The sequence below is a fragment of the Streptomyces sp. NPDC037054 genome (genome assembly GCF_055606745.1).
This window is the reverse complement of record NZ_JBVJSJ010000009.1, coordinates 112943-169317: the sequence shown is the minus strand read 5'-3', so window position 1 is coordinate 169317 and position 56375 is coordinate 112943. Positions and strand designations below refer to the sequence as shown.

Here is a 56375-nt window from a genome sequence, read left to right as displayed (position 1 = left end):
TCCCCAGCTACGACCTGACCGGCCCGGCGTTCGACGCCCAGCGGTACTGGCGGGGCCCGGCCTGGTTCAACACGGCCTGGCTGATCCACCGCGGCCTGCGCACCCACGGTCTGGCGGACGACGCCGAACGTCTGCGGCGGGGCTTCGTCACGCAGGCGGGAGGGTCCGACTTCGCCGAGTACGTCGACCCCCTCACCGGGGAGGGCCGCGGCACCCGCCGGTTCTCCTGGACCGCCGCCCTCACCCTCGACCTGCTGTGCGCCGACCCGGAGGAGCCCACCTCATGACCGCGGCCGACCACCGCGTCCAGTTGGTGCGCGACGCCACCTTCGCCCGCCTCGGCCCCGACGGCGGCGTCACCGGCACCCGCGGCACCGCACCCGACGGACTGTTCCTGCGGGACGCCCGCCATCTCAGCCGCTGGCAGCTCACCGTCGACGGCACCGACCCCGTCCCGCTGATGCCGGCCACGGCGGAGACCGACGACACGGCCACCGCCGTCCTCACGCCGCGCGGCACCCGCGACGACCCGCCCGCCTACACCGTCTTCCGCGAACAGGCCCTCACGGCGGGCACGTTGAGCGAGCACCTGCGGCTGGTCAGCAACCGCCCCGACCCGGTGACCGCCCGCGTCGACCTCACCGTCGACGCCGACTTCGCCGACCTGTTCGAACTGCGCTCCGACGGCCGTCACTACGCCAAACCCGACGCCCGCCACGAGGCACGTCCGACCGACGACGGAGTGGCCTTCGACTACCGCCGGGCCGACTGGCACTCACGCACCACGCTCATCTGCGACCCCGTTCCCCACGCCGTCGCCCCCGCGCCGTCCGTCCCCTCCACACCGACCGCACCGACCGCGCCGGGGTCCACCGCGCGCACCCTCAGCTGGCACCTCGAACTCGACGCCCACGGGCAGGCCGACCTCCGCCTCACCGTCCGCGCCCACCCGCACGGCCTGCGGGCCGCCCCTCCAGCCGTGCCTCTCCCGCGACGGCAGGCATCGACCGCGACGGACGACCTCGCCCGCAGCTGCGAACGCGGCTTGGCGGACGTGGATCTGCTGACCATCCCCGTCACGGGTGTCGACGGCGACGAGGTGTACGTCCCCGCCGCCGGCATCCCCTGGTTCCTCACGCTGTTCGGCCGGGACTCCCTGCTGACGTCGTACTTCCTGCTGCCGTACCGCCCGGAGACGGCCGCGGCCACGCTGAGCGCGCTCGCCGCGACCCAGGGACGGCGCCATGACGCCTTCAGCGGCGAGCAGCCCGGCCGCATCGTCCACGAGACCCGGCAGGGCGAACTCGCCCACTTCCGCCAGGTCCCGTACGGCCGCTACTACGGGGCGGTCGACGCCACGCCCCTCTTCCTGGTCCTGCTCCACGCCCACCACGAGACGACCGGCGACCCCTCCCCCGCACGGCGGCTGGAGCGGCACGCCCGGCGGGCCGTGGACTGGATGCTCACCGACGGGGGCCTGGAGCGGCACGGTTACCTCGTCTACAGCCCGGATCCGGGCGGACTGGTCAACCAGAACTGGAAGGACTCGGCGGGCGCCGTCTGCTTCACGGACGGCACCCAGGCCGAGGGCCCCATCGCCGTGTCGGAGGCCCAGGGCTACGCCTACGACGCCCTCGTGCGCACGGCGGCCCTCGCCCGTGACGTCTGGGGCGACGAGCCGTACGCGATCCGCCTGGACGAGATCGCCGGCCGGCTGCGGAGCCGGTTCCTGGCGGACTTCTGGATGCCGGAGGCCGACTTCCCGGCCCTCGCCCTGGACGGCGAAGGCCGCCGCGTCGACGCCCTCGCCTCGGACGCGGGACACCTGCTGTGGTCCGGGATCCTCGACGCGGATCGCGCGCGGCGGGTCGGCCGGCGGCTGCTGGAGCCGGACTTCTTCTCCGGCTGGGCGATCCGCACGCTGGCCGCCGGCCAGAAGCCGTACCACCCGCTGTCGTACCACCGCGGCAGCGCGTGGCCGCACGACAACGCCGTCATCGCCCTGGGCCTGGCCCGCTACGGGCTCGCCGACGAGGTCGGCACCGTCGCCGAGGGCCTCGTCGCGGCGGCGGCACGGCACGGCCACCGGCTGCCCGAGGTCATCGCCGGCTACGCCCGCTCCGCCACGGCCGGCCCCGTGCCCTACGCCCACGCCTGCTCGCCCCAGGCATGGGCGGCCGCGACACCGCTGGCCCTGCGCACGGCGCTGGACCGGAGCGGCGGTCGGCCGTGGCACGTCACTCGGACGTGACGGACGGCATCGGCGCGCTGAGGTGAGGTGAAGTGAAGTGACCCGATCGGATGGACTCGTTGGTCATTCGGCCGAGTGACGGTCCACGTCGGGCCCCGTCGGCGGGCCGTGCGGACTAGTTTCCGCTGGGCCGGTCACGCACTGACCGCACGGCGAGGGACGGCCGGGGCGTTCGCCCCCCCCCGCTCCCGAAGTCCGCGCACCGCCCGCTGCCGATCGAGGGGTCCGATGGCGACACACACGACTGAACCGATCTCCCCGGTACCGGCCGCCGAGGGGCGCCGGGGCCGGGGCAAGGTGATCGTCTCCTGGCTGACCACCACGGACCACAAGAAGATCGGCCACCTCTACCTCATCACGTCGTTCGGCTTCTTCCTGATCGCCGGGGCGCTGGCCATGGTGATCCGCGCGGAGCTGGCCCGTCCGGGGCTGCAGTTCATCTCCAACGAGCAGTACAACCAGTCGTTCACGATGCACGGCACGATCATGCTGCTGCTGTTCGCCACCCCGACCTTCGCCGGGTTCGCCAACGCGGTCATGCCGCTGCAGATCGGTTCGCCCGACGTCGCCTTCCCCCGGCTGAACATGTTCTCCTACTGGCTGTTCCTCTTCGGGGGCCTGATCGTGCTGGGGAGTTTCCTCACCCCGCAGGGTGCGGCGGACTTCGGATGGACCGCGTACACGCCGCTGAGCGGGCCGATCCGGTCCGGGTACGTCGGCGGTGACCTGTGGATCATGGGTCTCGCGCTGTCCGGGTTCGGCACGATCCTCGGCTCGGTCAACTTCATCACGACCATCATCTGCATGCGGGCCCCCGGCATGACGATGTTCCGGATGCCGATCTTCACGTGGAACGTCCTGCTCACGTCGGTACTGGTGCTGCTCGCCTTCCCCGTCCTCGCGGCCGCCCTGCTGGTGCTGGAGTCGGACAGGCGCTTCGGCTCGCACGTCTTCGCACCGGAGAACGGCGGGGCGATCCTGTGGCAGCACCTGTTCTGGTTCTTCGGTCATCCCGAGGTGTACATCCTGGCCCTGCCGTTCTTCGGGGTGATCAGCGAGATCATCCCGGTGTTCTCCCGCAGACCGATCTTCGGGTACGTCGGTCTGATCGGCGCCACCATCGCCATCACCGGTCTCTCCGTGACCGTGTGGGCCCACCACATGTTCGCCACGGGTGCCGTGTTGTTGCCGTTCTTCTCGTTCATGAGTTTCCTCATCGCGATCCCGACGGGCGTGAAGTTCTTCAACTGGATCGGCACGATGTGGAAGGGGTCGTTGTCGTTCGAGCCGCCGATGCTGTGGGCGGCGGGCTTCCTCGTCACCTTCCTCTTCGGCGGTCTGACCGGCGTCATCCTCGCCTCGCCTCCGATGGACTTCCACGTCACCGACAGCTATTTCGTCATCGCGCACTTCCACTACGTGCTGTTCGGCACGATCGTCTTCGCGATGTTCGGCGGATTCAGCTTCTGGTGGCCGAAGATGACCGGCACGATGCTGGACACGCGCCTCGAGAAGGTGCACTTCTGGACGCTCTTCGTCGGCTTCCACATGACGTTCCTCGTGCAGCACTGGCTCGGTGTCGAGGGCATGCCGCGCCGCTACGCCGACTATCTGGCGGCCGACGGCTTCACCGCCCTCAACACCGTTTCCTCCATCGGCGCCTTCCTCCTGGGCCTGTCCACGTTCCCGTTCCTCTACAACGTCTGGAAGACCGCGCGGCTGGGCGAACGGGTCACGGTCGACGACCCCTGGGGATACGGGCGTTCACTGGAGTGGGCCACCTCGTGCCCGCCGCCCCGCCACAACTTCGTGACCCTGCCGAGGATCCGCTCCGAGTCGCCTTCGTTCGACCTGCACCACCCGTACATGGCCGAGCTCGACGAGAAGGAGAACGTCGGGAAACGGGACGTCGTCGACGCGGCCGGCCACGAGAGCGACCGGTCGTGAGGAAGGGGTCGCGGCGGCCTTTGGACGCCGGCGATGTCGCGGCGCTGCTCGCGGAGGCCGAGGGTCACCTCATGGCACGGGCGCACCACGAGCAGGCGCGTCGTGAGGCCCAGGATCTGTGCGCGCGCCTGCCGTGGCTGACGAGTGGTCAGGCGGAGGACCTCACCCACCACTACGTCCGCCACCGCCTCGCCCTCACCCGCCGCATGCTCCACGAGACCGCCGAACGGGCCGCGGAGCTGCGCCTGGAGTACGAGACCCGGTACACGGCCCTGCGCCGCGTCCTGCTCAAGCGGCACGCCGTCTGCGCCTGCGCCGTCCTGTCCTGCGGCCTCGGCCTGAGCACCGCGGCACATCTGCTCGCGGCGCGCTGATCGGGCGGCTGGTTCCGCTCACCGGGCCACCGGGCCACCGGAGTTGCGTTACGGCAGTCCGACCAGGCCCCAGCCTCTGCGGGCGGTCTCCACCAGGACGTCGCCCCATTCGCACAGGAGCGTGGTGAACTCCTCGAAGGTGTCGGGGCGTCCGGCCCAGCCCGCGCACTCCGCCGCGAACGGCCCGCGCAGCTCCTCCAGGCGGGGCGCCGCCTGCTGCCAGGCGTGGACCTTCGCGGGCGCGGTCTCGGGCGGGCAGAGGAGAAGCGCGGGCGACCGCCCGAGGTCGGTGACGGGCGGGAAGAATCCCCCGGCACCGGTGAGCGCCGGGTCGGAGTCCGGATCGTCGTGCCGGATCAGACCGTTCAGGAAACCGTCCATCACCTCACGCAGCGACGCGTCGGCCTGCCCGCGCATGTCGTCCCAGGCGGCGCACGCGCGGGCATGCGGCCAGTAGGCACCGGTGGTGCAGGCGAAGTGGTACTCGGCGCACCACGCCGGGCCGTCCCCCGGGGGCCACACCCACCCGGCGAGCGGGCCGCCGTAGTACTCGTCGTCGACGTCCGGTGGCCAGACCGCCTCGTCCAGTGCCGAGCGGCGGTCCTCGACGGGAAAGTCCCGCAGCCGCTCCCAGTCGGCCATGATCAGGTGGAGGTCGAGTCCCATCGCGGCAGGATATTTCAGCTGTCCGGCGAGGTGTTTCATGCCGTCCGGGGAGGTGCTTCAGGCTGTCCGTGCGGCCTTCCTGGCCCGCATCTCCGTCATCCACCCCGCGCCGATGGCGAGCAGCGCCGCCGCCAGAGCGAGGGACAGGGACGTCCAGGTCATCCACACGTAGTCGGGGTCGCTGGAGTAGACGGTGCCGTCGTCGCGGACGCAGTCGAAGCGCAGGGGGAGGTACGAGGCGCGGTGGTGCGAGAGGCCCTGGACGGTGGCCGGGTCGAAGCCGTCGCGGCAGGCCGGGGCCGGTACCGAGTTCGCGCCGTCGCCGACCTCCTGCTCGGAGGCCACGACGCCGAAGAAGCCCAGGGAGTAGACGGCCGCTGCGGCGGTGGCGGCCAGGCCCGCCGCGCGGTGCAGCAGATGCAGCGGCCAGGGCTCCGGTCGGCCCGGCAGCAGGATCGACACGACGGACCCCGCGGCGATCAGCGCTCCGAAGGCGCAGAGGGCGGAGATGGCGAGGCCCAGCAGAATCATGGCCTCGTCCCCTCCCATGGGCGGGCGGCACCATTGGTTCGCCGGTCCGGCGGGGTGGGGGTGGGGGCAGGCATGCGGTCACCACACCAGACCCCGCCCCGGGCAGCTGTGGCGGAAGCCACTCCTCCGGTCACAGGGGTGTCACAGGAGGGCAGTGGTGGGCGCAGGAGGTGTCGCGCCCGGGGAGGGGTCGGCCCGGGAACGGGTGCGCTCAGGACGGCCTGCCGGGATGCACGGCGACGGCCTTGAAGAAGGTGTAGTGGAAGGTCCCGTCGGCCTCCGCCGTGCGGTTCAGGTCGGAGATCCCCCGGTCCCAGTCCCCGGCGCTCATGAGTCCGGCGGCCAGCACCTCGTCCCGCACCGACGCGACCATGGCGATGAACGTGTTGCGGGTGAAGCCGTCGACCAGGGCGGGCCGGGTGCGGTCGGCGTACACCGTGCGGGGGCGCACCACGACGTCGTCGTATCCGGCGCGCGCCAGCAGGGGCTGGAGTTGGCGGCCGATGAGCGCGTTTCCGCCCGCCGCGGCCTGGAGTCGGACCTGGCGTTCGATCGTGGCGTCGGCGTACGCGCTGGCCGGGTGGAACAACGCCGATCCGTGGTCCCCTTCGATCACGGTGATGGTCCCCCCGGGCCGCAGCACGCGCCGCAGCGCGGTCAGCGCCCGACCGGGGTCCGGCAGGTGCTCCAGGACGAAGCAGACGAAGACGTGGTCGAACTCGGCGTCCGCGAAGGGGAGTTCGAAGAGGTCGGCGTGGCACCACGCCACGTCCGCGTCAGGCGCCTGGGACGTGACGCGGGCGCGGGCCTGCGCGAGGGAGTCCCGGGAGCGGTCGACCGCGGTGATGTGCGCACCGGGGCTGGACCGGGCCAGGTGGACGGTCTGGGCGCCGACTCCGCAACCGGCCTCCAGCACCCGGCTGTCGGCGGGGTAGGCCGTGCCCGCGTGCAACAACGCCGCCAAGGTGTCGGCCTGGTCGCCGAGCCGGGTCGCCTCCCGCGGCGAGTATCCGTGCACGTAACGAGCGGTCACGCCCGCCCCGGGGGATGCCTTCACTGTGTCCATGCGCTCAGCCTGCTGCCACTATGGCCCGGTGAACAGGTCCAATCCGCCCCCGCCCGACCGGTCCATAGTAGCCGGGTCCGACTTCCTCCAGCTGAACATCGACGACGCGCCGCCGGGCCGGCGCTCCGACTGGCTGGCCGAGCGGCTCCGGGTCGCGATAGCGGACCACCGCCTCCCGGTGGGGAGCAGGCTGCCCGCCACCCGGGTCCTGGCCGCGGAGCTGCGGGTGTCGCGCGGGGTGGTCACGGAGGCGTACCGGCGGCTCACGGAGGACGGGCACGTGGCGGGCCGCGGCCGCAACGGGACGGTCGTCGTCGCCGCACCGGCCGTGACGACGGGGCCGGCCGTGCCGCCGCACGCGCCCCGGAGCGCGCCCGTCGGGCCGACGCCGCCGGGCGCGCTGTTCGGCGCGGCACCGGGTGCGGACGTCTTCGACATGATGCGCGACGCTCCCGCCCGGATCGATCTGTCGCCGGGCGTCCCCGACCTCGCCGCGTTTCCCCGGGCGGCGTGGCTGCGCGCCGAACGCGCCGTCCTCGCGACCCTCCCCGCGTCCGACCTGGGCTACTCGGACCCGCGCGGGGCACCGGCGCTGCGCCGGGCGATCGCCGCCTGGCTCGCCCGCAACCGCGCGATCAGGGCGGACCCCGACGACGTCCTCGTCGTGGCCGGCACCGCGCAGACGCTCACCCTGCTCGGGCGCGTGCTGCGAGACGCCGGGACGGCGGCGGTGGCCGTGGAGGACCCGGGCTCACTCGGCGCCCGCCAGCACCTGCGCGACCAGGGGCTGGACACGCCGCCGGTCCCGGTCGACTCCGAGGGCGCGCGCGTCGACGTCCTGCGCGACATGCCGGTCCCGGCGGTCCTGCTGACTCCCGCGCACCAGTTCCCGACCGGAGTGGTGCTCAGCGGTGCCCGGCGCCGTGCACTGATGCGCTGGGCAACGGAGAACGACGGGCTGATCGTCGAGGACGACTACGACGCCGAGCACCGTTACGACCGGCCGCCGGTCCCGGCCCTGCGCTCCGTGCTGCCCGAGCACGTGTGCTACGCCGGGAGCGTGTCCAAGTTGCTCGCCCCGGCCCTGCGCATCGGCTGGGTGCTGGCGCCGCCGAAGTACCGGGACGCCCTCGTCGCCGCCAAGCGGTTCGCCGACCTGGGCAACGCGGCGCTGCCCCAGCACGTGCTGGCCCGGTTCATGGAATCCGGTGACGTGGAACGCCAGTTGCGACAGGTGCGCGTACGCCACCGCCGTCGCCGGGACGCCATGGTCGACGCGATCGGGGCCCACCTTCCGCACGCCGTGGTGCACGGCGCGGCGGCCGGCCTGCACCTGACGGTCACCTTCGACCGCGACGTCGCCGACACCGACCTCGCCGCGGCCGCGCTCACGCGAGGCGTGAAGACACAGCCCCTCTCCTGGCACGCGCAGCACCCGTCCCGCCCCGGCCTGGTCCTCGGCTACGCGGCGAGCACACCGACCGACATCACCGAGGGCGTGGCCCTCGTCGGCGAGGCTCTGCGGGGCCTGCCCTGAGCAGCCCGGCGCCTCGGACGGTCGCCCCACGCCTCAACGGCCGCCGCGCCCGGCCCCGTCCGGCGGCGGTGCCGTGCTCGCCCGCGTCACCAGGCGGGTCGGCACGAGCGTCGTGCCGTGTTCGGGGCCCTCCTGGCGCATCTTGCGCAGCACCGCCTGGACGCAGAGCCGTCCGACCTCCGCGAAGTCCTGGTGGACCGTGGTGAGCGGCGGCAGGAAGGACGCCGACTCGGGGATGTCGTCGAAGCCGATGACGCTGACGTCCTCGGGGACGCGCCGCCCCCGCTCGTGGAAGGCGCGCAGCAGCCCGAGCGCCATCTGGTCGTTGGCGGCGAAGACGGCGGTGCAGTCGTCGCGGGCCGCGAGTTCGAGGCCCGCGCGGTAGCCGGACTCGGCGGACCAGTCGCCGCGGACGAGCGGCGGCGGCGTGCGGCCGGCCTCCTCCAGGGCGGCACGCCAGGCGTCGGTGCGGCGCTGCGCGGCGAAGGAGCCCTCGGGGCCGCCGAGGTGCCAGACGGTGCCGTGGCCGAGGCCGAGCAGGTGCCGCACGGCGGCGCGGCTGCCGCCGGCCTGGTCGGTGTCGACGACGGTGTAGTGGTCGCCGGCGTCGGAGTCGACGACCACGACCTGGACGTGGGGCGGCAGCCGGACCGTGGCCGCGTCCAGGAGGTGGACCTCCATGATGACGATGACCGCGTCGACGGCCAGTTCCTCCAGCCGGGAGAACGCCCCCCGCACCTCGTCCTGGGTCGGTATGGCGACCGGCAGCAGCGTCACCGCGTACCCCTCGTGCGCCGCCGAGGTGGCGATCGCCTCCAGGGTGCGGACGTTGCCCGTGGTGGACAGGGAGAAGGTGATGACGCCGATGGTGCGGAACTCGCCGCGTTTGAGGGCGCGGGCCGCGCTGTTGGGCCGGTAGCCGAGTTCCTTCATCGCGGCGAGCACCTGGCGGCGCGTCTCCTCGTTCACACCCGCGTAGCCGTTGGAGACCCGCGAGACGGTCTGCGAGGAGACACCGGCGAGGCGGGCCACGTCGGCCATGGAGGCGGTGCCGCGGCCGCTGCCGCGGGGCCGGCCGCGACCGCGTCCGGCGCCACCGGGCGAGCCCGCTCCCCCGTCGGGCGCGCCCGCTGCGGCGGCGGTCCCGTCCGCGGTTCCGCCGGGCGTGCTCGCCGATGTCGTCCCAGCCGTGTCCACTCGCCGTCCGCCACCTCTCTGTCGCTGCTCAGGGCGCTGTTCCGCAGGGGACCCTTGACCGTCGTCAACGGGGCAGTGTAGACATGCCGCCACCGGATGTTTACGTAAACATAACAGCTCGCCACGTTTTCGCGGAGCCGAATGTTTGCGCAAACACCCGGGGTGGCGCGGCGTCGGCGCAGGTCAGGGCGGCGTCACCGGTTCCAGAACCTGGACGAGCGAGGAACGACATGACGACGCTGCAACCACCGGCGGCCGCCGCACCGCGGCCCGCCCCTCCCCCGGCGCGAGGGGACCGCCGCTCCTGGACGGGGTGGGGCTTCATCGAGCCGTTCGTGGCCGTGTTCGCCCTGGTGTTCCTGGCCCCGATCGCGTACTCGCTCTACTTGAGCCTGTTCCGCGACCAACTCATCGGCGGCACCGCCTTCGTCGGCCTGGAGAACTACCAACAGGCCCTGCGCGACGAGAACTTCTGGGCCGGACTCGGCCGGGTCTCGCTCTTCCTGTGCGTCCAGGTCCCCGTCATGCTCGGCATCGCCCTGCTGGTGGCCCTCGCCCTGGACAGCGGACGCCTCTACGGCAAGAACTTCTTCCGCGTCTCGATCTTCCTGCCCTACGCGGTGCCCGCCGTGGTCGCCACCCTCATGTGGGGCTTCATGTACGGCACGCGCTTCGGCCTCGTCGGCGACCTCAACACCGCCTTCGGCCTGTCGCTGCCCGACCCGCTCTCCCCCGACCTGGTGCTGGCCTCCATCGGCAACATCGTCACCTGGGAGTTCGTCGGCTACAACATGCTGATCTTCTACTCGGCGCTGCGCGTCGTCCCGCACTCCCTGTACGAGGCGGCCGAGATCGACGGGGCCGGGCAGATCCGGGTCATCACCGCCATCAAACTGCCCGCGATCCGCGGGGCGCTGGTCATCGCCACGATCTTCTCCGTCATCGGCAGTTTCCAGCTGTTCAACGAGCCCAGCGTCCTTCAGAAGCTGGCACCCAACGCCATCACCACCGACTACACCCCGAACTACTACACGTACTCGCTGTCCTTCTCCGGCCAGCAGCACAACTACTCCGCGACGGTCGCCATCGTCATGGGGCTGATCACCATGGTCATCGCCTATGTCGTCCAGCTGCGCGGCATGCGCAAGGGAGTGTGAAGCAGCGATGACCAGTACCGTCACCCCCGCCTCCGCGGGTTCGGCGCCCTCCCCCGCCGGCACCGCTCCGTCCGTGGCCCGGCTGCGCGCGCCCCGGCGCGGCCCGTCCGCCGGCCGGCCCCGGCGCAGCATCCTGCTGACCGTGCTCACCGGTCTCGTGCTGCTGTACAGCCTGGTGCCGCTGCTCTGGCTGGTCTTCAGCGCCACCAAGACCCAGCAGGGACTGGCCCGTTCGTTCGGCCTGTGGTTCGACGGGGACTTCGCGCTGTGGGCCAACATCACGGAGACGTTCACCTACGACGACGGCGTCTTCACGCGCTGGCTGCTCAACACCGTCCTGTACGTGGTGCTCGGCGCGGGCGGTGCCACCTTCCTCGCCGTGCTGGGCGGCTACGCGCTCGCCAAGTTCGACTTCCCCGGCCGCCGTGTCGTGTTCGCCGTCGTGATCGGCGCCGTGGCCGTGCCCGGGACCGCGCTGGCCGTGCCGACGTTCCTGATGTTCAGCAACATGGGGCTCACCAACACCCCGTGGGCGGTGATCATCCCGTCGCTGATCTCCCCGTTCGGCCTCTATCTGATGTGGGTGTTCGCCAGTGAGGCGATCCCGGCCGAACTGCTGGAGGCCGCCCGCATCGACGGCGCGGGCGAGGTGCGCACCTTCTTCCGGGTCGCCCTGCCGCTGCTCGCGCCGGGCATCGTCACCGTCTCCCTCTTCACCATGGTCGCGACCTGGAACAACTACTTCCTGCCGCTGATCATGATCAAGGATCCCGACTGGTATCCCCTCACCCTCGGCCTGAACAGCTGGAACGCGCAGGCCGCGACCGCCGGTGGCCAGCCCGTGTTCCACCTCGTCGTCACCGGCTCCCTCATCACCGTCGTCCCGCTCGTCGCCGCCTTCCTGCTGCTCCAGAAGTACTGGCAGTCCGGCCTCGCCGCGGGAAGCGTCAAGGAGTAGCGCCACTCCCCCGATCCGTACGGCCGCGCGGCACGTCCGTCGTGCCCAGGCGCCCGTACGGCCCCGTCACCCGGCGGTTGTCCCTCCCCCTGAAGCCCTCACCGGTCAGGCTCTCGGCCACGAAGAAGTGGAAGCACCCCATGCACAAGCACCCCCGCCGCCTGCTGCGCGGCATCGGCCTCGTCTGCGCGCTCGCCCTGGGCGCCACCGCCTGCGGCGGATCGGACGACTCGGGCTCGGGACCGAAGGCGGTCTCCGAGGCGGACGTCGACGCCGCGCTGAAGAAGGGCGGAACGATCACCGTCTGGGCGTGGGAACCCACGCTCAAGCAGGTCGCCGCCGACTTCCAGAAGGAACACCCGGGCGTCAAGGTGAACCTGGTCAACGCGGGCACCGGCAACGACCAGTACAAGGCGCTGCAGAACGCCATGTCGGCCAAGAAGGGCGTCCCGGACGTCGCACAGGTCGAGTACTACGCCATGGGCCAGTACGCGCTGACCGAGCAGCTCACCGACCTCAAGGGCTTCGGCGCCGACAAGCTCGCCGACAGGTTCTCCCCCGGTCCGTGGAACGGCGTCAAGGCCGGCGGCGAGGGCGTCTACGGGCTGCCGATGGACTCCGGACCGATGGCCCTCTTCTACAACAAGAAGGTCTTCGACAAGCACGGCATCGAGGTGCCCACCACGTGGGACGCGTACGTGGACGCGGCCCGCGCCCTGCGCAAGGCCGACCCGAAGGCGTACATCACCAACGACACCGGTGACGCCGGCTTCACCACCAGCATGCTCTGGCAGGCCGGTTCCCGCCCCTACGACGTCGACGGCACGAAGATGAAGGTCGACTTCTCCGACGCGGGCGCGAAGAAGTACACGGCCACCTGGCAGAAGCTCATCGACGAGAAGCTGATCGCGCCCGTCACCAGCTGGTCCGACGAGTGGTACAAGGGCCTGGGCGACGGCACGATCGCGACCCTGGCCATCGGCGCGTGGATGCCGGCCAACCTCGCCTCCGGGGTGAAGAACGCCGCAGGTGACTGGCGCGTGGCGCCGCTGCCGCAGTGGGAGTCGGGCGCGAACGCCAGTGCGGAGAACGGCGGCAGCGCCCTCACCCTGCCCGAACTCGGCGGGAACGAGGCGCTGGCCTACGCCTTCCTCCAGTACGCCAACGCCGGCAAGGGCGTCGACACCCGCGTGAAGGGCGGCGCCTTCCCGGCGACCACCGCGCAACTGAACTCCAAGGCGTTCCAGGACGCGGAGTTCCCGTACTTCGGCGGTCAGCGGGCCAACAAGGTGTTCGCCGAGTCGGCCGCGAACGTCGCCGACGACTGGTCGTACCTGCCGTACCAGGTGTACGCCAACTCGATCTTCAACGACACCGTCGGCAAGGCCTACGTGTCGGGCACTCCGCTGAGCGACGGCCTGAAGGCCTGGCAGGACGCCTCCGTCAAGTACGGCACCGAGCAGGGCTTCACCGTCGAGAAGTAGCACGCCGGGCGGCGCGGGCACTCCGTGCCGCCCCGGTGCCCCACCCCGGAAGGACCACCATGATCTCCACCCTCCTGTCCCGCCCGAGCGGGGCGGACGGTGACGCCGTCCCGCGCCTGGTCTACGGCGCCGACTACAACCCCGAGCAGTGGCCCCGCACCGTGTGGGAGGAGGACGTCCGGCTGATGCGCGAGGCCGGCGTGAACCTCGTGTCGGTGGGCATCTTCTCCTGGGCCCGCCTCCAACCGGCCGAGGACACCTGGGACTTCGGCTGGCTCGACGAGGTCATGGACCTCCTGCACGAGGGCGGCATCGGTGTCGACCTGGCGACGGCCACCGCTTCCCCGCCGCCCTGGCTCACCACGGCCCACCCGGAGATCCTCCCCGTCACCGCCCGCGGCGAGACGCTGTGGCCGGGGGCCCGCCAGCACTGGCGCCCCACGTCGCCGGTCTTCCGGCGCCACGCCCTGCGCCTGGTACGGGAGTTGGCGCACCGCTACGCCGGCCACCCGGCGCTGGTGGCCTGGCACGTCAACAACGAACTGGGCTGTCACAACGTCTACGACTACTCCGACGACGCCGCCCGCGCCTTCCGCGACTGGCTGCGCGCCCGCTACGGCACGCTGGACGCGCTCAACTCCGCCTGGGGGACGGCGTTCTGGTCGCAGCGCTACACCGACTGGCAGCAGATCCTGCCGCCCCGGCTGGCCGCCTCGCACCCCAACCCCACGCAGCAACTGGACTTCAAGCGTTTCTCGTCGGACGCGCTGAAAGACCATCTGCGGGCCGAACGCGAGATCCTGCGGGAGCTCACGCCCGGCGTCCCCGTCACCACCAACTTCATGGTGATGGGCGGCACCAAGGGCATGAACTACCCGGACTGGGCGGCCGAGATCGACTTCGTCTCCAACGACCACTACGTCCACCCGGGCCCGCAGGACCGCGACGAGCTGTCCTTCTCCGCCAACCTCACGAGCGGCATCTCCGGCGGGCGGCCCTGGTTCCTGATGGAGCACTCCACCAGCGCCGTCAACTGGCAGCCGGTCAACGTCGCGAAGCGGCCCGGCGACCTGGCCCGCGACTCGCTGCTGCACGTCGCGCACGGCGCCGACGCGGTGTGCTTCTTCCAGTGGCGGCAGTCGGCGGCCGGCGCCGAGAAGTACCACTCCGCGATGGTCCCGCACGCCGGTCCGGACAGCGACGTGTTCCGCGCCGTCACGCAACTCGGCGCGACGCTGCGTACGTTGGCGCCCGTCGCGGGCAGCGAGCGGGAGCCCGCCCGGGTCGGCATCCTCTACGACTGGGAGTCGTGGTGGGCGAGTGAGCAGGACTCCCACCCCACCACGCTGCTCGACTACCGCCAGGAGGCGCTCGACTGGTACTCGGCGCTCCTCGCGCTCGGCGTCCGCGCCGACCTCGTCACCACCCGGGCCGACCTGCACCGCCACCAGGTGCTGATCGCGCCCGTCCTGCACGTGGTCCCCGCCGACCTCGCCAAGACGCTCACCCGGTTCGCGGAACAGGGCGGCCACCTGATCACCACGTACTTCTCCGGGATCGTCGACGAGCACGACCACGTGTGGCTCGGCGGCTACCCCGGCGCCCTGCGCGACCTGCTCGGCATCCGCGTCGAGGAGTTCGGGCCCCTGCCGGCCGGCGACACCGTGGAACTCGACGACGCGACGACCGGCGGCCTGTGGACCGACCGCGTCACGGTCACGGCCCCCGACACGGAGGTCCTGGCCCGCTACCGCACCGGTGCGCACGCCGGCCGCCCCGCCGTCACCCGGCGGCCCGCGGGCGGCGGTTCGGCCGCCTACGTGTCCACCCGGCTCGGTGTCGACGGGCTCACCTCGCTGCTGCCGCGGCTGCTGGGGCCGGCCGGGGTGACGAGCGAACTGCCCGAGGACGTCCGCGGGCCGGTCGAGCTGACCGTGCGCCGCGACGCGGGCAGCCGCTATCTGTTCCTGGTCAACCGCACCGACCGGGCCGTCCCCGTGCGCGGCCTGGCCGGGGACGTCCTGCTCGGCGGTGCCGACGCCGACGGCGTGCTCACGCTCGGGCCGCGTGAGGTCGCCGTACTGCGGCAGCCCACGGGCTGAGCCGCCTCACCGGAACGGCCGCGGCACACGCGGCACTCGCAGGACCGCAGTACCCGCACCCACGACTCCCCGGACCGGCCCGCGCCGGACCGGGGGCCATCCCCTCCCGCCCCCGGTCCGGGGCGGGAGGGACCACCGCAGCGACGACACCGCACGTTGGGAGCACACGATGGCACGCCGTACCCGCAAGCGACGGCTCCTCGGGGCAGCCGCCCTGACCGCCCTGGCCACCGCGGCCTCACTGGTCGGCGCCCCCGCGCCGCCCGCCCGGGCCGAGGCGGCCGAGGCCGCCCTCACCGTCCGGCCCGACCCCTCGTACCGGCAGGAGCCGTTCCAGGGCTGGGGCACCAGCCTGGTGTGGTTCGCCAACGCCACCGGTGACTACCCGCCGGAGATACGCGAGAAGCTCGCCCGACTCCTGTTCGGCGACGACGGCCTGGCGCTCAACATCGCCCGCTACAACATCGGCGGCGGCAACGCCCCCGACGTCAAGGACTACCTGCGGGCCGGAGGCGCCGTCGAGGGCTGGTGGAAGGCGCCCGCGGGCACCACCCGCGAGGACACCGACTGGTGGAGCGCCGACGACCCGGCCGACTGGAACGACGACGCCGACGCGACGCAGCGCTGGTGGGTGAACCGCATCAAGGACGACATCGACCACTGGGAGACCTTCAGCAACTCCCCGCCCTGGTTCATGACCGTCAGCGGATACGTGTCCGGTGGCTTCGACGCCACCGCCGACCAGCTCAAGCCGGACGCCGTGGACGACTTCGCCGCCTACCTGGCGGGCGCCACGAAGCGGCTGGAGGACGCGGAGGGCATCAAGGTCGACACGGTCGACCCGTTCAACGAGCCCAACACCAACTACTGGAGCACCCGCCTCGGCGCGGACGGCGAACCCGTCGGCGGCCGGCAGGAGGGCGCCCACATGGGTCCCGGACTCCAGCAGAAGGTGCTCGCCGCGCTCGCGCCCGCGCTCGCCGAGGCGAGGACCGGCGCGAAGATCTCCGCGATGGACGAGACCAACCCGTCCCTCTTCGCGCAGAACTGGAACGCCTACTCGCAGCAGACGCGCGATCTCGTGTCGCAGATGAACGTCCACACGTACGGGACCGGCGGGCGAACCACCGTGCGGGACCAGGCCAAGGCCGCCGACAAGCCGCTGTGGATGAGCGAGGTCGAGGGCGACTGGGGCGACGGGCAGAGCTTCACGGACATGCGTCCCGGGCTCGGGCTCGCCCAGCGCATCGTCGACGACCTGCGTGAACTGGAGCCGCGCGCCTGGGTGTTCTGGCAGCCCGTCGAGGACTACGACAACATGAAGCCCGGCGGCGAGTCCGCCAAGGGCGGCAACTGGGGCAGCATCCAGCTGCCGTTCAGCTGCACCGCGAAGGACACCCTGGAGAGCTGCCCGATCCGGACGAACACCAAGTTCGACACCGCCCGGAACTTCACCCACTTCATCAAGCCCGGCGACCGGCTCGTCAAGGTGAACGACACCTCCAGCGCGGCCGCCGTCGGCAGCGACGGCAGGAGCGCGTCGGTCGTCCACGTCAACGGCACCACGGCCCCGCGGGCGGTCACCGTGGACCTGTCGAAGTTCGCCGACGTCAACCCCACCGCCACCGTGACCCCGGTGGTGACCAGCGCCGACGGCAAGCTGCGCGAGCACGCGCCCGTCGCGGTCGACGACCGCCGGGCCACGTTCACCGTGCCGGCGCAGTCCGTGACGTCCTTCCGCGTCAAGGGCGTCTCGGGCGTCGCGGCGGACGCCCCGCTGCTGCGCAAGGGCCACACGTACACGCTGACCGGTGTCCAGAGCGGCAAGGCCGTCACGCTCGCGGCCAACGGGACGAACCTGGTGCTCGGGCCGACGGCCCAGCGGTGGCGGCTGAGCGAGGTGCACCCCGAGGGCGGGGTCCGCCGGCACTACGTCTTCACCGACCCCGCGACCGGCAACCGCCTCGCCGTGCGGGACGACGTCCCTGTGACCGAGCCCGACACCGGCCGGCGCGACGCGGCCACCGAGTGGCTCACGTCGACCACCGGCGACGGCACGTGGACCCTCGTCAACGCCGCCACCGGCCGTCTCCTGGAGGTCGGCGGTCAGGCCACCGGTGACGGCGCCGCCGTCACCACGTGGCCGCCCAACTCCGGTGCCAACCAGCGCTGGACGGTGACGGACGTGACGAGGCCGGCGGCCGGCTGACCGCCGTACGCGGCCACTTGGCACGCCCCCTTCCGCCGCACGTCCCCGCGGCGGGAGGGGGCGCGGCACGTCGGCCCGTCGCCGCTCGCCGGTCCGGCATCATGGCCCGGACGCCGGCGAACGCGGCGAGACCCTACTCTGACGTGCGGGCGGAGTGGGACGGCGAAAGGGACCATGGGGCGATGACGGAGCAGCGGCGGATGCAGATCGGCGAAGTGGCCGAGCGGACCGGTTTGTCCCTGCGCACCATCCGCCACTACGAGGAAGTGAGCCTGGTGATCCCGTCGGCCCGCAGCAAGGGCGGCTTCCGCCTCTACACGGAGGCCGACGTCGAACGGCTGATGGTGATCCGCCGGATGAAACCGCTGGACTTCTCCCTGGAGGAGATGCGGGACCTGCTGGAGATCACCGACCGGCTGGCCGACCGGGAGGACCCGCCCGTCGGCGGGGAGCGCGAGCGGCTGCGGGAGCGGCTGGACTCCTACCGCAAGGTGGCCGACGCCCGCTGCGAGACCCTGCGGGCCCGCCTGGAAATGGCCGAGGACTTCGCCGCCACCCTCCGCCACCGCCTCCAGAAGGACGCCCGCTCCCGCACGTGATCCCCACCGCCGCGACGTGCGCGGCTCCTGGACGACCGGGCCGTGCCGTGGCGGGTCCTCACGGGTGCAGCAGGTGGAGGCGGTCGGGCAGGGCCTCCAGCCGGAGGGGGGCACGGACGTCGCGGGCGGGGGTGCCGTCGACCTCCAGGCGGTAGGCCCCCCAGGCGCGTTCGAAGCGGAGGCGGCGGACGCGGCGCAGGCCGAAGGAGTCGGCGCGGGCCTGGAGCAGGCCCTGTTCGGTCAGGGTGACGCGCAGGGGCCGGTCGCCGGGGGCGGTGATCTTCTCGTTGTCGAGGATGAGGCGGACCTCGCCCGGATGCGGCTGGAGGGAGACCAGGACGGTCTCGCGCACGGCCACGCCGGAGCCGCCGTCGCCGAGGTGGATGCCCACGACGGGAAGGCGACGGCCGCCTAAGGCGGTGGGCTCGCCGCCCGGCGGGCCCACCGGGCGTTCGACGAGCAGCGGCAGGCCCCACAGGGCCGCCGCCCGCATGGCCTGCTCCGGCTGGGGGCCTCCGGCGTGGACCAGCAGGTCGACCGCGGGTCGCCGTGCGCGCCGCCCCGGCCCGGCGCCCGCGTCGCCGACGGGGTCCAACTCCGTGCAGCGCACCTGCCGTTCGGTGAGTCCGGCGCGCAGCAGCCGGGCCCGCTCCCGGTCGCCGCGGCTCCCGCCGCGCACGATGCCCAGCACGGGACGCCCGGCCGGGAACGCGTCGGCGAAGCGTACGGCGGCGGCCACCAAGCGGTCTGTTTCCGGCACGGCCCGGCGGGACGCGTCGGGAGACGAGGTCGAGGGCGGCATGCGGGCTCCTTGCGCGCTCGGTGCGGGCGGGCGACGTCGGGACTGCGGGCCCGCGCGCGCCGGGGATTGCGGGGGCCCGTGAGAGCGGCGGCGGGCAGGGGCCGGCCCCGCGGGCTGCGGCCGACGGCCGCGTTCCCATCGTTCATCTCTAACCTAGTGCGAGAGTCGCGCGGGCGTGAAGCGGCAGTTGGGCGGGACAAACGGCATCCGACGTTCACGTTTGGGCAGAGTTGTCCGCCGGTGTACGCACGGATGACGGCCGTGCGCCCGCGAGGCACCGCTCGTCGGTAATGGATCATCCCGGTGACCCTCCGGTAGCGTCACGGTATGAGTCACCCGCATCCCGGCCTGAAGGCCGCCCCGCCACTGCCCGCCGGAGGCTTGAGGGTCGTCCCCCTGGGCGGCCTCGGCGAGATCGGTCGCAACATGACCGTCTTCGAGCACGCCGGCAAACTGCTCGTCATCGACTGCGGCGTGCTCTTCCCCGAAGAGACACAGCCCGGCGTGGACGTGATCCTCCCCGACTTCACCTCGATCCGGGACCGGCTGGACGACATCGTCGCCGTGGTGCTGACGCACGGCCACGAGGACCACATCGGCGGCGTCCCGTACCTGCTGCGTGAGCGCTCGGACATTCCCGTCGTGGGGTCGAAGCTGACCCTGGCGTTCCTGGAGGCCAAGCTCAAGGAGCACGGCATCCGGCCCCGCACGGTCCGCGTCCGCGAGGGCGACCGCCGGAAATTCGGGCCGTTCGACTGCGAGTTCGTGGCCGTCAACCACTCCATCCCGGACAGCCTCGCCGTCGCCGTCCGCACGGCCGCCGGACTGGTCCTGCACACGGGTGACTTCAAGATGGACCAGTTCCCGCTGGACGACCGGATCACCGACCTGCGGGCCTTCGCGCGGCTCGGCGAGGAGGGCGTGGACCTGTTCCTCACGGACTCCACGAACGCCGAGGTGCCCGGCTTCACCACTTCCGAGCGCGAGCTGAACCCGGCGATCGAGCAGGTGATGCGCACGGCTCCGCGCCGGGTCATCGTCTCCAGCTTCGCCAGCCATGTGCACCGCATCCAGCAGGTCCTGGACTCGGCCCACCAGTACGGCCGCAAGGTCGCCTTCGTCGGCCGCTCGATGGTCCGCAACATGGGCATCGCCCGCGAACTCGGCTACCTGAAGGTGCCGTCCGGACTGGTCGTGTCGACCAAGGAGCTGGAGAAGCTGCCGGATCACCGGGTCACGCTGGTGTGCACCGGTTCCCAGGGCGAGCCGATGGCGGCGCTGTCACGGATGGCGAACCGCGACCACATGATCCGGATCGGCGAGGGCGACACCGTGCTCCTCGCCAGCTCCCTGATCCCCGGCAACGAGAACGCCATCTACCGGGTGATCAACGGCCTGACCCGGTGGGGCGCCCACGTCGTCCACAAGGGCAACGCCAAGGTGCACGTCTCCGGGCACGCGAGCGCCGGCGAACTCGTCTACTGCTACAACATCGTCAAGCCGCGCAACGTCATGCCCGTCCACGGCGAGTGGCGTCACCTGCGGGCCAACGCCGACCTGGCCATCCGTACGGGTGTGGACCCGGACCGGGTCGTCATCGCCGAGGACGGCGTCGTGGTCGACCTGGTCGACGGGCGCGCCTCCATCACGGGCAAGGTGCCCGCGGGCAACGTCTACGTGGACGGCATGGAGGTCGGCGGCGCCACCGAGGCGTCCCTGAAGGACCGCCTGACCCTCGCCTCCGAGGGTGTGGTCACGGTGGTGGCGATCGTCGACGCGGACACCGGTGCCCTCGCCGAGGCTCCCGACTTCCTGGCCCGCGGCTTCGTGCACGACGACACGACCTTCGAGTCCGTGATCCCCGTCATCGAGAAGACGCTGGCCACCGCGGCCGCGGAAGGCGTCGGCGACGCGCACCAGTTGGAGCAGCTCATCGCCCGCGCGGTGGCCAACTGGGCGTTCCGCACCCATCGCCGCAAGCCGCTCGTCATCCCCGTCATCATCGACGCCTGAGACGCGGCACGGCGGACATTCCGAACGCCCCGGCCCACCGGCCGGCGCAGAGACGAGGAACACCGATGGGCGCGCGTTTCGAGGAGATCGACTGGCGTCCGACCCGGCTGGGCGACATCAGCCTGCGCCGCCGCAGGTACCCCGGGTCGGACGACGACGTCTACGAGGTGAAGCTCGGCGACGAGTTCCTGATGTCCAGCCTGTTCACGGCCGGGGAGGTCGCGCTCGCGCACCTGGGCCTCGCTGCGGCGCCCGGTGCCGAACTGGACGTCGTGGTCGGCGGCCTCGGCCTCGGGTACACCGCGGCGGCGGCCCTGGACGACCCTCGGGTGCGGTCGCTGATCGTGGTGGAGGCGCTCGGCGAGGTGATCGACTGGCACGAGCGGCATCTCGTGCCGCTCGGCGCGCGCGTGGCCGACGATCCGCGCTGCCGCCTCGTGCGGGCGGACTTCTTCGAGGCGGTGGGCGGCGGCCCGTCCGGCCCGGACCCGGACTCCCCGGGCCGCCGCTTCGACGCCGTTCTGCTGGACATCGACCACTCGCCGCGTCACGTCCTCGACTCCCGCCACGCGGCCCTCTACCGCCCGGAAGGGCTGCGTGATCTCGGCGAGCGTCTGCTGCCCGGCGGCGTGTTCGCCCTGTGGTCCAACGACCCGCCGGACGAGGCGTTCACCGCCGCGCTCGCCGACGTGTTCGCCACGGCCGAGGCCCACGTGGTCGACTTCGCCAACCCGCTCCAGGGCGGCACCGCGACCAACACCGTGTACGTGGCGCGCGTACGGTGACACGCGGGCCGGGGCCGGGCGGGCCGGGGTCCTGCTCCTGGCCGGCGGTCAGACCGGTGCCGGAAGCCCGCGGATCATGTCGGCGGCCTTCTCCGCGATCATGATCGTGGGGGCGTTGGTGTTGCCCCGCACCACGGTCGGCATCACCGAGGCGTCCACCACCCGCAGACCGCTGACGCCGTGGACGGCGAGCCGGGAGTCCACCACGGGCCCGATGGAGCAGGTGCCCACCGGGTGGTACAGGGTCTGCAACTCGCGCCGGGCGAAGTCGAGCAGGGCGGCGTCGTCGGTGGAGCCGGGGACGCGGAAGTCGGCCCGGCGGTGCTTGGCCAGGCCGGGCTGTTCGGCGATGTCGAGCATCATCCGCAGCGCCCGGACCATCGTGGCGCGGTCCTCCTCGGTGGTCAGGTAGTTGTGCAGGATGTGGGGCTTGGCGCCGGGGAGCGTCGAGCGCAGGGAGACCTTGCCCCGGCTGGTGGGCGCGAGGAGGGCCGCGCCGAACATGAAGGCGTGGTCGGTGACGGGGCTGATGCCCTCCTCGTGGAACATCACCGGCGTCGCGTGCACCTGGATGTCGGGGGCGTCCAGTCCGTCCCGGGTGCGCAGGAAGCCGCCCGCCTCACCGACGTTGGAGGTGAGCGGGCCGCGGCCCTCGGTCTGCAGCAGGCGGAGGTTGTCCGGCGTCTCGGCCGTGAACAGCGACTCGACGTCGGTGAGGCAGCACAGGCCGACGTGCGGGTGGTCCTGGAGGTTCTCGCCCACGGGCAGGTCGACGCGGGGCGTGATGCCGAGCGCCGCCAGCTCGCCGGCCGGGCCGATGCCGGACAGCATCAGCAGCTGCGGGGAGTTGTAGGCTCCGGCCGACAGCACGACCTCCCGTTCGGCGCGCAGGGACAGCGGTTCGCCGCCGCGGTCCACCTCGACGCCGGTCGCGCGGTCGCCGTCGAACAGGACGCGGGTGCACTGGACGCCGGTCATCACCTCCAGGTTGGGCCGGGAGAGGGCCGGCCGCAGGTACGCGTCGGCGGTGCTGCAGCGCAGTCCGTCGCGCTGGGTCAGGTGGTAGTAGCCGACGCCGTCCTGTTCCGGCCCGTTGAAGTCGTCGGTGAAGGGGTGACCGGCCTCCTGCGCCGCCGTCACGAACGCGTCCATCAGCGGATGCCGTGAGCGGCCTTCGCTGACGGTGAGGGGGCCGCCGGTGGCGTGCCAGGGTGACGCGGGGCCGGTGAAGTCCTCGGCGCGCAGGAAGTACGGCAGGACGTCCTGCCACCTCCAGCCCTCGGCGCCGCCCGCCGCCCAGGCGTCGTAGTCGCGGCGGTTGCCGCGCATGTAGATCATCGCGTTCATGGAGGAGGAGCCGCCGAGCATGCGGCCCCGGGGCAGGAAGCGGCGCCGGCCGTCGAGGCCCGGTTCGCACGCGGAGAGGTAACTCCAGTCGTACGTCGTCTGGAAGAGCTTGCTGAAGGCCGCCGGTACGTGGATCTCCGCGGCGTCGTCCGCCGGGCCCGCCTCGATCAGCAGGACGCGCGCGGTCTCGTCCTCGCTGAGCCGGGCCGCCAGCACGCACCCGGCCGATCCGGCGCCCACGATGATGTAGTCGTACACCTGTCCCCCTCGCCCCGACACGGTCGCTCGTCCCCTTCAGCCAAGCGGCAACGGGCCGGGAATCACACCGGGCAATCGGCCAAAGTCGACGGCCGTGGACGCGCGTCGCGCCGTCACCCGGCCGGGGGCGGTGCGGGGAACGCGGGCGCGGCTGCACGGCGTCGGCGGACCCAGCCGTACAGGGCCACCGAGCACACAGCGGCGACCGCGCACCAGGTGGAGACGAACTCCAGCCGCCACAGCCACCAGCAGACCAGTGCCCCGGCGGCGAGCAGGAGCCCGAGGGCCGACAGCCCGCGGTCGCCGGACAGCAGCAGGGAGCCCACCGTGGCCAGGAGGTAGCCGGCGACCAGGAGCGCCGAGTGGGGCAGGTCCAGGACGTAGCCGATGGTGCGGCCGCGGATCTCGGCCGTGACGGGGCCCGTGACCAGGGCGTGGGCGAGGACCGCGGCGGTCGCCGCGCCGACGACGCACAGCGGGACCAGCCGGCGCCGGGCACGGCGGGGCGCGGCGCACAGCACGCCGGCCGGTACCCACGCCGCGAGCAGGGGCAGGGCGATGACGGCCCAGGCGAGCGTGGCCGGGTGCGCGCCGCCGCCGGAGGACCAGACGGCCGACTCGATCATCTGGTGGGCGCCGAGCAGCAGCGGCAGCGCGGCCAGGGGAACGTCACGGCGCTGCCGGGTGCGGGCGAGGCAGACCACTCCCACGCCGGCCACGGCGACGCCCGCCACGAGATCGGCCTCCGCGCTCCAGCACATCGCACCACCACAGGTCGGTCTCGCAGGGCTCGGCCTTTCGCCGTCGACCACGCTACGGGGCGCGTCGGCCGCGGGCCGGGCGGCGCGGCGGTGGCGACGCCGCTGCTCCACCACCGGCGGCGGCGCGGGACCCGGGGTGCGAGCGGGCCCGCCCCCGCCCGGCGATGTCGCGTCCGCGCGGGTGAGGGCGGGCGGGCGGCCTACGGCAGCTTCACGAACGGGGACAGGAAGGCCCGGGCGCCGGGCGTGTCCAGCCGGTAGGTGACGTTCGTGGCGTAGCACGGGCTGTCGCCGGTGATGGTGGTGGACGCGAGGATGCGCTTGCCGCCGATGACCGCGAAGTTGGGGCCGCCGGAGTCGCCGTAGCAGGCTCCGCCGTTGCCCTGCGGGGCGGTCATGGCCAGACGCACCCAGGCGTCGTTGAGGGCGTCGAAGGTCACGGGGGCCTTCATGCGGACGCCGCCGCCCGGGTGGGTGTGTCCGCCGGGCCCGTTCACGGCCTCCTGGGTGCCGTATCCGGCGACGGTCCAGTCGGTGGCGTTCAGCTTCCGCGGGCCGAGGGCGCCGAGCTGGTTCGCGGTGGGCAGGGTGGCCGGGGTGAACGACCAGCGTGCCTTCGTCTTGGTGGCGGGCAGTTCGACGACCGAGATGTCGCGGGTGTCGGAGGCGGGTCCCGGGTAGCCGGGGTGGCTGTGGGCGCGGCCCTCGACGGCGACGGCGGCCGCCTGCGCGGACGGGTCGCCCGGGTACTTCTTCGCGGCGGCGTCGAGACCGGCCTGCACGTCCTGGTCGAGCGACACGTAGAACCGCACGTTGTCCGGCCAGTCGGTGGTGCAGTGGGCGGCGGTCAGGAACGTGTCCGCGTCGATCATCGTGCCGGAGCACACCCAGTCGACCCGGTCCGGGGTCGCCGGGTTGTCGTCGTTGTCCCAGGTGGCCACCAGCGCACCGACCTCGGTGCGTTCCGGGGCGGGTGTCGCGTTGTACGAATTGATCGCCGACGAGGGCAGGGCGGCGGCGAGCACGGTGGCGCAGGCCGCGGCGGTGACGGCGGTGGCGCGTATCGCGGTCAAGAAGAACCCCTTTGCTGGGTGTGGGACGGGCGTTCTCCTGTGGGAGATGAGGTGCATTGAAACCCGAGGCCCCGTCCGCGACAAGACCATGACCGACGCTCGCCGGGAATGTCGGCACGTCGTGATCACCGCGCCGAGGCCGGGCGACGCGCCGCGCCGCGCCGGGGCGGGCCTTATGTCGTGACGCTCGCCGTCTCGCCGTTCACCGCCGTCTTCGGGGCGCCCGGCCCGCGTCCGGCGAGCCGCATGGCGACGCAGGCCCCCAGGTACAGCGCGGCGACGACCAGCAGCAGCGCCTGATAGCCCGTCACCAGGGCCAGGTACTCGAGGGCGCCGCCGGTCAGCGCGCCCAGCAGGTTCGCGCCGAACGCGGACGTCGGGTCGGGGGCGAGCGCGAGGCGGTCCGAGAAGATGAGGTTGGCGCAGAAGATGGGCGCGAAGGCCAGGGCGATGGCGGCGGCGAGCCGTCCGGCGAACGGCAGGGACAGGACGGCCTGGGCCGGGACGAGCCAGGCCACCGCGAGGCTGGTGAACAGCAGGAGTTGCAGCAGGGTCTGGTTGACGCGGCGGAGCCTGCGCCGGACCTCGACCGCCGCGAGGACGGCGACCAGGACGCCGAAGAACACGAGGGCGTTGACGAGCCAGGTCGTGCCGAAGTACAGCGCGAAGCCGATGACGTTCTTCGTCTCGAGCAGCATGAACGCGGCGCCCAGCAGGAACATGTCGGCGTAGCGGAGGGTCCTGCGGATGCGGACCCCGGTCAGCCGCACCGACAGGAGCGTCACCAGCAGGATGGCGCCCAGCGCGCCCAGGTAGAGCGTGGGGATGTTCCGGTCGAGCAGGTACGGGAAGGGGTGGTCGTCGCTCGCGGCGGCCGGGACCGGGCCGCTGGGCCGCCAAGTCCGCTCGCACGACTGGGCGTCGGGCGTCATGCCGGCCACGAGCACGGCCGCGTTCTTGTTGAACGTGGTCATGCACGGGGCGTGGCCGTAGACCTCTTCGAGGCTGCCGGCGAACCGGTCGACCAGCCAGCTCTTGCGGTAGTAGTTGTACATGGCGAAGGCGCCGTCGGGTGCGAGGTGGTCGCGTGCGGCCTCGAAGGCCTGACGGGTGAACAGGTAGCTCTCCAGGCGGAGGTTGCTCGCGCCGGACACCAGCGTCAGTGAGTCGGGCAGCGCCAGGACGACGAGGTCGTACTCGCGGTCCGTGCGCTCCAGGAAGGCGCGGCCGTCGTCGATGTGGGTGTGCACCCTGGGGTCGTCGTACGGCTTCGCGGGGTGCAGGTCGGCGCCGATCTGCTGCAGGCGGGGGTCGATCTCGACGGCGTCCACGCGTTCCGCGCCGTGCGCGAGGGCGACCGCGACGTCGTTGCCGTTGCCGGCGCCGATGACCAGGACGCGTTTGTGCGGGTTGCGGGGCGTCTGTTCGTAGGCCTTCAGATACGGCGAGTCGGGCTGCATCAGTACGGGGAGGGGCGCGGTGCTCTGGTGCGGGACGCCGTTCGCGGCGATGTGGTAGGTCCGGTTCGCGTTCGGCGAGGGCTTGAGCTGGATCTTGTAGTACGGCGACCAGGAGATGCCGGTGGTGGTCGACTCCAGGAACAGCGCGGCGACCATCGCCGTGAGCGGGATGCCGTACCGCAGGGCTTCGCGCCGGCCGCCGAGGACGAGGAGGGCCACCGCGGCGAGTACGCCCCACACGACCGACGGGGCGCGGAGCCAGGAGAGCGCGGCGAAGGACACCGAGCCGGTGATGCTGCCGAGCAGGTCGTAGCGGTAGGCGTCGAGCGAGGGCAGTTGCCGGAAGAGGTCGGCGGTGATCTTGCCGATGCCGGCCATGATGACGGCCGTCAGCAGGAAGATGGCCGGCAGCGTCACCCACTCGGGCAGGCCGGTGGTCCGCACGGCGGTGAAGTAGATGACCTCGCCGCTGCTCTGGCGGACCTGCACCGGGAACTCGCGGACGAAGACGACGAGCACCGCCAGCGGGAGCGGCGTCCAGCGCTTCAGCCACTGTCCGCGCGCGGCCGGGAGGAGGAAGCCGATGCCGATGCCGAGGAACGAGCCGAGCAGGATGAAGTTCGAGAAGTAGCTGAGGTGGACGACGTTGGCGCCCGCCCACCTGATCAGCGCCAGCTCGACGAAGAGCATGGTCGTGCTGGCCAGCGTGAGCCGCCAGCGCACCATGCGCACGGTTTGCCCGGTTTCGACCCTCTTCATGCGCCCGTACGGTGCCACCTCCGGCGCGACGAGTCGAGGCGCCTTGCCGGTCCGGTCAGGGCCGGGCGGGTGCCTCCTCCCCCGGTTCCCGGCGGGTTCTCGTCCCGGTGCCGGTCAGCGGGCGGTGCCGAAGACCTGGGTCCACCACGGGCCGCCGTCGGCTTCGTGGAGGCCGATGCCCATCTCCTCGAAGTCGCAGTTGAGTATGTTGGCGCGGTGCCCGGGGCTGTCCATCCACGCCTGCATCACCTGGTCGGGCGTCCGCTGCCCGCGGGCTATGTTCTCGCCGTAGGTGCTCCACTCGTAGCCCGCGGCCGTGATGCGCTCGCCGGGTCCCGCGCCGTCCGGGTTGGTGTGGTCGAAGTAGTCGCGGGCGTCCATGTCCTCGGAGTGCCGCAGGGCCGCGGTGGCCAGGACGTCGTCGTGCCGGACGGGGCCGCATCCGCCCTTGGCGCGCTCGGCGTTGACCAGCTCGGTGACCTGCTGGGCGACGGACGACGGCGGGGCCGCGGCCCTCGTCGTGCGGCTCGGCACCGGCGGCGGCGCGGGCCGGGCCGAGGTCCTGCTCGGTGTCGGCCGCGGCGCCTTCCTGCTCGGCGAGGCCGACGGGGACGGCTCGGCGGAGGCGGAGGCGGAGGGCGACGCGGACTCGGTGGCGGGTGACGGGGACGGGCTGTGCGCCGTCCGGGGCGGCTCCGGGGCCGCCTGCGCGCGCACCGCGTCGTCCTCGTCGTCCGGCCCCAGCAAGGTCATTCCGCCGAGCGTTCCCCCGCCCACGAGCAGGGCCGCGACGGCGACCGCCCCGGCCCTCCTGCGCCGCGCCCGCCGCTCCCGGCGCCGCGTCTCGCTCCGGGCCGGACCCCGCGTCATCTCGACCGTGCCGTGCGGGCTGTGAGTGCTGTGAGTGCTGTGAGCGTCGTGGACCTGGCCGCCGGGCGCGGGCTCGCCGTACGACGGGCCCGGCGCGGGTTCGCCGTAGGCGGCGAGCCCGAAGGACCCGGACCACCGCGCGGCCGTCAGTTCGGCGAGCGCGGCACCGACCGGCAGCAGGCCCAGACCGACCAACAGGCCTTCGGCGGGCACCAGTTCGTCGCCGAGTCGTGAGCAGACCGTGCACTCACGCGCGTGCCGCGCGAGGCGCTTGCGCCACAGCGCCGACGGCACCCCGTCCCACGTGCGGAGCACGTCCTCCAGCAGCACGCAGCGCGGGACGGCCGACAGCGCGCGCACGACCGTCCGCGCGATCTCCAACTGCGCCTTCATCCGCTGCACCCGCACCGCCGTGTGGGGCTGCGACAGTTCCATCGCGGCGGCCACCTCGGCCCGGGTCAGTTCGCCTGCGGCCTCCAGCCACCACAGGGACAGCAGTTCCCGGTCGTCCTCGTCCAGCCAGCGGGTGGCCTCCGCGACCTCCCGGCGCTGCCCCGTCAGACCCATGCGGACGATGGCCAGGTCCACGAAGTCCGCGCGCGGGTCCGCCACGTCGTGGGCGTCCCCCAGGTCACCGGCCGCGGGCATCGCGTGGTGGGCCTGCCAGCGGCCCCGTATCTGGTTCATCGTGATGGCCACGAGCCAGGACCGGAAGCTCCCCGGATCGCGCAGTGACGCCAGGCCGCCCAGAGCGCGGATCATCGTCTCCTGCACCACGTCGTCGACGTCGGCGTGCCCGTTCAGCGCCCGCCCCACGATGTTGTAGACGAGCGGCAGGTACGCGGCGACGAGTTCCTCCCGCGCCCGCTGGTCCCCGCTCTGAGCCGCCTCGATCACCGCGGCGTGCCGTGCGCTGTCCACTCCGACCACTCTCTTCCCCGGGGCCGCGCGGCCCTCAGCTCGTGTCCGACAGCATGGAGACAACCGCGCCGCGCCGCGATAACGAAAATCTCACCGCGCCCGGCGAGAAACCGCGAACGGGCCGCGGCAGACGGACGGATCCGGCCCACCGGACCCTTGCAATCTCTTGTGCAAGTTGCAGGAAACCCTTGCAGATTCTATTGACGTGTTCACTGCGGAACGGCAGGCTCCGTCGCGGAATCCCCCCACGGCAGCCGATGCGCGGCTGCCTCCCACGGCGTGCCCCACCACGCCGGAGAACCGAAGGAGCCGCATGGTGCACCACCGATCCCGCGTCGTCGGCGGGACGCTCGCCGGAGTGCTCGTCGCCGCCGGCCTCGCCGCCCTCGCACCCTGGACCTCACAGGCCACGCCCCCCGGAGAGAAGACCGTCACGGCCACGCTGTTCGAGCGGAAGTTCACGGACGTGGCCAGGATCTGCACCGACGAACTCGGCCCGGCCGGTTACGGCTACGTCGAGGTCTCCCCCGCCTCCGAGCACATCCAGGGCGAGCAGTGGTGGACGTCGTACCAGCCCGTCAGCTACCGGATCGCGGGCCGGCTCGGCGACCGGGACGCCTTCGCGGCGATGGTCTCCGCCTGCCACGAGGCCGGCGTGAAGGTCGTCGCCGACGCCGTCATCAACCACATGGCCGCCGGGTCCGGCACCGGAACCGGAGGCACGCAGTACACGAAGTACTCCTATCCCGGCCTCTACCAGGACCAGGACTTCCACTCCTGCCGCAAGGACATCTCCGACTACGGCAACCGGGAGAACGTCCAGACCTGCGAACTGGTGGGCCTGTCCGACCTGGACACCGGCAGCGACGCCGTCCGCACCGCCATCGCGAAGTACCTGGACGACCTGCGCTCGCTCGGCGTGGACGGCTTCCGCATCGACGCCGCCAAGCACATGCCGGCGGACGACGTGGCGGCGATCAAGGCCAGGATGAGCGACCCGGGTTTCTGGGTGTCGGAGGTCATCCACGGCGAGGGCGAGGCGGTGCGGCCCGAGGAGTACACCGCGATCGGCGACGTCGACGAGTTCCGGTACGGCGGCCACCTCAAGAGCGCCTTCCAGAGCGGCGCCATCGCCGGGCTCAAGGCCGTCGCCGACGGCAAGCTCCCCGGCGACAGGGCCCGCACCTTCGTCGACAACTGGGACACCGAGCGCAACGGCTCGACGCTGACCCACAAGGACGGCGCGACGTACACGCTGGCGAACGTCTTCATGCTCGCCTCGCCCTACGGCTCCCCGAACGTCTTCTCCGGCTACGAGTGGTCCGACAAGGACGCCGGCCCGCCCAGCGGCGGCGACGGCTGGACCGACACGCACGCCAAGCGGGAGATCACCGGCATGGTGGGCTTCCGCAACGCGGTCGGCCCGGCCGAGCTGACGGACTGGTGGGACGACGGCGGCGGCGCGATCGCCTTCGGCCGCGGCGACCGGGGCTTCGTCGCCATCAACTCCGGCGACGCAGCACTGGCGCGGACGTTCGCGACGTCCCTGCCGGCCGGGACGTACTGCGACGTCGTCAAGGCGGCGCCGAGCGCCTGCGACGGCAACACCGTGACCGTCGGCGACGACGGCAAGGCACAGCTGACCGTGCCCGCCAAGGGCGCCGTCGCCCTCCATGTCGGCGCCAGGAGCTGACCCTTGGGCGACCGGCCGGCCCGTGCCGCGCGGGCCGGTCCTGCCGGGCGGCCGATCGGGTGGCGCGGGGGTGCGCTAGATTTTGCGTCACCTTGACCGCGATCACTCAACGATCACTCACATTACGGAGCCGGGCATCCCCATGAGCGACATCGTCAACGGACTTGGCCGGGCCACCTCTTACGGCGCCCTCGGCCTCGTCCTGCTGGTCCTCGGCATCGTCCTGGTCGACGTGCTCACCCCCGGCAAGCTGGGCCGGCAGATCTGGGAACAGCGCAACCGCAACGCCGCCCTGGTGCTCAGCTCCGCGCTGCTCGGCATCGGCGGGATCGTGTTCACGTCGATCTGGACGACGTACGAGGACTTCGGCAAGGGGATGGTCTCGACGGCCGCGTTCGGTCTGCTGGGCCTGGTGATGATGGCCGTGGCGTTCCTCGTGGTGGACCTGATCACGCCCGGGCGCCTGGGCGCGACGCTGGTCGAGCCCGAGCCGCACCCCGCGGTCTGGGTGACGGCGTCCTGCAACCTGGCCGTGGCCGCGATCATCTCCGCGTCGATCGCCTGACGCCACGTTCCCGGCCGGCGCCGGCCTGTTCGGGCGCCCGGCCGTCGCCACGCGGGCGGGGTCCGACGCCGTGAGAACGGCCGGACCCCGCCGCGGCACGTGGACCGGCGCGGCGGCGCGGCGACGCAACGGTCCGTCGTGGCGGCACGACGGTGGCGCGTGGCTCTCGTCGTGCGGGCCCAGCCGCTCGCGCGCCGGCTCAGGCCGTCGCCGGCTCAGCCGCCCAGCGCCCCCAGGACCACGCTCCTCGCCTCCTCCTGGACCTGCCGGAGGTGGTCCGCGCCGCGGAACGACTCCGCGTAGATCTTGTAGACGTCCTCGGTGCCCGACGGGCGCGCCGCGAACCAGGCGTTCTCGGTGGCCACCTTGAGGCCGCCGATGGGCGCGCCGTTGCCCGGCGCCTCGGTCAGCACGGCGGTGACCGGCTCCCCGGCCAGGGTGTCCGCGGTGACCTGCGCCGGGGACAGCTTGGCGAGGCGCGCCTTCTCCTCACGCGTCGCGGGGGCGTCGATGCGGGCGTACGCGGGAGACCCGAAGCGGTCGGTGAGCGCGGCGTAGTGCTCGGAGGGGGTCTTGCCGGTGACGGCCGTGATCTCGGAGGCGAGCAGGGCCAGGACGATGCCGTCCTTGTCGGTGGTCCACACCGATCCGTCCCGGCGCAGGAAGGACGCCCCGGCCGACTCCTCGCCGCCGAAGCCGAGCGAGCCGTCGACCAGACCGTCCACGAACCACTTGAATCCGACGGGCACTTCGACCAGCCGACGGCCGAGGTCGGCGGCCACGCGGTCGATCATGCCGGAGGAGACCAGCGTCTTGCCGACGCCCGCGTCCGCGGGCCATTCGGTGCGGTGGGCGTAGAGGTAGGAGATGGCCGCGGCCAGGTAGTGGTTGGGGTTCATCAGCCCGGCGTCCGGGGTGACGATGCCGTGCCGGTCGGCGTCCGCGTCGTTGCCGGTGGCGATCCGGAAGCGGTCGCGCTGCTCGATGAGCGAGGCCATCGCGTACGGCGACGAGCAGTCCATGCGGATCTTGCCGTCCCAGTCCAGCGTCATGAACCGCCAGGTGGGGTCGGCGAGCGGATTGACCACGGTCAGGTCGAGGCGGTGCTGCTCGGCGATGCGGCCCCAGTAGGCGACGGAGGCGCCGCCGAGCGGGTCGGCGCCGATGCGCACGCCGGCCTCCCGGACCGCGTCGAGGTCCAGCACGGCGGGCAGGTCGGAGACGTACGCGTCGAGGAAGTCGTAGCGGCCGGTGCCGGGGGCGGCGAGCGCCCTGGCGTACGGGACGCGCCGTACGTCCTTCAGGCCGCCGGTGATGATCTCGTTGGCGCGGTCCTGGATCCACGAGGTCGCGTCCGAGCCCGCGGGGCCGCCACTGGGCGGGTTGTACTTGAAGCCGCCGTCGCCGGGCGGGTTGTGCGAGGGGGTGACGACGACGCCGTCCGCGAGGCCCGAGGTGCGGCCCCGGTTGTGGGTGAGGACGGCGTGCGAGACCGCGGGGGTCGGGGTGTAGCCGTCCGCGGTGTCGACGAGGGTCGTCACGTCGTTGGCCGCGAACACCTCCAGCGCGGTGATCCTCGCCGGCTCGGACAGGGCGTGGGTGTCGGCGCCGAGGAACAGGGGCCCGTCGGTGCCCTGCGCCCGGCGGTACTCGCAGATGGCCTGGCTGGTGGCGGCGATGTGGTCCTCGTTGAACGAGACCGCCAGGGACGATCCGCGATGGCCCGACGTGCCGAACGCCACCCGCTGGCCGGGCTCCGCCGGGTCGGGGTGCAGCGCGTAGTACGCCGTCACCAGGCGGGCGACGTCGATCAGGTCCTCGGGCTCGGCCGGACGTCCCGCTCGCTCGTGCTGCATGCGCCTACTCCTCACATCGGATCCGCTCGCTCGCCCTCTCATCTTCCCCTGTCGGTTCTTCCCTCGTCGGGCGGGGCGGGCCCGCACCCGGTCCCCCGCCCGCGCAGGGGGCGAACGGGCCCGGCGCGCTCGCCGCGGCGCGGCGTGGCAGGTCGCGGTGGCGCCCGGACCGGTGCCAGGGTGTGCCGAATGAGTCCCAACACCTCTACGCGGTCGCCGTCTCGGTGGCCCGCCGCGCTGAAGACGCCCCGGCTGCTGCTCCGTCCGGTGACGGCGGCGGACGTGCCGGCGATCGAGCGCCTGTGGCGGGACGAACGGGTGCGCCGCTACCTCGGCGGGCCGGTGAGCGAGGACAGGATCGCGATTCGGCGCCGGCGGCTGCCGGGCACGCCGGGGGCGTTCGCGGTCGAGCGTCGGACGACGTCCGCGGTCGTCGGGCTGGTCACCGTGGAGCCGTCCTCCCCCAGGGGCGGGACGGAGGTCTCGTACACGCTCCTGCCGGACGCGTGGGGGCGCGGGCTGGGGCGGGAGGCCGTCGCCGAGGTGGTCCGCTGGGCCCGGAACCTGCCGGGCGCGCAGTCGCTGGTGGCCGTCACGCAGAGCGCGAACGCCTCGTCCCGCAGCCTGCTGGAGGCCGTCGGCATGCGGCCGGGCGACGAAGTGGTCGAGTACGGGGAACGGCGGACGATCTACCGGCTGCCGGTCTGACTCGGGCGCCGCCACGGGGGGGGCGGTCGACGTCGTGCAGGGGTCTCCTGCGTGGGCGGGGCGGTAGGGGCGGGGCGGTCGGGGCGGCGCAGGGAGCTCTTGCCGTGGGCGGCGCGATCGGGCCCGCTGGGAGCTCTTGCCGTGGGCGGCGCGGCAGCGTACCCTCACCGGCACGTACCGACTGGACGGTATGCGTGGGGGTCGGGGCGTGGTGGTGAGTGGTCTGGCGCCTGCCGCCACCGCGCCCCGTCGCCCGCGACCGCCGAAGGAGCCGCCCGAGTATGAGCATCGTCAACCGCCAGGTCCGCCTGGCCGCACGCCCCGTGGGGCTGCCGAAGGCCGGCGACTGGGAGCACACCCGGGAGGAGCTCGGGCAGCCGGGCGACGGGGAGTTCCTGGTCCGCGTGCACCACCTGTCGATCGACCCCGCGATGCGCGGCTGGATGAACGCGGGCCGGTCCTACATACGTCCCGTCGAGATCGGAGAGGTCATGCGGGCCGGTGCCGTCGGGCGGGTGATCGCCTCCCGGCACCCCGACTTCGCCGTGGGCGACCACGTGTCGGGCACGTTCGGAGTGCAGGAGTACTGCCTCTCGGACGGGCGGGGCGTCGTCAAGGTCGACCCGGACGCGGCTCCTGTGCCGACGTACCTCGGCACGCTCGGCATGTCGGGCATGACGGCGTACTTCGGCCTGATCGACATCGGGCGTCCCGAGCCGGGCCAGACCGTCGTGGTGTCCGGGGCCGCCGGCGCGGTCGGCAGCGTCGTCGGGCAGATCGCCCGGATCCTCGGCTGCCGGGTCGTCGGCATCGCGGGCGGCGCGGACAAGTGCCGTCTGCTGGTGGAGGAGTTCGGGTTCGACGCCGCGATCGACTACCGCGGCGAGGACGTCGGCAAGGCGCTGCGGGAGCATGCCCCGGACGGCGTCGACGTGTACTTCGACAATGTCGGCGGCGACATCCTGGACACCGTGCTGACACGGTTGGCGCGGGGTGCGCGCGTCGTCGTGTGCGGTGCGATCTCCCAGTACAACAGCGCGAAGCCGCAGGGCCCGGCCAACTACCTGTCGTTGCTCGTGAACCGGGCGTCCATGACCGGCATGGTGGTCTTCGACTACGCCGACCGGTACGCCGAGGGCACGGCGCAGCTCGCCGCCTGGCTGGCGGAGGGGCGGCTGACGTCGCTGGAGGACGTGGTCGACGGGACCGTGACGGACTTCCCCGACACGCTGTTGCGGCTGTTCCGCGGCGAGAACACCGGGAAGCTCGTGCTCCGGATCGCGGACGTGTGAGAGCCGGGGGCGAGGGGATCCGATGAAGGCTCTGACGTACCACGGCCGCCACGACATCCGTTTCGGCGAGGTGCCCGATCCGGTCGTCGCCGGCCCGTCCGACGCGGTGGTGCGGGTCACGGCCGCCGGAATCTGCGGCAGCGACCTGCACCTGTACCGCGGCAATCCGTTCGGCCCCGGTGTGGGCTACACGCCGGGACACGAGTGCGTCGGCGTCGTCGTCGAGACCGGGGACGGGGTCACCCGCTTCCGGCCCGGAGACCGGGTGCTGGTGCCGGCGTCGGCCGGCTGCGACCGCTGCCGGTCCTGCGCGGCCGGATTCACCGCCAGGTGCGAGAACGCCAGGAGCAGCACGGACCTCTGCTATGGCGTGAGCCCTCAACTGCAGGGCAGCCAGGCCGAGTTCCTCGCGGTGCCCTTCGCCGACGTCAATCTGGTGGGCGTGCCCGACAGCATCTCCGACGAGGCCGCGGTCGTCCTGACGGACAACGCGCCGACCGCCTGGTACGGCTGTCGCCGTGCCCGGATCCGGCCCGGCGAGACCGTGCTGGTCGTCGGGCTCGGGCCTGTGGGGCTGATGGCCGCGCAGTCCGCGTTCGCGATGGGCGCCGCCCGGGTCCTGGGCGTGGACCTGGTCGCCGAGCGCCGCGCCTTCGCCGCCACCCTGGGGGTCGAACCGGTCGAGGGCGAGGACGCCCGGGCCGCCGTGCGCGAGCTGACCGCGGGCCGGGGGCCGGACGCCGTGGTGGAGGCCGTGGGTTCGGACGCCACCATCGAGCTCGCGCTCAAGGCGGTGCGGCAGGCGGGCCGGGTGAGCGTCGTCGGGGTCAGCCAGAGCAAGGCGTTCCCGTTCCACATGGGCCTGGCCCAGGTCAAGGAGCTGGAGTTCGCCATCGGCCTCTGCTCGGTCCACTACGAGCTGCCCGCCCTCATCGCCCTCGCCCGGGCGGGCCGCATCACGCCGGAGGCCGTGGTCTCGCACCGCTTGGCCCTCTCGGAGGGCCCGGCGGCGTACGAACTGTTCGACGGCCGGGGCGACGGGGTCCGCAAGATCCTCCTGGACCCCGCCCGCTGAGCGGGCCCCGGCCTGCCCGTGAACGGTGGCGACACGGGGGTCACTTCCGCCAGAACAGGTGGTGGGTCACGCCGCTGGAGCTGGGCACGACGTCGAGGTGGAAGCGGTCGAGGAGTTCCTCCGGGGACTCCCACAGCCGCAGGCCGGAGCCGAGCTTCACCGGTGAGGCCGCCACGTGCATCGTGTCGACGAGGTCCGCGTCGAGGAACTGCCGGATGGTGGTGACCCCGCCGCCGAGCCGGACGTCCTTGCCCTGAGCGGCCTCCCGCGCCTGGGCGAGGACCGTGGCGGGGTCGCCGTCGACGAAGTGGAACGTGGTGTCGGAGAGGCTGAACGACGGGCGCTTGTGGTGGGTCATGACGAACACCGGCGTGTGGAACGGCGGTTCGTCGCCCCACCAGCCCTGCCACTCGTGGTCCTGCCACGGCCCGCGCTGCGGCCCGAACTTGTTGCGCCCCATGATCTCGGCGCCGATGTTGCGCGCGTAGTCGCGGGTGAGGTAGTCGTCCAGGCCCCGGGTCCCTCCGGGCTCGGTCCGCATCGGCCAGCTCGCCGTGGCGCCGCACCAGGCGAACAGCCTCCCCGGGTCGACGTGCCCGAAGGGCCGCTCGAGGCTCTGGTCCTCGCCGGCACCGATCCCGTCACTGGAGACGTTGAAGTTCTGGACCCTCAGTAGCTGAGCCATGGTTCTCCCTGTTGTCGACTGCGGTGGTGAGACTCTGCCGGACGCGGAAACTCATCGGCCCGTCGCCGCGCCCGTGCCCGGCCGTGCGGTCGCCCCGCCGGCCTCGACGACCGCCGCCAGGTCTGCGCCCGCCCGCAGCAGCGCCACCGTCCGTGCGGCGATGTCGTCGAGACGCTGCCGCAGGATGCGTTCGGTGTCACCAAGGCCGTCGAACGATTGCAGCGACGCCATGAGGCCGCGGATCGCGGGGATGCCGTAGCCGGCCCCGCGCAGGGCGGCGACGATTCTGGCCGCTCCGACGGCGGCGGGCCCGTATCGGCGTGCCCGCAGTGACGTCACTCGCTCCGGGACGACGAGGCCCTCCTGCTCCCAGAACCGCAGGGTCGAGGAGCGCACACCGAGCGCGCCGGAGAGCTCGGTGATCGTCATCGCGTCGTGCTCGTGCTCGTGCTCCGCGTCCGGCGCGTCCTTCTCGGCCCGGATCGCGTGCAGCGCCTCCTGCGCGCGGAGCGCCTCGTCCCGTTCCCGCGCGAGCCGAACGTGCACGTCGTTGATCGCCGAGGCGGCGTCCGCGAGCGTGCCCGTACGCAGCTGCGCCAGCAGGTGCCGGGCCGCGACCGGCCCCACGGCGCCCGCGAGTCCCCGGTAGGCGCGGAGGGCCTGCGAGTGGACCGGCGTGTAGACGCGGTAGCCGTTGCTCGATCGCGCAGCCGGGGGAATGACGCCGAGCCGTTCCAGGTCGCGGACCTGTTGCACCGAGTACCCCGTCTCCCGGGCCACGTCGATGGTGCGCGGCGACGCCCGTCGCGGCTCGTTCACCGGATCCTCCAGGGGACCGATCCTGCGTGCAACCCCACACAAGCACTTGAAGATGATGCTTGAAGCATGAGTATGGAACAGATCATCGCGACCGTGCGGGGCTTCGACGGCGCACTGGTGCTCGTCCCCGGCCCGGGAGGGGACTTCCCGCAGATCGCGTGGGGAGACGCGTTCTTCTACTACGCGCCGGACGGACTGGTCCCGAGGAACGTCCAGCCCTACGGGACGATCGTCACCAAGGACTACCCGGAGGACACCGCCTCCGACCTCGACCCGCCGGGCCGGTGGCGTGTGAACGTCCGCGTCGATCGTGCGGCGTTCCCGGCGCTCACCGGGGAGGAGCCGCGCGGCCCCGGCCGCCGTCGGGACCACGCGGCCGCCGACGTGGTGCTGCCGCACCCGGTGTACGGCGCGCTCGGCTGGATCTGTGTCGTCAATCCCGGAGCGAGGACACAGGACACCGTCATGCGGCTGCTGCGCGAGGCCCACGAGGCCGCTCGTCGCCGGTTCGAGCGTCGGCAGGGACCGGGATCTCGTTGACCGCGGGCTCAGCCGCGGGCGCGCAGGTACGTTTCCAGTTCCGCCGCCCCCGCGAGCATCGCGCGTGAGCGGGAGGTCAGGCGGGCGTGCCAGTCGTTCAGGGCGGACTCCAGGGGTTGGAGTCCGCCGGCCGCGCGGACCTGGGTGATCAGGGGGGCGATCTGCTCCAGCGGGTATCCGCCGCGCCTGAGTTGATGGGTCAGGCGGGCGTCCCGCACGGCGGCCTCGTCGTAGACGCGGTAACCGGTCCGCGGGTCGCGGTGGGGGGTGATCAGCCCCGCGTGCTCCCATTTGCGCAGAGTGGCGGGGCGGATGCCGAGCCTTCGCGCGAGGGGGCCGATGAAGGTGGCGCCGGTGGCGGAGGTCGGCGCGGGATCCGACGCCGCCGGACCGTCCAGGTCGCGCAGGGCGTTCTCCACGGCCTGGAGGGTCCGGCGGTCGTCGAGGAGTTGGGCGTGGCTCTCGTCGATGAGCCGGAACGCCTCCTCGGCCACCCCCTCGTTCACCGCCCGCATGATCGCCGTCGCCGTCCGGTGGCCGTGGCCGGGCACCAGGGCGAGGAAGGCGCGCAGGGCCTGCGCGTGCAGGGGCGTGTAGGTGCGGTAGCCGTGGGGTGTGCGCGCGGCGGCGGGAAGGATGCCGGCTTCCTCGTAGTTCCGGACGGCCTGCGTGGACAGACCGTGGGCGCGTGCCAGGTCGACCGGCCTGAGCCGTTCCCCGGTTTGAAGGTTTTTCCCCATGAGGGCGACGCTATCGCGGAAAAGCCTCAACCGAAGGTTCAACGATAGCGTTGAAGGCATGGCTTCCGACCTCAAGGACTTCCTCCATTCCGTCGACGCCGCCGCCGTCATGCGGCTGCTCCCCGCTCGGCCCCCGCTGCTGTTCGCCCTGGGCGAGCCCACCCACGGCGAGGACACGCTGCTCGAACTGCGCAACGACCTCTTCCAGCAGCTCGTCGAGCAGCAGGGGTACCGGACGATCGCGATCGAGAGCGACTGCCTGATGGGCCTGGTCGTGGACGACTACGTCACCTCCGGCACCGGCACCCTGGACCACGCCATGGAGCACGGCTTCAGCCACCCCGACCTCGGACTCGGCCGGTCCGCCGCCAACCGGGACCTCGTGCGCTGGATGCGCGTCCGCAACGACAGCCGGCCCGCGTCCGAGCGGATCCGCTTCGCCGGTTTCGACGGCCCGTTGGAGATCACCGGCGCCGCGAGCCCCCGGCAGGCCCTCACCGCGCTCCACGACTACCTCTCCGCCCACGGGGACCCCGGCCTGCTCCCCTGCACCGGCGAAACCCTGGACCGCCTGATCGGCGCCGACGACCGGTGGACCACGACGGCCGCGATGAGGGACCCCGCCCAGTCGGTCGGAAGGTCGGCCGAGGCGCGGGAACTGCGGCTGCTCGCCGACGACTTGGTGGCCGTCCTGCACGAACAGACGCCGCACCTGCTCGCGGCGACCTCGCGCGACGACGTCGACCGGGCGCGGCTGTACGGGCGTACCGCCACCGGACTGCTCCGCTACCACCACTGGATGGCCGACACCTCACCGGCCCGCATGGCCCGGCTGGTGGGGGTGCGTGACCGGATGATGGCGGACAACCTCCTCGCCCTCGCCGAACGCGGCCCGGTGCTCGTCCACGCCCACAACGCCCATCTCCAGCGGAACAAGAGCACGATCCGGATGGGCGGGGCGCCGGTGGAGTGGTGGGGCGCCGGGGCCCTCGTGAACGCGCGTCTGGGCGAGGAGTACGCCTTCCTGGCAACGGCCCTCGGCACCATCCGGCACCGCGGCGTGGACACCCCGGCACCGGACACGCTCGAAGGACTCCTGCACGCCCTCCCCGGGGACCGTCATCTCCTCGACGCCCCCGGTCTGGCCGCCGCTTTCGGCGACGCGCCGCCCGCGGCTCGCGTCTCCGAGTGGTACGGCTACGCCCCGCTCGACCCGGCCCACCTGGCCGACTGCGACGGGGTCGTGTTCGTGGGGGACCTGCCCCAGCACCCGTAGACCCCGCGGAGCCGGCGCGCCGTCAGTGGCGGACGAGGCAGAACGGATGTCCGGCCGGATCGGCGTAGACACGCCAACTCCCGCCGCCGGAACTGTCGTCGAGCAGTGAGGCGCCCTCGGCGAGGACCCGCTCCTGGGCCCGGTCCAGGTCCGTCACGGCGAAGTCCAGGTGGAACTGCTGCGGCCGGGCCGGGTCGGGCCACCTCGGCGGCCGGTAGTCCGCCACCCGCTGGAACGCCAGCACGAGTCCGGACGCCGAGTGCAGCGTCGCCCAACCCTCCCCGACGGCCCACCGCCCGTCGGGCTGATTGACGGCCCCGCCGAGCAACGACCGGTAGAACTCGGCGAGTGCCATCGGGTCGGGACAGTCCAGAACCACACACTGCAGGTCAGCGATCACCCCGCGATCCTAGGGCGCCCCGGGACCCCTCTCGTAAACCGGCCCTTTCCAGCCACCCGAGCGACGAGCACGGCGGGCCCGCCCGCGCGCCGATGGGAACTCGTGAACGAACCCGGTCCGCGGGACTCGCCGTTCGCGGCTCGAATCCACACCCCTGGGCGCATTCCTCCACGCGATCCACCGAGAACATTCGTGGATCGCTCTCGAATACTCCACAACGCCTGCCTTCCCACGCCTTTTCAGGTCCACCTCCTCCCGGAATGGAGCACGCTTGTTACCACCGGTAACTTGGCTTGTTCTTCGCGAAGCGGAGTATTGCGATCCGCACTTCCTGACCCTAAATTCCAGGAAGTGCTCGATCGGTCGGCCACAAACTGGCCGGCGTTTCCGTTGAGTGTGCCGCGTCCGCGATCGCCGCCCGATCGGGCTGTTTTCCGCGAGTGCGGCACCCCCGCAGAAGGGAACCGGAACCATGCACCGCATCACCCGCACGGTCATCACCGCCGCCGCCATCAGCGGCGCCGCCCTCGCTCTCACCGTCGCCCCCAGCTCGGCCTCCCAGGCCACCTGGACCGTGACCCCGGGCGGCAACATCACCGCCCACGCCGACAACCCGGGCGTGGTGACGGACTCCGGCACCTACTACTGCACGTCGGCCGACGGCACCGGCTCCGTCAAGAGCGGCTCGGGGCTGTCCGGCACCGGCATCGGGCAGATCAACTCGCTGAGCTTCGCCGGCTGCCGGGCGCTCGGGATGAACATCTCCATCACCACCTCGGGCCTGCCGTACGCGATCAACGTCACCGGGGTCGACCCCGCCAACCCGGACCGGGTCCTGGGCGAGGTCGTCGGCGTCAAGGCGCGCGTCTCCGGCTTCGCCTGCACGGCCGACTTCACGGGCACGGTCCGCGGCTACTTCGACAACACCAACGGCACTTTGGTGGCGGACGGCACCAGCCGAGACCTGGTCGCCTCCAACGCCAGCTGTCTCGGCCAGATCAACAACGGCGACACGGCGGCCATCAAGGCCGTGATCAAGCTGAACCCGGCGCAGAAGATCACGCTGGACTGACCGAGGGCCGCGCGGAATTCACCGCGCGGCCCCTTTTCGCGTCGATCGGGCGGAGTTCGCGAGGCGCGAATTCTCCGACCCGAGGCGCCCGAATCCGGATTCCCGGAAATGGTCCCTCAATTCGTCAGGGTCCGGTCGGACCCTGACGACGGATTCCGATTCCGGCGCCCCGCGTGCTCAGCAGTTGGGAATCACCCGGCCGCTGTTGTCGCGCGCCTCGTCATTGCCCCAGCGGGACAAGTAGTAGGCGGAGACGTACTGATTGGCGGGCCCGACGTCGAGGTCGGTCTTCAGCCACCAGTGGTTGAAGTTCCCGGCGCTGTCACGGATCTCACGGCCCCACACCTTGCAGAACACGTAGTTGGTGCCGGCGTAGAGGGTGCCGGTCTGCGTGGTGCTGGTCGGCGAGGCGTAGCCCGGGGCGTTGGCGAACGTGTCGACCCAGTACTTCGTCGTGCCTCCGCAGCCGTTGTCGCTGGTCAGGTACTTCTGGTGGTAGGAGCCGGGGTACGGGGACAGCGAAGCTCCGTTGATGCGGATCGTCTGGCCGACGCCGTTGTAGAGCTGCTCGTAGTGGATGTGGGCGCCGGAGCTGTTGCCGGTGGAGCCGGTGGTGCCGATCGACTGCCCCTGGGCCACGCCCTGTCCGTGGCTGATCGCGAACGAGGCGAGGTGGAAGTAGTAGGTCTTCCAGCCGCCGCCGTGGTCGATGACGACGTAATTGCCCGCGCCGCCCGCCTCGTAGTAGCGGTAGGCCGTTCCCGAGGCGGAGGCCAGGACGGGAGTGCCGGCCGTGCCGCCGCCGGAGCGGACGAAGTCCAGGGCGAGTCTGACCTCGGCCGAGTGATGGCTGTAGGTCCAGGTCTGGCCGCAGGGGTACGGCGCCTTGAAGTTGGGTGCCGCCTGCGCGGACGGGGCGGTGAGCAGGCCCATGAGGAGGGCGGCCAGGACCACCAGGACTATCCGCAGATGACGCATCAAGCCTCCAGAGAAGGGGAGTTGCCGAGGAGATCGGAGCGGCCGGCGGTCCACAAGTCCGATCGTGTTCATGACAGACAATACTGATCAGGAGGGCCGCCGAACAGATGGGGTACGGGCGGCCCGGCGCGGCCTTCGCGATCAGGCCAGCAGGGCGGCGGTGAACGTCTCGCGGTGGGCCGCCAGCCAGGCCTGCGTGCGGTCCCAGCGTTCCCAACCACCCTGCTCCGCCAGCGACTTGAGATACCCGGGGGCGCCGTCGGCGACGCGACGGGCCACGAACGCCCGGCACACCTCCGTCGCTTGTTCGACCACCGCGGGCAACTCCGCGCGCCGCCGCGGCGGAAGGCCGTAGCCGTCGGCGAGGATCCGCAGCCGCGCGGGGACGTCGAGCCCGGCGCGGTGGGTCTGCGCCGCGGAGGCGGGGTCGCGCAGGGGCACCCAGTAGCGGGCGGTCATGGCCAGGTCCCAGAGGGGGCGGCCCGGGGCCGCCAGGTCGAAGTCGATCAGTGCGGCGGCCCGCCCGTCGCGGAACACCACGTTCTCCGGGCACACGTCGTTGTGGCACAGCACCGTGCCGCCCTCCGGGTCGGCCAGGTCCCGCGGCCAGGCGACGCGGGAGTCGGGCGCGACCGCGGCGCCGGCGTCGTGCAGGCGCCGCAGCAGGGCACCCACCGACGCGAGGGCGGTGTCCGTCATCGCCCAGGCCGGGAACGGCGGCAGCGGCACGTCGCCGGGGACGAAGGTCAGCAGCTCGCGGCCGTCGGCGGCCAGGCGGACGGGCTCGGGCGCCGCGTCGAAGCCGTGCTCGCGCAGTGCCCGGAGATGGGCGTGCAGAGCGGGCGCGTGAGGCGGCGCCGGGCGCTCGACCAGCGCACCGCGGCGGAAGACCGACCCGGCGTTGACCAGGCCCCCGGCCAGGGCCTCGCGCTGCGCCGACTCCCGTACGGCCGCCTCACCGTCAGCCGACCCGCCTTCAGCAGCTTCACCCTCAGCAGTCACGTCGATCACGCTACCGTCGGTCCACCGGCCGCGCCCGGACCGTGCGCGCCGTGCGGGCGACGCGGGCACCGCGCGGTTCTCAGTGGAACACGGCGATCGGACGCTCCAGCAGCGTCTGGCGGGTCTGCGGGGCCCAACTCGTCACCTTGCCGAGGCAGATGGCCCGGAACTCCCCCTCGGGCAGGTCACCGCCCGGCGCCAGCACGCCCTCCCGGCGCAGCTTCACCCGCAGCTGCGCGGTTCGTTCGCCGTCCCCGTACGCCGCCCGCATCACCAGCGTCTCCCCGGACACGCTCTCGGCCCTGAAGCGGCCCCGGACCATCACGAAGTCGTGGATCTCGGTGAGCGTCACGACACCCTCCCCGCCCTCGTCGCCCCGGGCGAGCTGTTCGGTGAGGGCGGCGTTGGGGCTCACGGCCACACCGTCGGACGCCAACTGCACGTCCACGAGGGCGTCCTCGCGCCGGAACACCGACAGCAGCAGGCCGACCACCGATATGGGCTCGCTCTCCTTCACGTAGCTGACGAACACTTCCTTGGTGCTCTCGCGGTTGGCGCTGAGCCAGGACGCGAACGGCAGACTGGCCATGATGCCCGCGGTCAGGCTGCGCCGTTCCTCGACGGCCTTCGTCAGGGCCTCCGTGTGGTTGCCGAACTTGTAGTGGGCCATGACGGCCTCACTGTCGAGGTAGATCGGGCTGAGCGAGGGCAGGGGCACGCTCCGCTCGCGCCGGACCCGCCGCGCCCGTCGCACGAAGCGCGCGACGGCTCCTCCCAGGAGGGTCAGCAGGCCGGCCGCGGCGACCAGCCACAGCACCATCCAGCCCCACCACTCGCTCCACCACACGCTCTCAGTGACAGCCACGGATCTCCTTGAACGCACTGGAAAGGGACGACTTCCGGGCGTCGACGACGCGCCCGCCGGTCAGTGACGCGACACGGCGCAGCTCCGCCCCGTCGGCGTCCCCGAAGTACACGGGATAGGTGGGCACCGCGCGGGACGCGGCCGGGCGGGCACGGTGACGTTCGTCGAAGGCGGCCCTGGTGAGTCCGGCGTTGTTCTCGCCGTCCGTCATCAGGACGACGGACACCCGCCGGTCCGGTGCCCGGCCCAGTGCCCGCCGGGCGGTGGCGTATCCGTGGTCCAGCGCGGACCACACCGCCGTGGCGTCGTCGTAGCGGCCGCGGGAGATGAAGGCGTCCAGGTCCGCCAGGTCGCCCCGGTCGCGCACCGTGACCGTCCGCTCGTCGAGCACGCGGCCGCCGAAGCGCACCACGGTCAGCACCTCGCCCCGGTGGAACCGCGCGAACTTCCCGGAGGCGGTCGGGTCGGCTCCGCTGAGCCCCGCGAACGCGGCCCGCAGCGCCTGGGTCCGCGGTCCCCGCATCGACGTGGAGAAGTCCAGCAGGAAGATCACCTGGTCGGTGGTGGGGCGCCGCGGGTCGCCGTAGTTGTCGAGGAGACGGTCGAGCACGGCGGGGTCGTCGGGGAAGTACAGGGCGTTGCCCACGTCGCCGCGCAGCCGCTCGTCGCGGGTCACGTCGGTGTTGACGGGGCGCCGCAGGGTGCGCCGCATGAGGTCCTTCTGGTGGCCGGCGTCGGTCAGCCAGTCCACGACGCGGTCGTAGGCGGCGCGGCGGGCGGGGTCGAGAAGCAGCAGCGGGAAGTCGGACAGCACGGTCCCGTCGGCGGGCCGCACGATCTCCAGGGGCTGCCGCAGCCGTCCCGACTCGTTGAGCGCCAGCAGTTCGGACTCGTACGTGATCAGGGCGTTCGTACGGCCGGGGCGGTGCACGAACGCGTCGAGGAGGTCCACGGAGGTGTCCGCGGTGAGGGTCTGCCCCGAGCGGAAGCCGCGCAGCCGGTCGCAGCCCACGTCCTGCGGGCGCAGAGCGCTGCCGGTTCCGGCGGCGGCGGTCGCGACGCCGACGAGCGCCGCCAGGCCGCTGTCGGCGCGCCGCGGGTCGGCCATGCCGAAGCGGACGGTGCCGGCGGCGGCCGCGTCGGCGAGATCGGCCCACGACAGCCGCCTGCCGGGGTCCGGGCCCCGCAGCCGCCGGGCCACGTCCGGTGTCAGCCCGACGACGACCGGTGAGCGCATGATCGGCGTGCTCTGGAGGCCGACCGTGCGGGTGCCGCGCGGGTCCTCCTGCTTGAGCCGGAGGCGGAAGGGACGGTCCGAGGAGAGCCAGGCCAGGTCGTAGGAGTGGCGGCCGGAGACCAGGGCGTCGCCGGCCTCGTCGGTCGCCCGGTAGTCCATCTCCAGCCGTACGCCGGTGTCCCGCCTCAGGTCGTCCAACAAGGGTTCGACGGCGGCGAGTTCGCTGCTCGCCAGGACGCGCAGCGTGGTCTGCCGGCCGTCGTCCGAGCACGAGGTGAGGGTGGCGAGCGTCGCGAGCAGGACGAGGGACAGCGCCAGGGCCACCGCCGGTGAGGAGGCGCCGCCGCGCCGCGCGGTCACGGCGCCTCCTCGCCGGCGGCCGGCCCCGACGCGGCGGGGCATTCGCCGACCCGCTCGATCATCCGCTCCAGCAGGGCGAGCCGGGGCAGGACGGCCTTGGTGTCGCGTTTCGACAGCACCGGAGCCTGGATGCCGCGTTCCTTCAGGAGTCCGTCCAGGGAACCGGCGGACGGGCTGCCGACGTCCCGCACCCGGAAGCCCAGTTCGGTCGCCCTGCGCTGGAGTTCGGGGTCCTCGGAGATCAGCCGGCCCAGCCGCTCGCCCTCCGGAGTGAGCGCGATGAGCTGCGGCTCCGTGACGAATCGCACCGAGGGGTAGAGCAGGACGCGTTCGTCGTCCACCTTGCCGGTCTGCGCCTTCGCCGCCAACTGGTGGGCCACGTACTGGTGTTCGTAGATCACGACGATCGGCGCGATGCTCTTGCCCTCGGGCGACACGTACGTCTCGTTGCGCTCGGCGGACGGCATGCCCTGGTCGTTGAGGAGCAGTTTGACGCGGTCGGCGAAGCGGTCGGCCTCCTCGGGGCTCTGCGGCACGGTGGCGCCGTTGCGCACGTACGAGACGAGGCCCAGGTAGGTGCCGCCGGAGTTCGACTCGCAGATGTCGGAGGTCTGGGCGAGGACCTTGTTGTTGTTCTCGATCCCGTGGTCGGTGATGTCCAGGTCGTGCCAGCGGATGCCGTCCTGGGCCTTCTGCAGGAAGGGCTCCATCCTGAGCGAGTAGTACAGCGGTTCGGCCCCCTCGGGGGTGCCGGGCAGGGGCTCGGCCAGCTTCGCCGCGTGGAGGGTCTTGGCGTACTCCCGGTAGGTGGCGAGCACGATGGGGCTGACGAAGGGGCGGAAGGTGCTCGCCGGCCGCCCCTCCGCCGCCCGCTTCTTGGTGATCAGGTCGGCGGCGGGCTGACCGGAGGGGAACACGATGTCGTAGCCCTCGTACTTCTGCGTGGCGATGCCGCGCGAACCCATGCGGGTGACGTGCACGGCGAAGCCGTGCCCGGCGAGGAGCCTGCGGACCTCGGGATCCTGGAAGAAGTCCGATTTCGAGGCCATCTTCGCCTCGATCGTGACGATGCGCCGGAAGGGCAGGTCCGTGTGCCCGTTCGCCACGACGAGGGCCGAGCAGACGGTCGTGACCAGGGCGATCGCGAGCGGCAGGACCCGGCGCCACACCGGTCGGCGGGCGGGCACCGGTACCGGCGCCGGCCCGCGGACCCGGATGCGCGGCTCCCCGGTCTGCGGTGTTCTGTCGGTGTCAGTGCTGTCAGCGGTCACCCGAATCTCCCCCGTGAACGGGCGAAGAGTGTCGGACGACGTGACGACGCGCGGTCGAACCCTCAACCACGCCTGGGCGAAAGGAAGGTGAAAACCCGTCACATGACGGTGGACGGGCCCCGCCCCCGGCGGAGGGGCGGAGGGTCAGCGGCGGGAGCGCAGCCGGGCGAGGAGCCGCTGGGCCTGGGCGCGGCGGCGGGGGTCGGACGCGGCGCGGCGGGCCTGGTCCATGGTGCGCCGTCCTTGCGGGCTGCGCGCGAACTGCTTGATCCGTTCGATCAGACCGGGCATGGCTCTCCTCCTGGCGGGTGGTACCGGGTTCGGCGCCCGGTTCTCATGTGACCCCTCTACCCTGCCCTCGCAGGTCCATCCCGGTGCGCGGGGTGCATCCCCACCCGTTCGGAGCATCCGCCGACGACTTGATAGGCAAGTCGCCACTTGCCTATCGTGGTGGTCATGGCGGAGGATGTGTTCAAGGCGCTGGCCGACCCCACCCGTCGGCGCATCCTTGACGAGCTGGTGGAAAGGGACGGCCAGACCCTGTTCGAGATATGCACCCGACTGGTCACCAAGCACGGTCTGGGGCTGTCCCGGCAGGCGATCAGCCAGCATCTGGCCGTGCTGGAGGCCGCCGGGCTGGTCCGTTCGCGGCGCGAGGGCCGCTACAAGTTCCACGACCTCGACACCGAACCCCTCGAGCGCATCGCGACGCGATGGCTCGGGCCCAGGACACCGGAGAGCACCCCATGAAGATCCACCTGTCCAGCGTCTTCGTCGACGACCAGGAAAAGGCCCTGCGCTTCTACACCGACGTGCTGGGCTTCGTGAAGAAGAACGACGTCCCGGTGGCCGAGGACCGGTGGCTCACCGTGGTCTCGCCGGAGGATCCCGACGGGACGGAACTGCTCCTCGAACCCTCGGGCCACCCCGCCGTGCAGCCGTACAAGACGGCGCTGGTCCAGGACGGCATCCCGGCCACCTCGTTCGCCGTGGACGACGTGCACGCGGAGTTCGAGCGGCTGCGCGGGCTGGGGGTGCGGTTCACCCAGGAACCGCTGGAGATGGGCCCGGTCACGACCGCGGTCCTCGACGACACGTGCGGCAACCTGATCCAGATCGTCCACAGCAAGTAGGCACCGGGCCCCGGCGAGGGGCTGCGTGGCGCCTCGCCTGGAGTCGCCCGGGTGACCGAGCAGCCCTCCTACCTCGCCGCGATCAGGGAGTCGTACGACACCGTCGCCGCCTCCTACGCCGATTTCGTCAAGTCCCCTGCGGAGCTGGACCCGTTGTCCCGCGCGATGCTGACCGCGTTCGCCGAATCCGCGCGGGCGGGCGGTGCCGGACCGGTCGCGGATCTGGGGTGCGGGCCCGGCAAGGTCACCGCGTACCTCGCCGAGTCGGGGGTGCCGGTGTTCGGCGTCGACCTGTCTCCCTGGATGATCGAGCCGGCCCGACGGGCGTACCCCGCTCTGCGCTTCGCGGTGGGCTCGATGACGGCGCTGCCGATCGGGGACGGCCGACTCGGCGGCATCCTCGCGTACTACTCCGTCCACCACACGCCCCCGGAACAACTGCCGGTCGTGTTCGACGAGTTCCGTCGCGCGCCGGCGCCCGGCGGCCACGTGATGATGGCCGGTCACGTCGGGGACGACGAGCGTCTGCGACCGGCACGGGCGTACGGCGGCCATCCGGTGTCCTACGAGACCCACCTGCTGCCGCCGGCCCGGATCGCCGGGATGCTGGAGAGCGCGGGACTGGTCCTCACCGCGCAGCTGGTGCAGGAGCCGGACGAAGGAGCGAGGCGGCGGGGCGCCACGTTCCTCGCGACGAAGCCCGCGGGGCGCGCGTGACGGTCAGGTGACGAGGGAGCGGCCCGTCGGTGCCAGCCCGAGCGTCCTCGGGGGCGCCGTCTGTTCCCCTTCGAGGCCGCGCAGGACCTCCCGGGCCTCGGGACGGGTCCGCAGCGCGGCGAGGTGCTCGCGGTGCGCGCTCGCGTCGGGGTGGGAGGCGAGGACCACGACCACGTTCTCGTCCGTGCGGACCGGCAGCCGGGTGAAGGTGTTGGGCGCCGTCTCGGTGGTCAGGACGGCGAGCGGCGCGGGCCCCGTCTCACGGAGCACGGGCAGGAGGCCGTCCCGGACCAGTCCGACGCCTTCCGCTCGGCCGGGCGGGAAGGACCACACGGTCGCGGACACGAAGCGGTCCGGTGCCGGGCTGCCGGGCCGGGGCCGGTCGGCCGGGCACACGGTGAGGGCATTGTCGGCGGACAGGGGCCGCAGCAGCAGGACGTCGTCGGAGTCGGCCATGGTGGCGTTGGCCCGGGGCCCGTGCGCGGCCCAGACCGGTCCGCCGTAGAACTCCGTCAGGGCGCGGTGCCGTACCGCCATGTCCGGGAATCCGCGCAGCCAGACGAAGCGGTCCGGGGCGTCGAGGTCACGGAACTGGCCGAGGACCACCATCCCGGTCTCCTCCTGCGTCTCGACGAGTTCCCGGTCGAACAGATCGATGAGCTCGTCCCGCCGGCCCGGGCGCAGGGTGTACTGACGGAGCTCGATCACGGCCGGAGTGACGGCGGGGGCGGTGGGTGGCACGAGGGGACTCCTGGTTCGGACGGGCCGGCTCGTTCGGGCGGAGCCGGGCGCTCACCGACGCTAGGGGAACGGTGTGCCAGGGGCTGTCAGGGTTTCCGGGCAGAATGCGGCCATGTCCGCCGAACGGCTCCTGTCGCTGCTGCTGTTGCTGCAAGCCCGTGGCCGCATGCCCGCGCGGGCGGTCGCGGACGAGCTGGGCGTGTCGGTGCGGACCGCCTACCGCGACCTGGCCCGGCTGCAGTCCGCCGGGGTCCCGGTCTACGCGGAGCCGGGCCCCGGCGGCGGCCATCAGCTGCTCGACGGGTATCGCACCCGCCTCACCGGAATGAGCGAGGACGAGGCACGGGCGCTGTTCTTCGCGGGGCTGCCCGGCCCCGCCGCCGATCTCGGCCTCGCGGCGGAGGTGACGGCGGCCCGGCTGAAGCTCCTTGCCGCGCTGCCGCCGGGACCGCGCGAGGCGGCGGCGCGGACCGCGGCCGTGTTCCACCTGGACGCCCCCGGCTGGTACCGGGAGCCCGAGCCGGCACCCCGTCTCGCGCTGCTCGTGGACGCGGTGCTCACCCGCCGCGCCGTGGACGTGCGGTACCGCCGCTGGCGCGCACCGCACGAGGTGCGGCGCCGCATCCACCCCTACGGCCTGGTCCTGAAGTCGGGCGACTGGTACCTCGTGGCCGCCTCGGAGAGCCGGATCTCGACCTACCGGGTGACCCGGATCCTCGACGCCGAGCCGGGCGACGAACGGTTCGACCGGCCGCGGGACTTCGACCTGGCGGCCCACTGGTCCGCCTACCTCGACGACTTCCGGTCGCGCCGCTTCACCGGCACGGCCACCGTCCGCCTGTCGCCGCGTGGACTGCGGCGCCTGCCCGACAACCTGCCCCCGGAGGTGGTGCGCGCGGTCGCCGCCACCGCGACCGCCGTCGGGGACGACGGATGGATCGAGGCCGTCGTCCCCACCGAGAGCACCGACCACGCCTGCGGGGAACTGCTGCGCCTCGGCGTCGACGTCGAGGTCGTCGCACCGGCCGAACTGCGCCGGGCCATGGCCGCCACCGTCCGTGCGCTCGACCGGACTTACGCGGAACGGGAGTGACACTTCCGGCGGCGAACGCGCTGTAGGAGTGGGGTCCGAGCAGGCCGTCCACACCCCGGTCCGGGGCCCGGTAATCTGTGTGCGCCGCACACCAAATCACGAATCGTCGCTGGATTTCGGGAACGTGCGGTGCTGTGGTTTCGCTGGTGTCGCAACGAGTGGGGTGGGCGGGCAAGTGCTCTTGGCGGATCGCTACCAACTGGACGAACTGCTGGGACGCGGTTCGATGGGCGAGGTGTGGCGGGCCACCGACCAACTCCTCGGACGCCGGGTCGCCGTCAAGCTCCTGCGCACCGAGGAGGCCACCGACACCGAGCGGTTCCGGCTGGAGGCGCTGACGGCGGCGCGCCTCAACCACCCGCACGTGGTGAGCGTGTACGACTTCGGCTCCGACCGCGACCAGCTGTTCCTGGTGATGGAGTGCATCGACGGCTGGAGCCTCGCCCAGGAACGGTCGATGCGCGGCGTGCTGCCGCCGCAGGAAGCGGCCACGCTGGCCGCGCAGGTCGCCACGGGCCTGTCGGCGGCGCACCGGCACGGCGTCATCCACCGGGACATCAAACCGGCGAACATCATGCTCACCGCCGACCGCACAGCGAAGATCGCCGACTTCGGGATCGCCCGGTTCACCGACGAGGCCGAGCGCACCCTCACCGCCACCGGCAAGATCGTCGGCACCGCCGACTACCTCGCGCCCGAACGCGCCCTCGGCCGGCCCGCCCACCCGGCCGCCGACGTCTACTCGCTGGGCTGCGTGCTGTACCAACTCCTCACCGGGCGGGCGCCGTTCCAGGGCGCGACGTCCCTGGCCGTGGTGCAGCAGCACGTCGACGCCGTGCCGATGCCCCCGGCCCGGCTGCGTCCCGGCATACCCGAGGCCCTGTCGGACTACGTGCTGCGCCTGCTGGCCAAGGACCCGGCGCAGCGGCCCTCCGCCGACGAGGTCGCGGACCGGCTCAACGCCGGACACTGGACGGTGTCCCCGGCGGAGCCGGCCGGAGCCGTCCCGCCGCCCCCGGCCGCCACCGCCGCCTTACCGCTCGGCCACGCGGACACCCTTCCCCCGGCCCCTTCCCGCTCCTCGTCCCACTCCTCGTTCCCCTCCCGCCCGCGCGGGCGCGGCGTGGCGGCGTCCAAGGCGATGCTGGGCACTGCCGCGGTGCTCCTGTTCGCCGGGGCCGCCGCGGTCGGCGCGTCGCTCAACTCCGGTGACGACTCCCCCGCACCGCCGGCTTCGCCCACCCCGACGACCGTCATGTCCGTCCCGGCCACCGGCCTGCCCGGCACCACCACGCCGACGACGTCGGCCACCCCGTCGCCGTCGCCGTCGTCGTACGACGAGGAGCACGGGGACGGCGAGAAGCGCGAGGGCAAGCACGGCAAGGACGAGGGCGAGGAGCGGGACAAGGACGAGGACAGGGACGAGGACGACTGAACCTCAACGCCTGAACCTCGACACCGGCCGCGCCCCGGCGGCGGACGGCGAGCGACCTACGTGAGGTAGGCGAGCGAGGGGTGGACGGCCGTGTAGCCGTCCACCAACCGCCGTGCCACCCGCACGGAGTCGACCAGCGGGTGCAGTGCGAAGGCCTTGACGGCCGCCGCCCGGGAGCCGGACCCGGCGGCCGAAAGGACCTCGCGCTCCACGGCCTTCACCGCGCAGACCAGGCCGGTCGCGTGGGCGGGCAGCGGATCCACGGTGACGGGGTGCGCGCCGTTCGCGTCGACCAGGCACGGCACCTCGATGACGGCCTCGGAGTCGAGGACGGACAGGGTGCCGCGGTTGCGGACGTTGAGGATCAGGGTGGCGCGCTCGTCGCGGGCGACGGCCCGCATCAGGGCGAGGGCGACCTTCTCGTATCCGCCGGACAGGTCGTCCTCGTCGCGGTCGCCCGCGCCGGCCGTCTCCCGGTTCTCCGCCATGTACGTGGCCTCGCGCTCGGCGCGGGTCTCGTCCCAGGTCCGCAGCGCGGGCGCGGCCGGGTCGGCCATCCGCGCGTAGAAACGGGCCTGCTGGTCGTGCAGGAAGGCGCCGCGGGTCCGCTCGGCCTGCTGGTGGGCCCGCACGGTCTCGCGGTTGAAGTAGTAGTAGTGCAGGTACTCGTTGGGGATCGCGCCGAGCGACTGGAGCCAGTCGGCGCCGAACAGCTTCCCCTCCTCGAACGAGCCGAGCAGACGCCGGTCGGCGAGCAGGCGCGGCAGTTCGTCGCGGCCGTCGACGTGCAGGCCGCGCACCCAGCCGAGGTGGTTCAGGCCGACGTAGTCGATCCACGCCTCCTTCGGGTCGGCGCCGAGCACCCGGGCGATGCGGCGGCCGAGGCCGACCGGCGAGTCGCAGATGCCGATGACGCGGTCGCCGAGGTGGCGGGACATGGCCTCCGTGACCAGGCCCGCCGGGTTGGTGAAGTTGATGACCCAGGCGTCCGGCGCGAGCCGGGCCACCCGGCGGGCGATGTCCACGGCGACCGGGACCGTCCGCAGGCCGTAGGCGATGCCGCCGGCGCCGACCGTCTCCTGGCCGAGGACGCCCTCGGCGAGTGCCACCCGTTCGTCGTGCGCCCTGCCCTCCAGGCCGCCGACGCGGATCGCGGAGAACACGAAGTCGGCGCCGCGCAGCGCCTCGTCGAGGTCGGTGGTGGCGGTCACCTCGGGCGCGTCAAGGATGCCGGCGGCCTGCTCGGCGAGCACCCGGGTCACCGCGGAGAGCCGCGCCGCGTCCAGGTCGTGCAGCACGACGTGCGTGACCCGGCCCTCGCCCCGGTCGCCGAGGAGTGCCCCGTACACGAGGGGCACCCGGAATCCGCCGCCGCCCAGAATCGTCAGCCTCATGTCCGCGCCCTTCCGCCCACGACGGCCCCCACCCTACTGGCCGGCCGCCGCCGCCCGGATCATCTGCCGAGCACGGCGGTCCGCGACCGGGTGACCGTGGCCATCATGCCGACGGAGAGGACGCACCGGTCACCGTCCCAGGTCCGGCCCGAGACGAACACGTCGTCGGAGATGAGACGGTCGATCCTGGCCTCGTGGCGCAGGACGGCGCCGGGATACACCTGCCCGGCGAACCGGCAGTCGCGCACCGACGCCGCCATGCGCACACCCTCGTCGGAGGCGTCGCTCAGCCACAGCAGCGCCGCCGCCTGCCCGAACGACTCCAGCATGAGCGAGTGGGGGTAGGTGTACCGCGAGCCCGGCAGGCCGGGGCTCATCGCCTGGTAGCAGGGTTCGGATCCGGTGACGGCCTTGCTGACCACGATCCGGTGGCCCGGTTCGATGGCGTCCACCCGGTCGACGAGCACGATGGGGTGCGCGACCGGCAGGATGTCCAGCATGCCCGCGTAGTCCGGGATCCCGACGTGGTCGCCGTCGGACGGCGGGCGCCCGGCCACGTCGAGGTCGTCGGTGCGGCGCTCGGTGCCGACCACGGCCTTCACCATCGACACCGTGGTGCCGTCACGGCGGATGCCCCGGGCGCGGACCGTCCAGCGGTCCGGGCCCTCGGGGACGGCCTCGACGTCCATGCACAGTTCGTCGCCGTGCAGCACCGGGGCGAGCCAGCGGCCGCTGACGATCTTCAGGACGTTCACCGGTTCGGTCCGGCCGACCACCGCGTTCATCGACTGGCGTAAAGCCTCCAGGAAGAACGTGGCGGGCAGCAGGGTGAGCCCCGGGAAGTGCCCGTTCATGTACGGGTCCCGGGAGTTGACCTCCTTGTACGCGCGGAACCTGACCGTCGGCACCATGGCCGAGGTCTCGATCCGGTCGACCGCCCGCAGCGGTGCCGCGAAACGCGTGGTCCACGGCTGTCCGACCCGGTCGATCACATCGGTGTTCACTGGTTTCCCCCTTGGTTGCGCCCGTCGTCGTCCCCGGCTCCCGATCGGCCGGCCTCCGGCGCCGCCAGCGCGCGGGCCAGGACCCGGCCGACGACGTCGAGCGACCGGGGCCGGGTCATGCCCGCGTGGTCCGTGGCGACCGGGTGCTCGTGGATCTCGCCGGCCACGTGGGGACGCCACGCGGCCGGGTCGAGCCGGTCGCCCTCGGTGGCGACGAACAGATGGACGTCTCCGCGGTGGCGGCGCGGCGTGTGCCCCGCGGCCATGCGGCTGTTGTTGGTCATGACAGCGCTCAGTCGTCGGAGCTGCTCGGCGTCCAGGTCGCCGAACATGCCGCCGCGTTCGGCGAGGAGGGCGGCGACCGAGTCGGCGTCGAGCCGCCGGCCCGCGAGGTCGGTCAGGTCGTAGCCGCCGCTGTCGAGCATGGCGCGGAACAGTCCGTCCTCGGCCTCCTGCCGGTCGAAGGCCGGTTCCGAGCCCGTGCGGGGCACGGTGTCGAGGACGGCGAGCAGTTCGACGCTCTCCCCGGCCTCCTGGAGCACGACGGCCATCTCGTGCACGACGATCCCGCCGAAGGAGTAGCCGACGAGGCGGTACGGCCCGGCGGGCTGCACCTTCCGGATCCGCTCGACGTACTCGGCGGCGACCTCGGCGACCGAGCCGGGCAGAGGCGAACCGTCCATCCCCGGCGACTGGAGCCCGTAGACCGGGACGTCGCCGTCGAGGTGGCGGAGCAGCCCGGTGAACGACCAGGCGAATCCGCTCGCCGGGTGGACGCAGAACACGGGCGTGCCGGTGCCGTGTTCGCGCAGGGCGACGAGGACGTCGAAGCTGTTGCCGCCGCCGCTGCCGCCGACTCTTCTGGCCAGTTCGGCCACGGTCGGCGCCTCGAAGAGGGTGCGGATGCCGAGCCGGACGCCGAGCACCTCACGGATCCGGCCGATCAGCCGGGTGGCCAGCAGCGAGTGTCCGCCCAGGTCGAAGAAGCCGTCCTCGACCCACACCCCGGACCTGCCGAGCACCTCGCCGAACAGGTCGCACAGGACGCGCTCGACGTCGTCACGGGGTGCGGTGCCGCCGTGCCGCCGGTCCGCGGGGGCGGGCAGCGCGGCCCGGTCCACCTTGCGGTTCGGGGTCAGCGGCAGCTCGTCCAGGACGACGAACGCCGACGGCACCTGGTAGTCGGGCAGGACCGCGGCCAGCGCGTGGCGCAGCCCGGTCGTGTCCAGGGTGACACCGCGCTCCGGCACCACGTAGGCCACCAGCCGCTGGTCGCCGGGCCGGTCGGTGCGCACCA

Annotated in this window: 51 protein-coding genes (2 of these 51 running past the window's edge); 26 read left to right on the top strand and 25 right to left on the bottom strand. The window is 72.6% G+C overall.

Annotation, left to right across the window (positions count from 1 at the left end):
* The 4 genes from ACZ7D7_RS22475 to ACZ7D7_RS22460 all read left to right on the top strand — a co-directional run.
* A protein-coding gene (locus ACZ7D7_RS22475; RefSeq protein WP_470826445.1) for an MGH1-like glycoside hydrolase domain-containing protein crosses the window boundary here: on the top strand, positions 1-287 show its 3' end. The gene continues 1078 nt to the left of window position 1, outside the view; the window shows 287 of its 1365 coding nt (coding positions 1079-1365); the start codon falls outside the window, past its left edge; it ends in the stop codon at positions 285-287.
* Positions 284-2251, top strand: a complete 1968-nt coding sequence (locus ACZ7D7_RS22470; RefSeq protein WP_470826444.1) for an amylo-alpha-1,6-glucosidase — start codon at positions 284-286, stop codon at positions 2249-2251. The genes ACZ7D7_RS22475 and ACZ7D7_RS22470 overlap by 4 nt, the downstream gene beginning before the upstream one ends.
* A gap of 228 nt (positions 2252-2479) precedes the next feature.
* The gene (gene ctaD, locus ACZ7D7_RS22465) at positions 2480-4198 is read left to right on the top strand and encodes an aa3-type cytochrome oxidase subunit I (protein ID WP_470826443.1); all 1719 of its coding nucleotides are present in this window, start codon (positions 2480-2482) and stop codon (positions 4196-4198) included.
* 20 nt (positions 4199-4218) lie between these two features.
* Positions 4219-4572, top strand: coding sequence for a hypothetical protein (locus ACZ7D7_RS22460; RefSeq protein ID WP_470826442.1), 354 nt, complete (start codon positions 4219-4221; stop codon positions 4570-4572).
* Positions 4573-4620: 48 nt separating this feature from the next.
* Here ACZ7D7_RS22460 and ACZ7D7_RS22455 read toward each other — a convergent pair whose 3' ends face one another.
* The 3 genes from ACZ7D7_RS22455 to ACZ7D7_RS22445 form a co-directional block, all read right to left on the bottom strand.
* Positions 4621-5238, bottom strand: coding sequence for a hypothetical protein (locus ACZ7D7_RS22455; RefSeq protein ID WP_470826440.1), 618 nt, complete (start codon positions 5236-5238; stop codon positions 4621-4623).
* Positions 5239-5295: 57 nt separating this feature from the next.
* Entirely contained in the window at positions 5296-5787 is a 492-nt protein-coding gene (locus tag ACZ7D7_RS22450; protein WP_470826439.1) for a hypothetical protein, read from the bottom strand.
* A gap of 193 nt (positions 5788-5980) precedes the next feature.
* Positions 5981-6835 carry a methyltransferase domain-containing protein gene (locus ACZ7D7_RS22445; protein ID WP_470826437.1) on the bottom strand — a complete coding sequence of 285 codons (855 nt, stop codon included), beginning with the start codon at positions 6833-6835 and terminating at the stop codon, positions 5981-5983.
* Positions 6836-6863: 28 nt separating this feature from the next.
* Between ACZ7D7_RS22445 and pdxR the strand changes: the two genes are divergently transcribed.
* Positions 6864-8372 carry a MocR-like pyridoxine biosynthesis transcription factor PdxR gene (gene pdxR, locus ACZ7D7_RS22440; protein WP_470826436.1) on the top strand — a complete coding sequence of 503 codons (1509 nt, stop codon included), beginning with the start codon at positions 6864-6866 and terminating at the stop codon, positions 8370-8372.
* A gap of 33 nt (positions 8373-8405) precedes the next feature.
* Here the strand turns inward: pdxR and ACZ7D7_RS22435 are convergent, their stop codons facing one another.
* Entirely contained in the window at positions 8406-9413 is a 1008-nt protein-coding gene (locus tag ACZ7D7_RS22435; protein WP_470826652.1) for a LacI family DNA-binding transcriptional regulator, read from the bottom strand.
* A 386-nt stretch (positions 9414-9799) separates the two neighbouring features.
* On the opposite strand from ACZ7D7_RS22435, the gene ACZ7D7_RS22430 reads away from it, so the two are divergent.
* From ACZ7D7_RS22430 to ACZ7D7_RS22405, 6 genes are all read left to right on the top strand, one after another.
* Entirely contained in the window at positions 9800-10726 is a 927-nt protein-coding gene (locus ACZ7D7_RS22430) for a carbohydrate ABC transporter permease (protein ID WP_470826434.1), read from the top strand.
* Positions 10727-10733: 7 nt separating this feature from the next.
* The gene (locus tag ACZ7D7_RS22425) at positions 10734-11684 is read left to right on the top strand and encodes a carbohydrate ABC transporter permease (protein WP_470826432.1); all 951 of its coding nucleotides are present in this window, start codon (positions 10734-10736) and stop codon (positions 11682-11684) included.
* Positions 11685-11824: 140 nt separating this feature from the next.
* On the top strand, positions 11825-13168 hold the full coding sequence (locus ACZ7D7_RS22420) for an ABC transporter substrate-binding protein (RefSeq protein ID WP_470826430.1): 1344 nt from the start codon (positions 11825-11827) through the stop codon (positions 13166-13168).
* Positions 13169-13227: 59 nt separating this feature from the next.
* Entirely contained in the window at positions 13228-15270 is a 2043-nt protein-coding gene (locus ACZ7D7_RS22415) for a beta-galactosidase (protein WP_470826429.1), read from the top strand.
* Between the two features lie 169 nt (positions 15271-15439).
* Complete coding sequence (locus tag ACZ7D7_RS22410) at positions 15440-17479, top strand: RICIN domain-containing protein (RefSeq protein ID WP_470826428.1); 2040 nt, start codon at positions 15440-15442, stop codon at positions 17477-17479.
* A 182-nt stretch (positions 17480-17661) separates the two neighbouring features.
* On the top strand, positions 17662-18078 hold the full coding sequence (locus ACZ7D7_RS22405) for a MerR family transcriptional regulator (RefSeq protein WP_470826427.1): 417 nt from the start codon (positions 17662-17664) through the stop codon (positions 18076-18078).
* Positions 18079-18136: 58 nt separating this feature from the next.
* Here the strand turns inward: ACZ7D7_RS22405 and ACZ7D7_RS22400 are convergent, their stop codons facing one another.
* Complete coding sequence (locus tag ACZ7D7_RS22400) at positions 18137-18880, bottom strand: hypothetical protein (protein WP_470826425.1); 744 nt, start codon at positions 18878-18880, stop codon at positions 18137-18139.
* 327 nt (positions 18881-19207) lie between these two features.
* Here ACZ7D7_RS22400 and ACZ7D7_RS22395 point away from each other — a divergent pair, with 327 nt between their 5' ends.
* Entirely contained in the window at positions 19208-20893 is a 1686-nt protein-coding gene (locus ACZ7D7_RS22395; RefSeq protein ID WP_470826423.1) for a ribonuclease J, read from the top strand.
* Positions 20894-20958: 65 nt separating this feature from the next.
* Positions 20959-21678, top strand: a complete 720-nt coding sequence (locus ACZ7D7_RS22390) for a polyamine aminopropyltransferase (protein ID WP_470826422.1) — start codon at positions 20959-20961, stop codon at positions 21676-21678.
* Between the two features lie 48 nt (positions 21679-21726).
* On the opposite strand, the gene ACZ7D7_RS22385 is transcribed toward ACZ7D7_RS22390, so the two are convergent.
* The 5 genes from ACZ7D7_RS22385 to ACZ7D7_RS22365 all read right to left on the bottom strand — a co-directional run bounded on the left by ACZ7D7_RS22385 (position 21727) and on the right by ACZ7D7_RS22365 (position 29127).
* The gene (locus ACZ7D7_RS22385; RefSeq protein ID WP_470826421.1) at positions 21727-23283 is read right to left on the bottom strand and encodes a GMC family oxidoreductase; all 1557 of its coding nucleotides are present in this window, start codon (positions 23281-23283) and stop codon (positions 21727-21729) included.
* Positions 23284-23396: 113 nt separating this feature from the next.
* Positions 23397-24044 (bottom strand): DUF6629 family protein, encoded by a 648-nt coding sequence (locus ACZ7D7_RS22380; protein ID WP_470826420.1) that lies wholly within the window; start codon positions 24042-24044, stop codon positions 23397-23399.
* A gap of 200 nt (positions 24045-24244) precedes the next feature.
* On the bottom strand, positions 24245-25117 hold the full coding sequence (locus ACZ7D7_RS22375) for a trypsin-like serine protease (RefSeq protein ID WP_470826419.1): 873 nt from the start codon (positions 25115-25117) through the stop codon (positions 24245-24247).
* A 173-nt stretch (positions 25118-25290) separates the two neighbouring features.
* Entirely contained in the window at positions 25291-27336 is a 2046-nt protein-coding gene (locus ACZ7D7_RS22370; protein ID WP_470826417.1) for a spermidine synthase, read from the bottom strand.
* A 114-nt stretch (positions 27337-27450) separates the two neighbouring features.
* Positions 27451-29127, bottom strand: coding sequence for a sigma-70 family RNA polymerase sigma factor (locus tag ACZ7D7_RS22365; protein WP_470826416.1), 1677 nt, complete (start codon positions 29125-29127; stop codon positions 27451-27453).
* A 313-nt stretch (positions 29128-29440) separates the two neighbouring features.
* Between ACZ7D7_RS22365 and ACZ7D7_RS22360 the strand changes: the two genes are divergently transcribed.
* Both ACZ7D7_RS22360 and ACZ7D7_RS22355 read left to right on the top strand, forming a co-directional pair.
* Positions 29441-30820, top strand: coding sequence for an alpha-amylase (locus ACZ7D7_RS22360; protein ID WP_470826414.1), 1380 nt, complete (start codon positions 29441-29443; stop codon positions 30818-30820).
* 142 nt (positions 30821-30962) lie between these two features.
* Entirely contained in the window at positions 30963-31385 is a 423-nt protein-coding gene (locus tag ACZ7D7_RS22355; RefSeq protein WP_470826413.1) for a DUF350 domain-containing protein, read from the top strand.
* Between the two features lie 215 nt (positions 31386-31600).
* On the opposite strand, the gene pgm is transcribed toward ACZ7D7_RS22355, so the two are convergent.
* On the bottom strand, positions 31601-33241 hold the full coding sequence (pgm, locus tag ACZ7D7_RS22350) for a phosphoglucomutase (alpha-D-glucose-1,6-bisphosphate-dependent) (protein ID WP_470826412.1): 1641 nt from the start codon (positions 33239-33241) through the stop codon (positions 31601-31603).
* A gap of 189 nt (positions 33242-33430) precedes the next feature.
* Between pgm and ACZ7D7_RS22345 the strand changes: the two genes are divergently transcribed.
* The 3 genes from ACZ7D7_RS22345 to ACZ7D7_RS22335 all read left to right on the top strand — a co-directional run bounded on the left by ACZ7D7_RS22345 (position 33431) and on the right by ACZ7D7_RS22335 (position 36316).
* Entirely contained in the window at positions 33431-33949 is a 519-nt protein-coding gene (locus ACZ7D7_RS22345; RefSeq protein ID WP_470826410.1) for a GNAT family N-acetyltransferase, read from the top strand.
* A gap of 281 nt (positions 33950-34230) precedes the next feature.
* Positions 34231-35241: an NADP-dependent oxidoreductase gene (locus ACZ7D7_RS22340; RefSeq protein ID WP_470826408.1), complete on the top strand. Its 1011-nt coding sequence runs from the start codon at positions 34231-34233 to the stop codon at positions 35239-35241.
* Between the two features lie 22 nt (positions 35242-35263).
* Positions 35264-36316: an alcohol dehydrogenase catalytic domain-containing protein gene (locus ACZ7D7_RS22335; RefSeq protein WP_470826407.1), complete on the top strand. Its 1053-nt coding sequence runs from the start codon at positions 35264-35266 to the stop codon at positions 36314-36316.
* Positions 36317-36356: 40 nt separating this feature from the next.
* On the opposite strand, the gene ACZ7D7_RS22330 is transcribed toward ACZ7D7_RS22335, so the two are convergent.
* Both ACZ7D7_RS22330 and ACZ7D7_RS22325 read right to left on the bottom strand, forming a co-directional pair.
* Complete coding sequence (locus ACZ7D7_RS22330; RefSeq protein WP_470826405.1) at positions 36357-37001, bottom strand: dihydrofolate reductase family protein; 645 nt, start codon at positions 36999-37001, stop codon at positions 36357-36359.
* Positions 37002-37052: 51 nt separating this feature from the next.
* Positions 37053-37820, bottom strand: coding sequence for a MerR family transcriptional regulator (locus tag ACZ7D7_RS22325; RefSeq protein WP_470826403.1), 768 nt, complete (start codon positions 37818-37820; stop codon positions 37053-37055).
* Positions 37821-37892: 72 nt separating this feature from the next.
* Here ACZ7D7_RS22325 and ACZ7D7_RS22320 point away from each other — a divergent pair, with 72 nt between their 5' ends.
* Positions 37893-38360: a DUF6194 family protein gene (locus ACZ7D7_RS22320; RefSeq protein ID WP_470826651.1), complete on the top strand. Its 468-nt coding sequence runs from the start codon at positions 37893-37895 to the stop codon at positions 38358-38360.
* An 8-nt stretch (positions 38361-38368) separates the two neighbouring features.
* Here the strand turns inward: ACZ7D7_RS22320 and ACZ7D7_RS22315 are convergent, their stop codons facing one another.
* The gene (locus ACZ7D7_RS22315; RefSeq protein WP_470826402.1) at positions 38369-39100 is read right to left on the bottom strand and encodes a TioE family transcriptional regulator; all 732 of its coding nucleotides are present in this window, start codon (positions 39098-39100) and stop codon (positions 38369-38371) included.
* A 58-nt stretch (positions 39101-39158) separates the two neighbouring features.
* Between ACZ7D7_RS22315 and ACZ7D7_RS22310 the strand changes: the two genes are divergently transcribed.
* The gene (locus ACZ7D7_RS22310) at positions 39159-40376 is read left to right on the top strand and encodes an erythromycin esterase family protein (protein WP_470826400.1); all 1218 of its coding nucleotides are present in this window, start codon (positions 39159-39161) and stop codon (positions 40374-40376) included.
* Between the two features lie 22 nt (positions 40377-40398).
* Here the strand turns inward: ACZ7D7_RS22310 and ACZ7D7_RS22305 are convergent, their stop codons facing one another.
* Positions 40399-40776 carry a VOC family protein gene (locus tag ACZ7D7_RS22305; RefSeq protein ID WP_470826399.1) on the bottom strand — a complete coding sequence of 126 codons (378 nt, stop codon included), beginning with the start codon at positions 40774-40776 and terminating at the stop codon, positions 40399-40401.
* 472 nt (positions 40777-41248) lie between these two features.
* Here ACZ7D7_RS22305 and ACZ7D7_RS22300 point away from each other — a divergent pair, with 472 nt between their 5' ends.
* Positions 41249-41848: a hypothetical protein gene (locus tag ACZ7D7_RS22300; protein ID WP_470826398.1), complete on the top strand. Its 600-nt coding sequence runs from the start codon at positions 41249-41251 to the stop codon at positions 41846-41848.
* A 177-nt stretch (positions 41849-42025) separates the two neighbouring features.
* Here ACZ7D7_RS22300 and ACZ7D7_RS22295 read toward each other — a convergent pair whose 3' ends face one another.
* The 6 genes from ACZ7D7_RS22295 to ACZ7D7_RS22270 all read right to left on the bottom strand — a co-directional run bounded on the left by ACZ7D7_RS22295 (position 42026) and on the right by ACZ7D7_RS22270 (position 47852).
* Positions 42026-42826 (bottom strand): M23 family metallopeptidase, encoded by an 801-nt coding sequence (locus ACZ7D7_RS22295; RefSeq protein WP_470826396.1) that lies wholly within the window; start codon positions 42824-42826, stop codon positions 42026-42028.
* A gap of 141 nt (positions 42827-42967) precedes the next feature.
* On the bottom strand, positions 42968-43747 hold the full coding sequence (locus ACZ7D7_RS22290) for a phosphotransferase (RefSeq protein ID WP_470826650.1): 780 nt from the start codon (positions 43745-43747) through the stop codon (positions 42968-42970).
* A gap of 160 nt (positions 43748-43907) precedes the next feature.
* The gene (locus ACZ7D7_RS22285; RefSeq protein ID WP_470826395.1) at positions 43908-44693 is read right to left on the bottom strand and encodes a hypothetical protein; all 786 of its coding nucleotides are present in this window, start codon (positions 44691-44693) and stop codon (positions 43908-43910) included.
* Positions 44680-46290 (bottom strand): vWA domain-containing protein, encoded by a 1611-nt coding sequence (locus ACZ7D7_RS22280; RefSeq protein ID WP_470826394.1) that lies wholly within the window; start codon positions 46288-46290, stop codon positions 44680-44682. Before ACZ7D7_RS22280 ends, ACZ7D7_RS22285 begins: the two co-directional genes overlap by 14 nt.
* Positions 46287-47561, bottom strand: a complete 1275-nt coding sequence (locus tag ACZ7D7_RS22275; protein WP_470826392.1) for a hypothetical protein — start codon at positions 47559-47561, stop codon at positions 46287-46289. Before ACZ7D7_RS22275 ends, ACZ7D7_RS22280 begins: the two co-directional genes overlap by 4 nt.
* 144 nt (positions 47562-47705) lie before the next feature.
* Entirely contained in the window at positions 47706-47852 is a 147-nt protein-coding gene (locus ACZ7D7_RS22270) for a hypothetical protein (protein WP_470826390.1), read from the bottom strand.
* Between the two features lie 165 nt (positions 47853-48017).
* Between ACZ7D7_RS22270 and ACZ7D7_RS22265 the strand changes: the two genes are divergently transcribed.
* Genes ACZ7D7_RS22265 through ACZ7D7_RS22255 form a run of 3 tightly spaced genes read left to right on the top strand, consistent with a single transcriptional unit; the run spans position 48018 to position 49411 of the window.
* Complete coding sequence (locus ACZ7D7_RS22265; protein WP_470826388.1) at positions 48018-48311, top strand: ArsR/SmtB family transcription factor; 294 nt, start codon at positions 48018-48020, stop codon at positions 48309-48311.
* Positions 48308-48694 (top strand): VOC family protein, encoded by a 387-nt coding sequence (locus ACZ7D7_RS22260; RefSeq protein WP_470826386.1) that lies wholly within the window; start codon positions 48308-48310, stop codon positions 48692-48694. The genes ACZ7D7_RS22265 and ACZ7D7_RS22260 overlap by 4 nt, the downstream gene beginning before the upstream one ends.
* A gap of 51 nt (positions 48695-48745) precedes the next feature.
* Entirely contained in the window at positions 48746-49411 is a 666-nt protein-coding gene (locus ACZ7D7_RS22255) for a class I SAM-dependent methyltransferase (protein ID WP_470826384.1), read from the top strand.
* 3 nt (positions 49412-49414) lie between these two features.
* Here the strand turns inward: ACZ7D7_RS22255 and ACZ7D7_RS22250 are convergent, their stop codons facing one another.
* Entirely contained in the window at positions 49415-50152 is a 738-nt protein-coding gene (locus tag ACZ7D7_RS22250; RefSeq protein ID WP_470826382.1) for an NIPSNAP family protein, read from the bottom strand.
* Positions 50153-50264: 112 nt separating this feature from the next.
* On the opposite strand from ACZ7D7_RS22250, the gene ACZ7D7_RS22245 reads away from it, so the two are divergent.
* Both ACZ7D7_RS22245 and ACZ7D7_RS22240 read left to right on the top strand, forming a co-directional pair.
* Positions 50265-51245, top strand: a complete 981-nt coding sequence (locus ACZ7D7_RS22245) for a helix-turn-helix transcriptional regulator (RefSeq protein WP_470826380.1) — start codon at positions 50265-50267, stop codon at positions 51243-51245.
* Between the two features lie 175 nt (positions 51246-51420).
* Positions 51421-52680 (top strand): serine/threonine-protein kinase, encoded by a 1260-nt coding sequence (locus tag ACZ7D7_RS22240; RefSeq protein ID WP_470826378.1) that lies wholly within the window; start codon positions 51421-51423, stop codon positions 52678-52680.
* A 56-nt stretch (positions 52681-52736) separates the two neighbouring features.
* Here ACZ7D7_RS22240 and ACZ7D7_RS22235 read toward each other — a convergent pair whose 3' ends face one another.
* The 3 genes in view from ACZ7D7_RS22235 to ACZ7D7_RS22225 are tightly spaced (at most 59 nt apart) and all read right to left on the bottom strand, a layout consistent with a single transcriptional unit that may run on beyond the window.
* Positions 52737-54074 (bottom strand): 6-phospho-beta-glucosidase, encoded by a 1338-nt coding sequence (locus tag ACZ7D7_RS22235; protein WP_470826376.1) that lies wholly within the window; start codon positions 54072-54074, stop codon positions 52737-52739.
* Between the two features lie 59 nt (positions 54075-54133).
* A complete protein-coding gene (locus tag ACZ7D7_RS22230; protein ID WP_470826374.1) occupies positions 54134-55078 on the bottom strand; it encodes a hypothetical protein in 945 nt (314 codons plus the stop codon).
* Positions 55075-56375, bottom strand: partial view of an amino acid adenylation domain-containing protein gene (locus ACZ7D7_RS22225; protein WP_470826372.1) — the end only. It continues 13615 nt past the right edge of the window; only the last 1301 of its 14916 coding nucleotides appear in the window; its start codon lies beyond the right edge, outside the window — the gene reads right to left on this strand; it ends in the stop codon at positions 55075-55077. Before ACZ7D7_RS22225 ends, ACZ7D7_RS22230 begins: the two co-directional genes overlap by 4 nt.

Bases quoted from the DNA above. Each gene is read 5' to 3' on its own strand.
- ACZ7D7_RS22470 (WP_470826444.1), top strand. From the start codon at position 284: ATGACCGCGGCCGACCACCGCGTCCAGTTGGTGCGCGACGCCACCTTC.
- ctaD (WP_470826443.1), top strand. From the start codon at position 2,480: ATGGCGACACACACGACTGAACCGATCTCCCCGGTACCGGCCGCCGAG.
- ACZ7D7_RS22455 (WP_470826440.1), bottom strand. From the start codon at position 5,238: ATGGGACTCGACCTCCACCTGATCATGGCCGACTGGGAGCGGCTGCGG.
- ACZ7D7_RS22450 (WP_470826439.1), bottom strand. From the start codon at position 5,787: ATGGGAGGGGACGAGGCCATGATTCTGCTGGGCCTCGCCATCTCCGCC.
- ACZ7D7_RS22445 (WP_470826437.1), bottom strand. From the start codon at position 6,835: ATGGACACAGTGAAGGCATCCCCCGGGGCGGGCGTGACCGCTCGTTAC.
- ACZ7D7_RS22435 (WP_470826652.1), bottom strand. From the start codon at position 9,413: ATGGCCGACGTGGCCCGCCTCGCCGGTGTCTCCTCGCAGACCGTCTCG.
- ACZ7D7_RS22430 (WP_470826434.1), top strand. From the start codon at position 9,800: ATGACGACGCTGCAACCACCGGCGGCCGCCGCACCGCGGCCCGCCCCT.
- ACZ7D7_RS22425 (WP_470826432.1), top strand. From the start codon at position 10,734: ATGACCAGTACCGTCACCCCCGCCTCCGCGGGTTCGGCGCCCTCCCCC.
- ACZ7D7_RS22420 (WP_470826430.1), top strand. From the start codon at position 11,825: ATGCACAAGCACCCCCGCCGCCTGCTGCGCGGCATCGGCCTCGTCTGC.
- ACZ7D7_RS22415 (WP_470826429.1), top strand. From the start codon at position 13,228: ATGATCTCCACCCTCCTGTCCCGCCCGAGCGGGGCGGACGGTGACGCC.
- ACZ7D7_RS22410 (WP_470826428.1), top strand. From the start codon at position 15,440: ATGGCACGCCGTACCCGCAAGCGACGGCTCCTCGGGGCAGCCGCCCTG.
- ACZ7D7_RS22405 (WP_470826427.1), top strand. From the start codon at position 17,662: ATGACGGAGCAGCGGCGGATGCAGATCGGCGAAGTGGCCGAGCGGACC.
- ACZ7D7_RS22400 (WP_470826425.1), bottom strand. From the start codon at position 18,880: ATGCCGCCCTCGACCTCGTCTCCCGACGCGTCCCGCCGGGCCGTGCCG.
- ACZ7D7_RS22395 (WP_470826423.1), top strand. From the start codon at position 19,208: ATGAGTCACCCGCATCCCGGCCTGAAGGCCGCCCCGCCACTGCCCGCC.
- ACZ7D7_RS22390 (WP_470826422.1), top strand. From the start codon at position 20,959: ATGGGCGCGCGTTTCGAGGAGATCGACTGGCGTCCGACCCGGCTGGGC.
- ACZ7D7_RS22380 (WP_470826420.1), bottom strand. From the start codon at position 24,044: ATGTGCTGGAGCGCGGAGGCCGATCTCGTGGCGGGCGTCGCCGTGGCC.
- ACZ7D7_RS22370 (WP_470826417.1), bottom strand. From the start codon at position 27,336: ATGAAGAGGGTCGAAACCGGGCAAACCGTGCGCATGGTGCGCTGGCGG.
- ACZ7D7_RS22360 (WP_470826414.1), top strand. From the start codon at position 29,441: ATGGTGCACCACCGATCCCGCGTCGTCGGCGGGACGCTCGCCGGAGTG.
- ACZ7D7_RS22355 (WP_470826413.1), top strand. From the start codon at position 30,963: ATGAGCGACATCGTCAACGGACTTGGCCGGGCCACCTCTTACGGCGCC.
- pgm (WP_470826412.1), bottom strand. From the start codon at position 33,241: ATGCAGCACGAGCGAGCGGGACGTCCGGCCGAGCCCGAGGACCTGATC.
- ACZ7D7_RS22345 (WP_470826410.1), top strand. From the start codon at position 33,431: ATGAGTCCCAACACCTCTACGCGGTCGCCGTCTCGGTGGCCCGCCGCG.
- ACZ7D7_RS22340 (WP_470826408.1), top strand. From the start codon at position 34,231: ATGAGCATCGTCAACCGCCAGGTCCGCCTGGCCGCACGCCCCGTGGGG.
- ACZ7D7_RS22335 (WP_470826407.1), top strand. From the start codon at position 35,264: ATGAAGGCTCTGACGTACCACGGCCGCCACGACATCCGTTTCGGCGAG.
- ACZ7D7_RS22330 (WP_470826405.1), bottom strand. From the start codon at position 37,001: ATGGCTCAGCTACTGAGGGTCCAGAACTTCAACGTCTCCAGTGACGGG.
- ACZ7D7_RS22320 (WP_470826651.1), top strand. From the start codon at position 37,893: ATGGAACAGATCATCGCGACCGTGCGGGGCTTCGACGGCGCACTGGTG.
- ACZ7D7_RS22315 (WP_470826402.1), bottom strand. From the start codon at position 39,100: ATGGGGAAAAACCTTCAAACCGGGGAACGGCTCAGGCCGGTCGACCTG.
- ACZ7D7_RS22310 (WP_470826400.1), top strand. From the start codon at position 39,159: ATGGCTTCCGACCTCAAGGACTTCCTCCATTCCGTCGACGCCGCCGCC.
- ACZ7D7_RS22300 (WP_470826398.1), top strand. From the start codon at position 41,249: ATGCACCGCATCACCCGCACGGTCATCACCGCCGCCGCCATCAGCGGC.
- ACZ7D7_RS22295 (WP_470826396.1), bottom strand. From the start codon at position 42,826: ATGCGTCATCTGCGGATAGTCCTGGTGGTCCTGGCCGCCCTCCTCATG.
- ACZ7D7_RS22270 (WP_470826390.1), bottom strand. From the start codon at position 47,852: ATGCCCGGTCTGATCGAACGGATCAAGCAGTTCGCGCGCAGCCCGCAA.
- ACZ7D7_RS22265 (WP_470826388.1), top strand. From the start codon at position 48,018: ATGGCGGAGGATGTGTTCAAGGCGCTGGCCGACCCCACCCGTCGGCGC.
- ACZ7D7_RS22260 (WP_470826386.1), top strand. From the start codon at position 48,308: ATGAAGATCCACCTGTCCAGCGTCTTCGTCGACGACCAGGAAAAGGCC.
- ACZ7D7_RS22245 (WP_470826380.1), top strand. From the start codon at position 50,265: ATGTCCGCCGAACGGCTCCTGTCGCTGCTGCTGTTGCTGCAAGCCCGT.
- ACZ7D7_RS22235 (WP_470826376.1), bottom strand. From the start codon at position 54,074: ATGAGGCTGACGATTCTGGGCGGCGGCGGATTCCGGGTGCCCCTCGTG.